This is a genomic window from Telluria sp. B2 (assembly GCF_051789535.1).
GTDB lineage: Bacteria > Pseudomonadota > Gammaproteobacteria > Burkholderiales > Burkholderiaceae_D > Telluria.
Map to the genome: position 1 here is coordinate 2,377,169 of NZ_CP196525.1, position 56,999 is coordinate 2,434,167.

The window sequence follows — 56,999 nt, forward strand, 5'->3', positions numbered from 1 at the left end:
GTCGGCGCGGATGCGCCGCGCCACCTCGTAGCCGTCCATCTCCGGCATGCCGATGTCGAGCACCACGGCGTGGGGCGGCGCGGACGCCATGTCGTCGAGGGCCGCCAGCGCCGCGGGGCCGTCGTAGCGCACCTCGACCGTGGCGCCTTTCAGTTCCAGCAGCAGGTGCAGCGAATCGGCGGCGTCGCGGTTGTCGTCCACTACAAGCACCTGGCAACCGAGCAGCGCTGCGGCGCCGGCCGCGCCATCTGACGGCGCCGCGGCGCCGGCGCCGTCCGCACGCAGGGGCAGGCGCACGACAAACTCGCTGCCCTGGCCCGGGCCGGCGCTATGGGCCTCGACGGTGCCGCCGTGCAGCTCGACCAGCTGGCGCACCATGGTCAGGCCGATGCCCAGCCCGCCCTGGTGCCGGTCCGAGGGCGCGTGCGCCTGGGTGAACATCTCGAACACATGGGGCAGGGCGGCCGCGTCGATGCCGATCCCGGTGTCGCGCACGCGGATGACGGCCATGTCGCCCTCGCGCCCGGCTTCGAGCCAGATCCGTCCGCCGCGGTCGGTGTACTTGGCGGCGTTGTTGAGCACGTTGGCGAACACCTGGGTCAGGCGCACCTTGTCGGCCTGGAGCATCAGGGTCTCGGCAGGCAGCGACACGGCGAACGTGTGCTGCGCCCCGTCGATGGCCGGCTGGCTGGTCTCGATGGCGCTGGCGAGGATGTCCGCCAGGGCCACCGGCGCCTTGCTCAGGCCGATCTTGCCGCGCGTGATGCGCGAGACATCCATCAGGTCGTTCACCAGGCGCACCATCTGGCGCACCTGGCGGTCGATCATCTCGACGATGCGGTCGCTCGCGCGCCGTCCCTCCGGATGGCGCAGCAGGTGTACGGCATTGCTGATCGGCGCCAGCGGATTGCGCAGCTCGTGGGCGAGGGTGGCGAGGAACTCGTCCTTGCGGCGGTCGGCGTCGCGCAGGGCTGCCTCGGTCTGGACCGTGGCGCTGATGTCGATGCAGATGCCGACGTGGCCGCGGAAACGCGCGTCCGCCCCGAACCAGGGAGCGCCATGGGCGTCGAAGGGGGGCCAGCCATTGTCCTTGATGCGGATGCGCACGCGGCGCTGGTACCTGGCCTGCCTGCGCAGGGCGTCGGTCACCGTATCCAGGTAGGCGGGCCGGTCGTCGGGATGCAGGACAGCGTGCCAGCCCTGTCCCAGCAGGCGTTCGGGCGGCAGGCCCACGACTTCCAGGTAGCGCTGGTTGAAGTAGACGGCGCGTCCCTCGGCATCGACCTGCCAGATCAGGGCCGGCGAGGCATCGGCCAGCGCCCGGAAGCGCGCCTCGCTTTCGCGCAGGCCGGCCTCGGCGCCCTTGGCCGCGCTGATGTCGAGGATGAATTCGACGCACAGCGATTCGATGCCGCTGTCCACTACCCGGGCCGGCGCGCACAGCCCCCAGAAGCGGCTGCCATCCTTGCGCAGCATCTGTTTCTCGAAGGGGGCGGTGTGGCCGACCTCCTCCAGTTCGTGCGCGGCCCTCGCGGTAATCTCGAGGAATTCGGGTGGCGTCAGGCTGTGCCAGTCGGGCAGGGCCAGCAGTTCGTCGCGGCGGTAGCCACTCATGCGCTCGAAGGCCGGGTTGGCGTCGACAAGGGTGCCGTTGAGCTTCAGGAACAGCACGCCGACGGTTTCGATCGACAGGGCGGCGCGCAATTGCGCCTGGGTCTCGAGCAGCCTCGACTCCACGTGCCGCCGGTGGTCGACCTCGTGCTGCAGCCGGACGTTGGCTTCGGTCAGCAGGCGCGTGCGTTCGGCGACCCGCTGCTCGAGTTCGCGCTGGTCCTCGTGGGCCGCCGCCAGCGCGGTCACCATGCGTTGGGCGGCCGCGGCGTGGGTCGCCAGGCTTTGCAGCAGGCGTGCGTCCTCGCCGTCGAAAGGCCGTGCCGACGTGTGCCGGATCGCCCACACGGTCCCGATCGCCTGTCCGTTCGCGGCCCAGGGGGCGAGCAGGGCTTCGTGGATGGGCGGTCCGGCGCCGCGCAAGGCGGGAAAGCAGCGCTCGGGACGATCGAACAGCAGGGCCGTGCCGCGCTCGAGGACGATTCCGCAGGGGCTGGCGTCGCGCGGCAGGATCGTGCCGAGGCTGCTGGCGAAAGCGCCGGCCGTGGCATGCCAGCGGAAGGTTTCGCCTTCGTCTCCGGACTCGAGGATGCTGATGCCGGCGGAATCGGCATCGCACAGCTGGATGACGAGTTCGGCCAGCTTCTGCAGCACGCGGTGCGGCTGGCTGGCCATTTCGGTGGCGAGCGCGGCGAGCGCGCGGTTTTCCGCGGCGAAGTCCGGCGCATGCGCGGCGCGGCGTCCCAGCTCGGCGGTGATCAGCACCTCGTCGAGGGGGGCGGAAATGCCGGTGTCGCCTGTGTCGGACTGGCTCGCCATCTTGCCTCCGCTTGCTGGAGCGCGGACGCTGCCGGAACGTCCACGGAAGTGGCACAGCTTACCCCGTGGCGATGCCGGCCGGCGCACCGCAGCCCGGCCGGCCCGTGCACGCTCAACGCGCGGCCGCGATGTCCTTCTTCGCCAGCGCCACCGCGGGCGCGAGCGCATCGGCGGCCGTCGCCCGCACGTCGGGAATGACACCGACACGGTCCCAGTCGCTTTTCGTGACCGCGTGGATCACGCGCCGGGTCGCGATCATCGGCACCAGGTGGCTCGTGACCGGCCGTCCGAAACCGCCGTGGGCGCCGCCGCGGGTACGCTCGCCGACGACCCTGGCGCGCCCGAGCTTTTGCAGCGTGTAGGCCAGGTTCTCGGCCGCCGAGAAGGTCTGCGCGCTGGTCAGGATGTAGACCGGCTTCCTGCTGCCGAAGCGCTGCTCCGGCACGCCCGGGTCGGTCCAGGCCGCATGCTGCGTGCCCAGGCGGCGGTCGTACTGGTCGTACAGGTGCACCGGCGTGTCGTCGTACAGGTAGCTCGCCAGCACTGCGATCAGCTGCGGGGAACCGCCGCCGTTCTCGCGCAGGTCGAAGATCAGGGCGTCGGCATCTGCGGCCTCGCTCATGAGCTGGTGGACGAAGGGAGCGGAGTCCGCGGCCGGATAGAAGCTGTCGAAGCGGATCAGCGCAATGTTCCCGTCCAGGCGGCGCGGCGCGGCGAAGCCGAAGTTGTCGGCGCGCGCACGGGCCAGGCGCGCTTCTGCCCGCTGCTTCGCGAGCGCAGGATCGGCAGCGGGTTGCCCGGCCAGCTGGTCTTCCTCGAAGTAGGCGACCTCCGTATGGGAGTCGTGGCAGATGGCGTCGATATCGCGGCTGAGCCTTGCCGCCAGCGCGCGCGAGGCGGAAATGCGGTCGTACTCGCCGCGGTCGCGGCGCGCGCGCAGGTCGCGCGCGACCGTGTTGCCGACTTCGGGGAACACGTACATTTTTTCGAAGGCGGCGGCAATGTCCTCGATGGCCTGGCTGCGCTGCTGGGGTGTCAGCGGCGACTTCGGCGAAGCCGCCACGATGGATGAAACCAGGAGGGAAGCGGATATTGCCATTGTGATGAATGATTTCATGCTAGAGGATGGCAGTTGAGTTGCTGGCATCCTAGCAATATCCGGCGCGTCACACAATGCGTCTTGCATGAAAAGAGAATGTGGCGGCAAGCCGGTCGATCACGGATGCCGGCGCCGGGGCGGACTCGCTTCCTTTACGTTGCCAGGCGGGCCTCGTCAGCGAGTAGGCGACTTCGGTGGCGCTGATGGGCGCCCTTTGCCAGCCTTGCGCCGCCGTGGTCGACTGAAGCTATTCCTTGAAGTACACGACCTGGTGACTCGTCGCCAGCAATTCGCCCTGTTCGCTCCACATCTCGGCGCTCTGGTCGAAGAAGCCGTTGCCGAAGCGCAGCGCGCGGGCCACGCCCAGCAGGGGAGCATTGCCCTGGGCGTCCAGTTGCCGGGCGTCAGCGTGGAAGAAGGTCGTCAGCGCCACGGTGCCGATCGGCACCCACCTGGGGCGGCGCACGAAGATGCGCGGGTAGAAGGCGTCGGACATGGCCGCGAGCGAGAGGAAGTCGAGCGGCCGGCCGGGGGTGTCGCGGATCCACATGCGGGTTTGCGAGGTCTCGCTGGCCGCATCCGTGACGAGGGGCGCGCCGTCCACGAAGCGCATCTCGTAGCGCGCGGTCCAGGCGGCGCGGGCGATGGGCGGGGCGGGGGCGATGCTGGCGGCCGGCGGCACTTCGGGGAAGACGGCGTCGAGGGCGGACCAGGTGTCGCGGCGCAGGGCCGTGACCAGGGTGGCGAAGGCGGCCACCTCGCCGTCCTGCAGCAGCTCGACCTGCCAGTGCTGGGTCGTGCGGTTGGTGCGCATGATCCGGGTGTGCACCGAATAGGCGCCGTCGGGGATCGGCGCGGCGAAATGCACGGTCTGCGATACCGGTTCGCCCAGGCGCTGCGGGTGCTGCATGACGGCATTCATCAGGGTCGCGGCGATCACGCCGCCGAAGGGGCCGACCATGTTGCCGTAGCCGGGGTGGGTCTGGCCGAGGAAGGCGTTCTCGCCCTCGCCCGTCAGGGCAATGGCGGCGTCGAAGTCGTGCTGCCTGCTGTTGTCGCTCATGTGGCTGTCCTTTCTGCCCGCGGTGCCGGGCTGGATGCATCGATCTTGTATTTCCAGCAAGCGATCTTAGCATTCCTCGTGCAGGCTTGCCGGCGAGTACAGGCGTCGAACCTGGGGGCGAAAAAAAACCGTGCCGGGGCACGGTTTTTTTGGGGACTCAGGCGGCCAAGGCTCAGGCAGCTTCGCGCACTGCCTGCAGGTTCTTGCTGTCTTCCTCGACGTAGGTGCCCGACAGGACGGCGTTCATGCGGTCGTGGTCCAGTTCCTTTTCCCACTTCGACACCACGACCGAGGCCACGCCGTTGCCGACGAAGTTGGTCAGGGCGCGGCATTCGCTCATGAAGCGGTCGATGCCGAGGATCAGGGCCATGCCGGCCACCGGGATGGTCGGGACCACCGCCAGCGTCGCCGCCAGGGTGATGAAGCCGGCGCCGGTGATGCCCGAGGCACCTTTCGAGGTCAGCATCGCCACTGCGAGGATGGTCAGTTCCTGGGTCAGGGTCAGGTCGGTGTTGGTTGCCTGGGCAACGAACAGGGCGGCCATGGTCATGTAGATGTTGGTGCCGTCCAGGTTGAACGAATAGCCGGTCGGAACCACCAGACCCACCACCGATTTCGAGCAGCCGAGCTTTTCCAGCTTGCGCATCAGGGCCGGCAGGGCCGATTCCGACGAGCTGGTGCCGAGCACGATCAGCAGTTCTTCCTTGATGTAGCTGATGAACTTGAAGATCGAGAAGCCGGTCAGCTTGGCGATGGTGCCGAGCACGACGACGACGAACAGGCCGCAGGTCAGGTAGAAGGAACCCATCAGCTTGGCCAGCGGGATCAGCGAGGCCAGGCCGTATTTGCCGATGGTGAAGGCCATTGCGCCGAAGGCGCCGATCGGTGCGACCTTCATGACGATGTTCACGACGCCGAAGATGACGTGGGAGAAGTCCTCGATGATGCGGGTCGTCGGACGGCCGCGCTCACCCAGCATCGACAGCGCCACGCCGAACAGGATCGCGATCAGCAGCACCTGCAGGATGTCGCCCTTGGCGAAGGCATCCACGAAGGTGTTCGGAATGATGTTCATCAGGAAGTCGACCGTGCTCTGGTGCTGGGCCTTCTCCGTGTACTGGGCGATGGCCTTGGTGTCGAGGTGGGCGACGTCGACGTTGAAGCCGGCGCCCGGCTTGGCGATGTTCGCCACCAGCAGGCCGATCACCAGGGCGAAGGTGGACACGACTTCGAAATAGAGCAGGGCCTTGCCGCCGACGCGGCCGACTTTCTTCATGTCCTGCATACCAGCAATGCCGGCGACGACGGTACAGAAGATCACCGGCGCGATGATCATCTTGATCAGTTTGATGAAGCCGTCTCCCAAAGGCTTCATCTTGGTGCCGAGCTCGGGGTAGAACACGCCGAGCAGTACGCCCAACACGATGGCGAACAGCACCTGTACATACAGGACTTTATAGAATGGCTTTTTCATGACAACTCTTCACGAGAGGTTGATGGTGAAGACATCATCACAAAATCTCCCCGCGGCGCATATTGTGGATATCCGCAGGTCCGTGAATGACCGTCATATCGTTTGTTGATTACAACGGTGATGGTCGATATCAATTTACGTAATGACAGATGGCGGTGCGTGGGTGCACCACGGAAGGGCGTGCGGGGTTTGTAGGGTGGACTCCCGAGTCCACGCGGTACGGCTTATGCGCGTCGATATGCTTGCAGGTGGCCGGGAACGCATCGACACGAAAGACAGCGTGGACTCGGGAGTCCACCCTACCAAACCATCACGGCTTGCGATCGTTTCGTTGGGTGGGATCAGCGGCGATAGATCTTCCCGCCCTTCATCACGAACCCCACCTTGCGCAGCGCCGCGATATCCGCCGTCGGATCACCCTCGACGGCCACCACGTCGGCCAGCGCTCCCGGCGCCAGGCGGCCCAGGTCCTTCTCCTTGCCGAGGATGCCGGCCGCCACCGTGGTCGCGGCGCGCAGCGCTTCCACCGGCGTCATCCCCAGGCGCACCATCCATTCCAGCTCGCGCGCGTTGGTCCCGTGCGTGAACACGCCGACGTCGCTGCCGTTGCCGATCACCACGCCGAGCCGGCGCGCCAGCCCGAAGGCGCGCGCCGCTTCCTTCATCGACGGCGTCGGCTCGCCGCCGCGCACGTGCTTCTGGAAGTATTCGCCGATCGCCTCCGGCGCCGTGAGCGTCGGGATATAGGCCGTGCCGCGCTCCTTCATCAGGCGGAAGGTCGCTTCGCTGGCGCCATAGCCGTGCTCGATGGTGTCGGCGCCGGCCAGCACGGCCATGCGGATCGCCTCGTCGGTGCTGGCGTGGGCCGCCACCTTGCGTCCGGTGACGTGGGCCGCCGCCACCATCGCCTTCATTTCTTCCAGCGTGAAGGTCGGGCGGCTGCTGCCGTCCACGCCGGTGCGGTAGTCGGCATAGAACTTGATCCAGTCGGCGCCGTGCGCAGCCTGCTCGCGCACGGCCTTGGTCACTTCGTCGACGCCGGTCGCTTCCTGGGCGCCGTAGGGAATCTCCATGTCAGGGCGGTAGCTGCGCTCGGCCGGACCATAGCTGAAGCTGGCGACGATGGCCTTGGTCGCGATCAGGAGGCGCGGGCCCTCGACCACGCCGCCTTCGATGGCGCGCTTGACGCCGACGTCGGCATAGTTGGCGCCTTCCGTGCCGAGGTCGCGCAGGGTGGTGAAGCCGGCCTGCAGGGTGTCCTTGGCGTGCTTCCCGGCCAGCAGGGTGCGGTACTCGACCTGCTCCTTGATCACCTGGTCGTCCCAGGTGGTCTCGTTGTAGGGGTGGAGCAGCACGTGCGAGTGCAGGTCGATCAGGCCCGGGATCAGGGTCTTGCCGGGCAGGGCGATGCGCTCGGCGTCCGGCGGCGCGCTGATCCGGTCGGCCGGGCCGACTTCCCTGATGCGGCCGTCGGCGACCAGCACCGCCCAGCCGGCGCGCGCCTGGCCCTCGCCGGTCCAGACGCGGTCGGCCGTCAGGAGGAGCTTGCGCGGCGCGGCAGGTTCGACTGCCTGGGCTGGCTGGGCTGCCTGGGTTGTAGCGGCCAGCAGGCCGAGGGCGGTGAGCGCAAGTTTCCTGGTCCAGCGGGGCATGGCGGTCTTCCAAAAAGTTGTGAAGATGAAATGATAATGGACGCCGCCGCCCTTGCGGGGTTTCGCTTGCCACCCTCGCTTGCGGTATCCTTGCGCGCGGGCGCAGCGGGTGCGCCACCAGGGATCGAAAGGCAGGGATGAACCAGGCAGGGACCAAGCGGGAAGAAGCGCAGGGCGTGACGCCCCTGTTGCAGCAGGCGGTCGCGCTCCACCAGAAAGGCCGGCTGCAGGAAGCCGCGCAGCTCTACCGCCAGGTGCTGGCGCTGGCGCCGCGCCAGTTCGATGCCCTGCACCTGCTGGGCGTGATCGCGCGCCAGCAGGGCGATGCGGCGGGCGCGGTGGAGCTGATCGGGCAGGCGATCGCGCTCAAGCCGGACCAGGCCAATGCCCACTGCAACCTGGGCGCCGCGCTGCAGGACCTGGGCCGCAGCGAAGCGGCGCTCGCCAGCTACGAGACGGCGCTGCGCCTGCATCCCCAGTACGCGATGGCCTACGCCAACCGCGGCAACGCGCTGCGCAAGCTGGGACGCGCGCGCGAGGCGGTGGACAGCTACGGGCGCGCGCTGGCGCTGCAGCCGCGCTATCCGGAGGCGGCCTGCAACCGCGCGGCCGCGCTGCTGGAACTGGGCGAGCCCGAGGCGGCGCTGGCCAGCGCCGAGCTGGCGCTGGCAGGCCAGCCACGCTACGCCCAGGCCCTGTGCGTGCGCGCCAACGCCCTCTACCTGCTGCGCCGCCTGCGCGACGCGCTGGCCGGCTACGACGCGGCGCTCGCGCTCGACGCGACCATGGCCGAGGCCCACGCCGGGCGCGCCATGACGCTGCACCGGCTGCGCCGTTTCGACGAGGCGCTGCGCGCCCATGACCAGGCGCTGGCGCTGCGTCCGGCGCATGCGGCCACCCGCGAACACCGCGCCGCCACCCTGGCCGCGCTCGGCCGGCGCGAGGAGGCGATCCTTGCATACCAGGCCGCGCAGCGCATGCTCGAGGAGCAGGGCGCCGATGGCTCCCGCATCGGCTTCGCCCTGGCCGCCCTGGGCGTGGGCGAGACGCCGGAACGCGCGCCCCAGGAGTATGTGAAGGCGCTGTTCGACCAGTACGCCGGCCACTTCGACCAGCACCTGACCGAGGTGCTGGACTACCGCACGCCGGAAGCGATCGCAGCGGCCCTGGAAAGCGCGCAGGCGCCGCTGGACGGCGACGTGCTCGACCTGGGCTGCGGCACGGGTTTGTGCGCGCCCCACCTGCGGCCGCGCCCGCGCAGCCTGGCGGGCGTCGACCTGTCCGAGCGCATGCTGGAGAAGGCGCGTCAATCCGGCCTGTACGACCGTCTCGTGTGCGCCGACATCACCGCCTTCCTGGCCCGGGAGCAGGCGGCCTTCGACCTCATCGTCGCCGCCGACGTCTTCGTCTACTTCGGCGAACTGGCCGAGGTGTTCGCGCTGGCCAGGCGCGCCCTGCGTCCGGGCGGGGCCTTCTGCTTCTCGACCGAGACCGTGGAGGGCGAAGGCTTCGTGCTGCAGCCCTCGAACCGCTACGCCCATTCGGCAGCCTACCTGCGCACCCTGGCCCAGGCCCAGGGCTTCGAGACCGCGCTGCTGCAACCGGCGCCGCTGCGCAGCGAGAACGGTGTGCCCATCGCCGGCCAGGTCGCCGTGCTGCGCCTGGCGCCAGCCCCTGCCTGATCAGGCCGAACGCGTGCCGCGGGTGTGCACGCCCAGGCAGAGCGCGCCCGTGAGCAGGGCCAGGCTCACGTGCAGGCCGTAGAGCGGCAGGAAGTCGGCCCGCACCAGGCCCGCGTGGCCGACGAACAGCACCGTGACCGCCACCCCCAGCACCGTACCCAACTGGCGGATCGCCTGGTTCACCGCGCTGCCGACCGCGTACTGCGTCGCCGGCAGCTGGGCCACCGCCGCGCCCGACAGCGAGGGCAGCACCATGCCGACGCCGGCGCCGCTGAGCAGCAGTCCCGGCAGCCAGTGGCTGGCGTAGGCCGGCTCGGTGCCCGGCACCAGCAGCAGCCATAGCCCGCTCAGCGCATACACCAGCGCTCCCGTCACCAGCACCCGGCGGTGCCCGTAGCGCCCGGCGATGCGTCCGGCCAGGATCGCGGTCGGCACCACGGTCAGCGGCCCCGGCGTGACGGCCAGGCCGGCAGCCGGCAGGCTGTAGCCCCAGACCCCGGTCAGGTAGGCGAAATACGAGAAGAACATGATCGCGAAGGCCATGCCGAAGCTGAGCGTGGCCAGGTTCACCAGGCTGTAGCTGCGGTTGGCGAACAGGGCCAGGTCGACCAGGGGCGCCTGCGCGGTGCGCGCCCAGAGGACGAAGGCGGCCAGCGCCACGAAGCCGGTTGCGGCCAGCACCGCCAGTTCGGTGCGCGTCCATTGCGGCGCATCCGATTGCGTGATCGCCATCGCCACGGCGCCCACCGCCAGGATCAGGAGCAGCATGCCGACGACATCGACACGCGCGCGCCGCCCCGCCGTGCGCAGCTCGCGCAGGCGCGCCGCGCCGAACCACAGCGACAGGGCGCCCAGCGGCAGGTTCAGGTAGAAGGCCCTGGGCCAGCCGAAGCGCTCGACCACCAGGCTGCCCAGGCTGGGGCCGACCGCCGCCGCCAGGCCGCCGACCGCGCCCCAGAGGCTGACCGCGACCGCGCGCTTCTCCTTCGGGAAGGCGTCGAGGACGATCGACAGCGAGGCCGGCGTGAGCAGCGCCGCGCCGAAGGCCTGGGCGACGCGTGCGGCCACCAGCAGGCCGACGCTGTCGGCCATGCCGCAGGCCGCGGAGGCGGCCAGGAACAGCGCGACGCCGGCCAGGAAGACGCGCTTCCTGCCGTGGGCGTCGGCCAGGCCGCCTGCCGGCACCAGCATGGTCGCGTAGACCACGGTGTAGGCGTTCAGCACCCAGGACAGGTCGGCGGCCGTCGCGGCGGGGAAAGCCCGCTGCAGGGCGCCGAAGGCGGCGAACAGCACCGTGCTGTCGAGGGATACCAGGAAGACGGCGATGCTGGCGATCCAGAAGGTCGGCCAGGGCGAAACCTGCGCCGGTGTACTCGCGGCGGCAGGGGCGGGAAGGGTCGTCGGTGTGCGCATGGCGGCTCGCTCAGCGGGTGCGATCGATGCAGATGCCGGCTTCGCGCGCGGCGGCGCAGACCTTGCGGGCGCCCTGGGCCAGGGCATGGCGGGCTAAGGCGAGGCCGAGGCCGCGTTTGGCGCCCGTGACCAGGACGGTGGCGTTCTGGAGCTTCATGCTTGTTTCCTTTCAGGTTGGTTGGACTGCGGTTTCATTGGAATATGATGGCCATAATATTTTGGTTCGGCAAAAAGGCTGCACAAGGCAGCCCCGGGGTGATGGTTCAGGCGGGAGCGCGGTCGTACTGGTCGAGGATGGCGGTGCGCGCCGCCTGCAGCAGTTCGCCGGCGCTGTCGCCCAGCACCCGGGCAAGTTGCACCGTGCCCACCAGGCTGCCGGTGATGACGGCGGCCTGCTGCGGGTCCGCGCCCGGGGGCAGGGCCTGGCGCACCGTCTCGATCAGGCCCAGCACGCGGCGGCGCGAGGCCTCGCGCACGTCTTCCTGCTGGCGCACCATTTCCGAGCCGAGGGCGGCGACCGGGCAGCCCATGTCCTGTGCGGCCAGGTGTTCCGGCGACAGGTAGGCTTCGACCAGGGCGCGCAGGGGGCTGGCGCCGGCCTCGAGGCTGGCAGCGATGCGCTTGCCGAGGATCCTGCGGCTGCTCGTTCCCGCATGCTCGACCGCCGCCGCCAGCAGCGCGTCGCGCGACTTGAAGTGGGCGTAGAAGCCGCCGTGGGTGAGGCCCGCTTCCTTCATCACCTCGGCCACGCCGACGCCGTCATAGCCGCGGCGCCGTACCGCGCGGGCGGCGGCGTCGAGGATGCGCTGGTGCGACAGTTCGCGCCGGGTCTGCTTCGATTCGGTGTTCATGATGCCTGGCTGTTGTCGATATGATGAACTTCATATTATGACCATCATATTTGCGAGTCAAGCGAAATCCGCGCCGCGTGTGCGGCGCGTCCGGCTCAGTGCATGAAGCCTTCCAGCTCGGCCGCGATCTGCCGGGCCAGCAGGTGGATGTGGTAGCCGTCGACGAAGCCGTGGTGGGCCTGGACCGAGAAGGGCAGGGCCAGGCGGCCGTTCTGCCCATCCTTGAAGCGGCCCCAGGCCAGCGAGGGAATGTCGGGCGCACCGAGGGTGGCGGCCGGGTGCTGGATCGAGGTGAAGTCGAGCCAGGGAATGCAGGTGATGAAGACCTGGTCCTTGACCTGGCGCGGCGACAGGGCCGCGTAGCTGTTGTTCAGCTCGACCATCGTGCTTGCCTCGTCACGCGCGGCCACGCTGCGGGCGACGAACTCGCGCAGATCGTCGGACCAGTCGAACAGGGCGAAATTCAGGTCCTGGTGCTGGTTGGTGACGGTAAACGAGGGCATCAGGCGGTCGATCTCGATCACCTCGCCCTCGAAGACGCGGTAGCGGAAATTCGGGATCGCCAGCACCGCGCGCAGCACGGCGCACAGCAGCACGTGGAAGGGGCCGAGGCCTTGCGCCTTGCACCAGGGCCGGAAGTCTGGCAGGTCCATCGTGAAGCTGAGGTTGACCGCCGGGCTGTCCATGCGGTCGAAGAGGTCGAAGCGGTCGCGCCGCCGTTCAAAGTGCTGCATGCAGATCCTGCCTGTCGAAATCGAGGGGCAGGATTGTCGCACAGCTTGTTCGTAGGGTGGACACCTGTGTCCACGCTGTTTCATCGCCCGATCAAGGGCGCGGCGAAGCGGAGCCGGCAGTTCGTAGGGTGGGCTCTCGAGCCCACGCGGCATCACCGCATACCGGCACGCGCCGTCGGCTTTGCCCGGAAGCGCCTCTGATCGGCCGGTGATTCCGCGTGGGCACGTCATTCATGCCCCCGGCATGAATGACCCCACCCTACGAAAACCGGTCATGCAGCCGCAGACATGTTGCCGCAGGCAGCCTTACTGCGCCGCCCAGCCCCCATCCATGTTCCACGCCACGCCGCGCACCTGGGCGCCGGCCGGCGAGCAGAAGAACACCGCCAGCGCGCCCAGTTCGTCGGGCGTGACGAATTCGCCCGAAGGCTGTTTTTCCGCCAGCAGCGCGCGGCGCGCGGCGTCGTTCGACAGGCCTTCGCGCGCGGCACGGTCGTCGACCTGCTTCTGCACCAGCGGGGTCAGGACCCAGCCCGGGCAGATCGCATTGCAGGTCACGCCAGTCTGCGCGGTTTCCAGCGCGGTGACCTTGGTGAAGCCGACCAGGCCGTGCTTGGCCGCGACATAGGCCGACTTCTGCGCCGAGCCGACCAGGCCGTGCACCGAGGCCAGGTTGATGATGCGGCCCCAGTTTTTCTGCTTCATGCCGGGCAGGGCCAGGCGCGTGGTGTGGAAGGCCGAGGTCAGGTTGATCGCGATGATCGCGTCCCATTTCTCGACCGGGAACTCGTCCACGCTGGCCACATGCTGGATGCCCGCGTTGTTGACCAGGATGTCGACGCCGCCGAACTTCTCGAGCGCGAAATGCATCATCGCCTCGATCTGCTCGGGTTTGGACATGTCGGCGTTGTGGTAGGCCGTCTGCACGCCGAATTCCTGGCCGACGTCGGTGTAGAGCTTCTCGATCTGCTGGGCGTCGCCGAAGCCGTTGAACACGATGTTTGCGCCCTGTTCGGCCAGTGCACGCGCGATCCCCAGGCCGATGCCCGAGGTGGAGCCAGTGACGAGTGCCGTTTTACCGCTTAGCATGCTGGATTTCATTGTGCCCTCTATAAGGATGGTGATCGGGGGTACTTCCTCAGAATTGGTAGAATTCTAATCGCACTGGCGGCTAAAATGTCGGTTGCAGCTGTACAGGAAGACAATATTGTCAGGATGGAGCAGGCGATGGACCAGGGACGGAGCGAAGCGAGATTGAAAAGCGTGCAGTGCAGCTCGCCGGCCGGCCTGCACCGGATCGCCTACAAGGAATGGGGCGACCCGGCGAATCCGCGCGTGCTCGTCTGCGTGCACGGGGTGACCCGCGTCGGCGACGATTTCGACGACCTGGCGCGCGCCCTGTGCAGCGACTACCGCGTGGTCTGCCCCGACGTGGCGGGCCGCGGCCGCTCGGATCCCCTGGGTGACGCGCGCCTGTACGCCGTGCCGCAGTACGTCGCCGACATGGTGACGCTGATCGCCCGCGTCACCGCAAACAGCGAAACCGGCACGGTCGACTGGTTCGGCACCTCGATGGGCGGCCTGATCGGCATGGCGCTGGCCGCGATGCCCGGCACGCCGATACGCAAGCTGGTGCTCAACGATATCGGTCCCGTGCTCGACCAGGGCGCGATGCGGCGCATTGCCGACTACATCGGCCAGGACCTGCGCTTTCCGGACTTCGAGACCGGGGTCCGCTTCGTGAAGGACGTATCGAGCTCGTTCGGACCCCATTCGGACAGCGAATGGAACAAGCTGGCGGGCGACGTGCTGCGCCAGGCGCCGAACGGCGAGTGGGTGCGCCACTACGACCTGGCGCTGGCCGTGCCCTTCAAGGCCATTACCGCCGAACGGGCGGAACTGGACCAGGCTGCGCTGTGGCGCGCCTTTGACGCGATACGCTGCCCGACGCTGCTGGTGCGCGGGGAGCTGTCGGACCTGCTCTCGCGCGAGACCGCGCAGGAGATGACGCGGCGCGGTCCACATCCGAGGCTCGTCGAGATCCCGGGCGTGGGCCATGCGCCGACCTTCGTGCATGCGGACCAGATTGCGGTCGCACGCGAATTTTTACTGGGCTGACCGGCCCACCGTTCTAGAAAGAGACCATGGAAATCAAACGACTCCACGTAGGCAAGCGCCTCTCCGAAACCGCCATCCACAACGGCACCGTCTACCTGGCCGGCCAGATCGCCGAAGACACGACCCAGGGCATCGAGGGCCAGACCCGCGAGGTGCTGGGTCACGTCGACCGCCTGCTGATGGAGGCCGGCAGCGACAAGACCTGCATCCTGATGTGCCAGATCTTCATCTCCGACATGGCCCACTTCGCCGGCATGAACGCGGTCTACGACGAATGGGTGGCCCAGGGCCACACGCCGCCGCGCGCCACCGTGGAATCGAAGCTTGCCAATCCGGCCTGCCTGGTGGAGATCGTCGTCACCGCGGCGCTGCGCTAAGCAATGGTATCCACCGCCGCGCTCGGCGACGCCACCACCCAGCTGATCCAGGGACTCAGTCCCGAGGAATGCGCGCGCGTGCAGCACGCATTGGACTATGCCGCTGCCGCCTATGGCGAGCGCGCCATCGCCTCGGGGCAGAACGCCTTCGAGTTCTCGCTCGGGGTGGCCGGCACGCTGGCCTACCTGCGCAGCGATGTCGAGACGCGCATCGCCGGCCTGCTGTTCGAGCTCGCCATGTTCGAGCCCGAGCTGGTCGAGACGCTCGAACGGCTGTTCGGCGCGGAGGTGGCGACCCAGGTGCGCGGCGTGCAGCAACTGATCCGCCTGCGCGACCTGACGGTCGGCCAGCCGGCGGTCGGGCGCGGCAAGAACGCGGCCCAGGAGGCCGCCGCCCACATCGAGACCCTGCGCAAGATGCTGCTGGCGATGGCGTCCGACATGCGCGTGGTGCTGGTGCGCCTGTCCTCGTGCGTGACGATGCTGCGCTACTTCGCCGAGCAGAAGCGCTTCGACGACGTCACCCGCGACTACGGGCGCGAGGTGATGGACCTGTACGCGCCGCTGGCCAACCGCCTGGGCATCTGGCAGCTGAAGTGGGAACTGGAAGACCTGTCCTTCCGCTTCCTGCAGCCCGAGACCTACAAGCGCATCGCCAAGATGCTCGAAGAAAAGCGCATGGCGCGCGAAGGCTTCGTGCAGTCCGCGATCGACCGCCTGCAGGCGGAACTGGCGGCAGCCGGCATCAAGGCCGACGTCAGCGGACGGCCGAAGCACATCTACAGCATCTGGAGCAAGATGCGCGGCAAGGACCTCGATTTCTCCGAGCTCTACGATGTGCGTGCCTTCCGCGTGATCGTGGCCGACATCAAGGCCTGCTACACCGTGCTGGGCCTGGTGCACAACATCTGGACCCCGATCCCGCAGGAGTTCGACGACTACATCTCGCGCCCCAAGCCGAATGGCTACCAGTCGCTGCACACGGTGGTCGCGGCCGAGGACGGGCGGCCGCTGGAAGTGCAGATCCGGACCCAGGAAATGCACAACTTCGCCGAGTACGGGATCGCGGCGCACTGGCGCTACAAGGAAACCGGCGGCTCGACCTTCAAGGGCGAGAAGTACGACGAGAAGATCGCCTGGCTGCGCCAGCTGCTGGCCTGGAAGAGCGACGTCGCCGACGCCGTGGCGGGCGAGGACGTGCAGAAGGAGTGGGTCGAAAAGCTGAAGGCGACCACGCTGGACGACCGCATCTTCGTGCTCACGCCGCAGGCGCGCGTGCTCGAACTGCCGGTCGGCGCCACCCCGATCGACTTCGCCTACCACCTGCACAGCGAGGTGGGCCACCGCTGCCGCGGCGCCAGGATCGACGGCGTGATGGTGCCGCTGAACACCCCGTTGAAGAACGGCCAGACCTGCGAGATCATCACGGCCAAGGGCCCGGCCGGCAGCGCGGGACCCTCGCGCGACTGGCTCAGCCCGGGCTATGCGGTCAGCAGCCGCACGCGCTCGAAGATCCGCGCCTGGTTCCATGCGCTGGACCTGGCCGAGACCCTGGCCCAGGGGCGGGCGCTGGTCGAAAAGTCGCTGCAGCGCGAGGGCAAGACCGCGGTCAACCTGGAAGCGCTGGCCCATAAACTCGGCTTCGCCAAGGTCGACGAACTGTTCATCGCGGTCGGCAAGGAAAAATTCAGCCTGCGCCACGTGGAGGCGGCGCTGCACGACACCCCGGAGGCGCCGCCGCTCGAGGATGCGGCCGTGGTCAACAAGAGCCGGGCGTCGAGCGTGGAGCAGGGCGCGAAATCGGGGGTGCTGGTGGTCGGCACCGAGGGCCTGATGACGATGCTGGCCAGGTGCTGCAAGCCGGCGCCGCCGGACCCTATCGTCGGCTTCGTCACGCGCGGCAAGGGCGTCTCGATCCACCGCCTCTCCTGCAAAAACTTCGCCGAGATGCGCGCCAAGGCGCCCGAGCGCGTGATCCAGACCGAGTGGGGCAAGGCCGTCACCGAGACCGTCTACCCGGTCGACATCTTCATCCTCGCCGGCGACCGGCAAGGCCTGTTGCGCGACATCTCGGAAGTGTTCTCGCGCGAGAAGATCAACGTCACCGGCGTCAACACGCAAAGCGCGAAAGGCCAGGCGCGCATGGTCTTCACCGCCGAAATCGGCTCGACCGGCCAGCTGCAGAAGGCCCTGGCGGCGATCACGGAGGTGTCCGGGGTGCAGGAAGCGCGTCGCCAGTGATGAGCTATCATTGGCCACGCCTTTGTAGGGTGGGCACCTGTGCCCACGCGGTCTCACCTTGTGCAAATGGCGCGATGGTTTCGGCCACGATGCCAACACTCCGGGAAGTGATACAAACTGCGGCCTATCCTTATAAAAACCGTATCATATGACGATGCGCCGCACCCTCCACCTGAGCACCCGCCCCAGCCTCTGGGGCCTGGCCCTGGCCCGCTACCTGCGCAGCTGGTGGTACATGTTCCACCTCGGCGCCATCGCCCTGGTCACGGCCCTCTCGCCCTCGACCTATAGCCGCGCCACCCGCCATGCGACCGCCAGCTACATCTACGCCGGCACCTGGAAGGTCCTGCCCTGGTTCACGCTGCTCTCGGCCCTGATCAGCCTCGTCATCATCCGCATCGTGCTGGTCACGGCGCTGAGCTACGGCCTGTCGCGCTACGCGCTGGAGATGGTGGTGCGGGTGCTGGTGCTGGAACTGATCCCGCTGTCGGCGGCGCTGTTCGCCGCGCTGCGCGCCGGCATGGCCTTCGACGCCACGGCCCTGGGCCTGGCGCGCGCCGGCCTGCCCACGGCCGAAGTGAATGCCGAGGCGCTGCGTCGCCTGCGCCGCGACCTGGTGCCCCAGCTGTTCGCCAACGCCTTCTCGGTATTGAGCCTGGCGATGGTCAGCTCGACCATCGTGCTGGTGCTGGCCTACCTGAACGTCTACGGCCTGTCGCCCTGGGGCCTGCCGGACTACACCCGCACCGTCGGGCGCGTGTTCGACCCGGTCGTCACGACCGGCTTCGTGCTCAAGACCGTGCTGTTCGGCCTGGCGGTAGCGGTGATCCCGACCGCCGCCATCCTGGAGCTGCAGCGCTACCCGCGCCGGCTGGCCTCGAGCGTGCAGCCCGGCGCGCTGCGCCTGCTGTTCGTGCTGCTGCTGATCGAGGGTTCCTCGCTCGCCATCAAATACATCTGACCCCACCTGACCAACCATGATCGACAATCATCCTGACGAACCGGCCCATGTGGAAAGAAAGGCGATGATCCTGCTGGTCGTCGTCGCGGCCCTGATCGTCGCCTTCATCCTGTACGTGATGTATGCGCGCGGCGTGTTCGAGCCGACCCAGAAGCTCATCCTCGAGACCGACAACTCCGAGGGCGTCATCCCCGGCATGGACATGAGCTTCGCCGGCTTTCCCATCGGGCGCGTGCGCCTGGTCGACCTGGCCAAGGACGGCAAGGTCAACATCGTGATCGACGTGTCGAAGGAAGACGCCAAGTGGCTGCGCACGTCCAGCGTCTTCACCCTGGAGCGCAGCGTGGTGGGCGAGACCCGCATCCGCGCCTTCACCGGCCTGCTGGAAGACCCGCCGCTGCCCGATGGCGCGCGCCGTCCGGTGCTGCGCGGCGACGTCACGGCCGAGATCCCGGGCCTGGTCGCGACCGCGCGCTCGCTCCTGAACAACCTGGAAAGCATGACTGCCGAAGGCTCGTCCATCAGCGGCAGCCTGGAAAACATCCAGACCGTGACCGGCCGCCTGTCGGGCAAGTATGGCCTGCTCGGCGGGGCCCTGGGCGACGACGAGGCGGCGAAATTCGTGCAGACGCTGCAGCGCGTCGACGCGCTGCTGGCCAAGACTGACCAGCGCCTGTACGGCAGGAAGGGCATGGTCGAGGACGCCCAGGCGGCAGTGGTCGAACTGCAGGGCGTGCTGCAGGATGCGCGCGCCACTCTCAAGCGCGTCGACGCGGTGCTGGTCGAGGCCCAGGCCGTGGGCGCGAACGCGCGCGTGGCGACCGACGACCTGGGCGCCCTGCGCGGCGAGGTCGACGCCAGCCTGCGCAAGGTGAACCGCCTGGTGGACGAAGTCAACCGCAAGTGGCCGTTTGGCCGCGCCAACCAGGAGATCAAGCTGCCATGAAGCTGACCGCGAAGACACCGGCGCTCGTATGTGCGCTGCTGCTGGCGGCCTGCGCCAGCAAACCGGCGCCCCCGGGCTGGCAGGCCGACGCCAAGGACGCCCTCGATGGTTTCACCGACGACTACCTGCGCGGAAACACCGCCGCCGCCAACGCTGAATTCGCGCGGGCGCGGCGCGAAACCACCAGCACCGGCCGCGCCGACCTGGTCGCCCAGGTCGAGCTGGTGCGCTGCGCCACGCTGGCGGCCAGCCTGGAATTCGACGATTGCCCGGGTTTTGCCGCGCTGGCGCCGGACGCCACGGCGCAGCAGCGGGCCTACGCCGCCTACCTGGCCGGGCGCTGGGAAGGCCTGGACGTGGCGGCGCTGCCCGAACAGCACCGGCCGGTGGTGACGGGCGCGACGCTGTCCGGCGTCGCCGATCCCCTGTCGAAACTGGTCGCGGCCGGCGCGCTGCTCAAGGCCGGGCGCATCACGCCCGCCGACATCGAGGCCGCCACCGAGACGGCATCGGGCCAGGGCTGGCGCCGACCGCTGCTGATGTGGCTGGGCGTGTCGCTCCAGCGGGCACGGGCGGCGGGCGACGGCGCGGCGGTTGCGCGCATCGAGCGGCGCATCGCCCTGGCATCAGGCGCGGCGCCGCGGCAGTAGGGCCGCGAGGCCCGGTCAGAGCGCATGGCCCAGCGAAGCGACGCGGGGCCGTGTGGCCGGCCGGACTTCGGCGGGTGGACGCAGGGCCCAGGGCAGGGCATTGTGGATGGCGGTCGCCGCGATCGCCGCCTGGCCGGCCGCCACCGCGATCTGGTTCAGGCCCATCACCACGTCGCCGATGGCGTACAGGCCGGGCACGTTGGTGCGCTGGTGGTCGTCGACGACCAGCTTGTCGCAGTCGCCGGTTTCCGCGCCCAGGTCGGCGGCCAGCTTCGAGCGCGCCGATTCGCCCAGCATGGGATAGAAGACATCGAACTCGCGGCTTTCGCCGTCGGCGGTGTTGAGGATGGGTTTCATGTCCGGGCTCATGGACACGCCCAGCAGCGGCGACTCGATGTAGCGCACGCCTGCCACTTCGATCTGCCGCCGCTCCTCGTCGGTCAGCATCGATTCCTTGCCGCGGTCGAACAGGGTGACGTCGGCGCTGAAGGAGCGCATGAAGAGGGCGTGCCCGACCGGATTGGTTTCCGAGGTGACCACGGCGATGCGCCTGTCCATCACGTCGTAGCCGTCGCACACGGGGCAGAGGCGCACGGCGCCCGCGGCCACCGCTTCGCGCCAGTTCTCGATCGGCAGGCCGCAATCGGCCACGCCGGTGGCCAGCAGCACGGTCAATGCGCGGATGGTGCGGGTCTCGCCGGCGTCGTCGAGGTAGTCGCCCACGAAAGCGCCGTCCTCCAGGCGCAGCCCGGTGATCTCGCCGTGGCGCACCTCGCCGCCATAGCGCTTCAATTGTTCGGTGAGATTGACCAGGAGCTGCGAGCCGGGTACCCCTTCGGGAAAGCCGGGGTAGTTGTGCGAAACGGGAATCAGGCACAGGCGGCTGTTACCCTTGTCGACCACCACGATGTTGCGGGTGAAGCGGCGCAGGTAGATGGCCGCCGTGAGGCCGCCGGGGCCGCCGCCGATGATCAGGGTGTCGAAGACGTGTTTGGTAATGTCATCCATCCCCCGATTATCGGGAAGAGGGCAGGCGCCTCCTATCGGCGCGCGAGCCCAGCCCGGGTAAGAAGATGCTTACAGCGTTATAGCGTTACAGCGACTTGCCGTCCAGCGCCTCGGGCTGCAGGGTCACGTGGTCGATGCCGTGCTTGTCGAGCAGCATGGCCTTCACCCGGCGCAGCACCACGGGCCATTCGGCCAGGTCGGCGATCTCCAGGTGGCCGATCAGGGCGGGGTGGCCGGGCGACATGTCCCACACGTGCAGGTCGTGCACCGACAGCACGCCCTCGACCTCGGCCAGGTCGGCGCCGACCTGCAGGTAGTCGATACCGTGCGGCACGCCTTCCATCAGGAAGTGGTAGGACTCGCGCAGGATGCCCACCGTCGACTTCAGGATCAGCAGCGAGACGAAGATCGAGAGGATCGGGTCGATGCGCACCCAGCCGGTGAAATAGATGATGGCGCCGGCGGCGATGGCGGCGACCGAGCCGAGCAGGTCGCCCAGCACGTTGACCAGGGCGGCGCGGGTGTTGATGCTCTCGGTGTCGCGCGACAGCACCCAGGCGACCAGGATGTTGATGCAGGCGCCCAGGGCGGCCACCACCAGCACGACGCCGCCCTGCACGTGTTCCGGGTGGGTCAGGCGCTGCACCGCTTCCCAGACGATCCAGGCAACGAGAAGCAGCATCGCCAGGCAGTTGACGAAAGCGGCGAGCGCCTCGGCGCGCACGAAGCCGAAGGAGTGGCGGCTCGACGGCGGGCGCCTGGCGATCAATTGGGCCAGCAGGGCCAGGCCGAGCGCGGCGGCGTCGGTCACCATGTGGCCGGCGTCGGAAATCAGGGCCAGGGAATTCGACATGAAGCCGGTCACTACCTCGACCAGCGCGAACAGCAGGGTCAGGACCAGCGCGAAGCCCAAGGCCTTGTGGCTGCGCGATTCGATGGTGTGGCCGTGGCGGGCGTCGCCGTCGAGGTGGGCGTGCAGGTGTTCGGAGGTCGGCGCCTGGTGCTGGGCTGGCTGGGATGGCATGGTTGATACGTGAGGATTCGACAAGGCCGAAGTGTAATGGATATCGGCGCCGGGGCGGACAGGGCGGCCGCGGCCCCCCGGGGAATTTACTTAATTTGGAACAAGCCTTGCATGGCTGGCCCGCTGTCTCTATAATGCACGTCATCGGGCGGTTAGTTCAGCTGGTTAGAATACTTGGTCGACATCCAAGGGGTCGCAGATTCGAATTCTGCACCGCCCACCAGAACATCAGACGAGTGCGGGGAACTACGGTTTTCCGCTCTCGTCGTCAGTAAGAGCGAGAAAGGCACAAACGGTTATGACACCGCGAACTACAACCTGGTTGTGGGGGAATCGCTAGACGCGGTACGGTGGCCTTTTGTCCTGAGAGACTCGACAACACTGAAGAAAACGCGCCTGGTGCGCGTTTTTTTTCGCCCAAATTTTTTCCATTTCAAATTTATTAATCTTAGCGGGCGCAAGCGGCGCCGATTGGAGATCAAGATGTTGAATGTGCGACTTCCGGACGGCTCGAGCCGTCAATTCGAAGGCCCGGTCACTGTGGCCCAGGTGGCGCAGAATATCGCCCCGAGCCTGGCCAAGGCGGCCCTGGCCGGCAAGGTCAACGGCAAGGTGGTCGATACCTCCTTCCTGATCGAGCAGGACGCCGATCTCGCGATCGTCACCGACCGCGATCCGGAAGGCCTGGACGTCATCCGCCACTCGACCGCCCACCTGCTGGCCTATGCGGTAAAGGAGCTGTTCCCGGAAGCCCAGGTCACCATCGGCCCGGTCATCGACAACGGCTTCTACTACGACTTCTCGTACAAGCGTCCGTTCACCCCGGAAGACCTGCAGGCGATCGAGAAGAAGATGGCGGAACTGGCCAAGAAGGACGAGCCGGTCACCCGCAAGGTGCTGCCGCGCGACGAGGCCGTCGCCTACTTCAAGTCCATCGGCGAAGACTACAAGGCCGAGATCATCGCCTCGATCCCGGCGAACGAGGACGTCTCGCTGTACTCGGAAGGCAAGTTCACCGACCTGTGCCGCGGCCCGCACGTGCCCTCGACCGGCAAGCTGAAAGTGTTCAAGCTGATGAAGCTGGCCGGCGCCTACTGGCGTGGCGACTCGAACAACGAGATGCTGCAGCGCGTCTACGGCACCGCCTGGGCCAAGAAGGAAGACCAGGAGCAGTACCTGCACATGCTCGAAGAGGCCGAGAAGCGCGACCACCGCAAGCTCGGCAAGGCATTGGACCTGTTCCACTTCCAGGACGAGGCGCCGGGCCTGATCTTCTGGCACCCGAAGGGCTGGACCATCTGGCAGCAGGTCGAGCAGTACATGCGCAAAACGTATCAAAACACCGGTTACAGCGAAGTCAAGGCGCCGCAGATCATCGACGTCTCGCTGTGGAAGCAGACCGGCCACTGGGATAACTACCGTGACAACATGTTCACGACCGATTCCGAGAACCGCACCTACGCCCTGAAGCCGATGAACTGCCCGGGCCACGTGCAGATCTATAACGCCGGCCTGCGTTCCTACCGCGACCTGCCGCTGCGCTACGGCGAGTTCGGCCAGTGCCACCGCAACGAGTCCTCGGGCGCGCTGCACGGCCTGATGCGCGTGCGCGGCTTCACCCAGGACGACGGCCACGTGTTCTGCACCGAAGACCAGATCGCCGGCGAAGTGACCGCCTTCCACGCCCAGGCGATGAAGGTCTACGACGACTTCGGCTTCAACAGCATCGATGTCAAGATCGCGCTGCGTCCGGAAAACCGCATCGGTTCGGACGAGGTCTGGGACCAGGCCGAGGAGGCCCTGCGTTCGGCGCTGCGCAGCTGCGGCGTGGAATGGACCGAGCTGCCGGGCGAGGGCGCCTTCTACGGCCCGAAGATCGAGTACCACCTGAAGGACAGCCTGGGTCGTCCATGGCAGGTTGGCACCATGCAGGTCGACTTCTCGATGCCGGGCCGCCTGGGCGCCGAGTATGTTGCGGAAGACAATACCCGCAAGGTCCCGGTCATGCTGCACCGCGCGATCGTCGGCTCGATGGAGCGTTTCATCGGCATCCTGATCGAGAACTACGCCGGCGCGCTGCCGCTGTGGCTGGCGCCGGTCCAGGTCGCTGTGCTGAATATTTCTGACGCGCAAGCCGATTACGTCAAGCAGGTGGAGGCAAAGCTGCGCGAAGCTGGCCTGCGCGTTCACGCTGATTTGCGGAACGAGAAGATTACTTATAAAATTCGCGAGCATTCCATCCAAAAACTGCCATACATCCTGGTTGTTGGCGATAAGGAACGTGAAGCGAATACGGTGGCCGTGCGTGCCCGCGGCAACGTCGACCTGGGCGTGATGTCCGTCGACGCGCTCGTGGAGCGTCTGGTGAGCGAAGTCGCTGCCAAGGCGAAATAAACGATACAATACGTTCGGTCAAATTTAATACTTTCGAAGGAATAGACATAGCTACTGACAAACAGCATCGCATCAACGGCGAAATCACTTATCCGGAAATGCGCCTGAACGGTGTGGACAACGAACCGCTGGGCATCGTGAGCCTGGCGGAAGCGTTCCGCCTGGCCGAGGAAAAGAACGTCGACCTGGTGGAAATCGCGCCGAACGCGAATCCGCCGGTCTGCCGTTTGATGGACTACGGCAAGTTCAAGTACTCGGAACAGAAGAAGGCCCACGAAGCCAAGCTGAAGCAGAAGGTCATCCAGGTCAAGGAAGTCAAATTCCGCCCGGGTACCGACGAGGGCGACTACAGCATCAAGCTGCGCAACCTCATCAAGTTCCTGGACGACGGCGACAAGACCAAGATCACGCTGCGTTTCCGCGGCCGCGAGATGGCGCACCAGGATATCGGTTTCCGCATGCTCGAGCGCCTGAAGGGTGACCTGGAGCCTTACGGCCAGGTCGAGCAGTTCCCGAAGATGGAAGGGCGCCAGATGATCATGATCATCGCGCCGAAAAAGAAGAAGTAATTCTTCGTTCCGCCAGATTCGCCTGGGCCGGGTCCGGCGCTGCGGCATCCGCTGCCGCGCCGGGCCTGGTCTTTGTCGTTACGGCTTCTGCTTTTGTAGGGTGGACACCTGTGTCCACGCGGTCTCGGCGGTTGTACTGACGCGGCCCCGATCCCATCGGTATGTTTGCGTCCGCGATTCTTCGATGTGTTGCGGTGGATCCATCGCTCTACCGCGTGGACACAGGTGTCCACCCTACGAAACCCACCCCTGCAGCACAATTTCCCCGCAAGCTGTGCTAGAATCTACGGTTCCTGTTTCCAGAAACAGGTTGTAGTGGATCCAGTGTTCGCTGCAAAACAAGTGAAAGCAGGCATCTAAGAGCAGCGTCGCTGCCACCTGCAATCCTGTTACATATGAGGCTGTCCGTCAAAGGACAGAAGACTATGCCAAAAATGAAAACCAAGAGCTCCGCGAAGAAGCGTTTTCGCGTGCGTCCGGGCGGTACCGTCAAGTCGGGCATGGCGTTCAAGCGTCACATCCTGACCAAGAAGACCACCAAGAACAAGCGCCAGCTGCGCGGCACCCGTAACATCAATGCGTCGGACGTGACCAGCGTCTACCGCATGATGCCATCTGCTTAATCTCACACTAAGGAGCGAATATGCCTCGAGTAAAACGTGGGGTTACTGCACGTGCCCGTCATAAGAAAGTTCTTGAGCTTGCCAAAGGCTACCGTGGCCGTCGCAGCAAAGTATTCCGTATTGCCAAGCAAGCAGTCATGCGCGCTGGCCAGTACGCATACCGCGACCGCCGCAACAAGAAGCGCGTCTTCCGCGCACTGTGGATCACCCGTATCAACGCAGCATCGCGTTCGCACGGCATGACCTACAGCGCGTTCATGAACGGCCTGAAGAAGTCCGCGATTGAACTGGACCGTAAAGTCCTGGCCGACATGGCTGTGCACGACAAGCCGGCATTCGCCGCGATTGTCAACACCGTCAAGGCCAAGCTGGCTGCCTAAAGCAACCGGTTAGCAAGACCAGCGCCGCGGCGACGCGGCGTGAAAAGAGCGGGGCAGAGGTTGAAACCTGTGCCCCGTTTTTGATTATAAGTACCTGAAAAGAGCTGCTGCCTGTCGCGTTTTCGCAACTGAAAGCCGCACCGTTTCACGTCCTTGTGGCGTCTCCCGCCACCGAAAAAACAGGAAAAGAACAAAGCATGAACTCGCTCGAAGAACTCGTCGTCTCGGCCCAGGCTGACTTTGGCGCCGCGCCTGACGCAGCCGCCCTGGAAAACGCAAAAGCGAAATACCTCGGCAAGACCGGCCAGGTAACCGAACTGATGAAGGGCCTCGGCAAGCTCGAGCCTGAACAGCGCAAGGCCCAGGGCGCCCTGATCAATGCCGCAAAAGAAAAAATCGAACAGGCACTGACCGCCCGCCGCGAGGCCCTGGCGAATGCCCAGCTGGAAGAGCGCCTGAACGCGGAGAGCATCGACGTGACCCTGCCGGGCCGCGGCCGCTCGACCGGCGGCATCCACCCGGTGATGCGCACCTGGGAACGCGTCGAGCAGATCTTCCGCTCGATCGGCTTCGACGTGGCCGACGGCCCGGAAATCGAGACCGACTGGACCAACTTCACCGCCCTGAACAGCCCGGAAAACCACCCGGCGCGTTCGATGCAGGACACCTTCTACGTCGAGGGCCAGGACAGCACCGGCAAGCCGCTGCTGCTGCGCACCCACACCAGCCCGATGCAGGTGCGCTATGCCCGCACCCACACGCCGCCGATCAAGGTGATCGCGCCGGGCCGCACCTACCGCGTCGACTCCGACGCCACCCACTCGCCGATGTTCCACCAGGTCGAAGGCCTGTGGATTGGCGAAGACATTTCCTTCGCCGATTTGAAGGGTGTCTACCTGAATTTCGTTAGAGCCTTCTTCGAGACCGACGACCTGCAGGTGCGTTTCCGTCCGTCCTACTTCCCGTTCACCGAGCCTTCGGCCGAGATCGACATCGCCTTCGGCTCGGGTCCGCTCAAGGGCCGCTGGCTGGAAGTCTCGGGCGCCGGCCAGGTCCATCCGACTGTCGTGCGCAATTTCGGGCTGGATCCGGAAAAATTCATCGGCTTCGCGTTCGGCTCGGGCCTGGAGCGCCTGACGATGCTGCGTTATGGAATCAACGACCTGCGCCTCTTCTACGAAGGCGATCTCCGCTTCCTCAAGCAGTTTAATTAAGAATGACCTCGACGGAAACCGCGGCGTGTGCCCCGGTTTTCTCGGTCACTTATAAGAAAACCTGATAAATAGCGCAGCTACAAGGTAAAAAGATTATGCAATTCTCCGAAAACTGGCTCCGTTCCCTGGTCGATCCGAAAATGAATTCGGACGAGCTGGCCCACCTGCTGACCATGTCCGGCCTCGAAGTCGAGGAAGTGGAAGCCGTCGCGCCGCCGTTCTCGAACGTGGTGGTGGCCGAAGTCGTGGAAGTGGCCAAGCACCCGAACGCCGACCGCCTGAACGTCTGCCAGGTCGACGCCGGCACTGGCACCTTGCTCAACATCGTTTGCGGCGCGCCGAACGTGCGCGCGGGCATGAAGGCGATCTGCGCCAAGGCCGGCGCCGTGCTGCCGCCAGGCGCGGACGGCAAGCCTTTCGAGATCAAGGTCGGCAAGCTGCGCGGCGTCGAGTCGCAAGGCATGATGTGCTCGGCCAAGGAACTGAAGATCTCGGAAGAGAGCAGCGGCCTGATGGAGCTGCCGGAAGACGCACCGGTGGGCACCAACATCCGCGACTACCTCGGCCTGAACGACCTGAAGTTCACCATCAAGCTGACCCCGAACAAGGCGGACTGCCTGTCGGTGCTGGGCGTGGCGCGCGAAGTCGCCGCCCTGACCGGCTCGCCCCTGAGCTTCCCGGCCGCCCGTCCGGTCGCCGTCACCAGCGACGAAGTGCTGCCGGTCAAGGTCTCGGCGCCGGAACTGTGCGGCCGCTTCACCGGCCGCGTGATCCGCGGCCTGAACGCGAAGGCCGCCACCCCCGAATGGATGAAGCGCCGCCTGGAACGCTCGGGCCAGCGCTCGGTCTCAAGCCTGGTCGACATCTCCAACTACGTCATGCTGGAAGTGGGCCAGCCTTCGCACGTGTTCGACCTGGCCAAGATCCACGGTGCGATCGACGTACGCTGGGGCAAGAAAGGCGAATCGCTGAAGCTCCTGAACGGCAACACCGTCGAGGTCGACGAGTGGGTCGGCGTGATCGCCGACGACAAGGAAATCGAATCGCTGGCCGGCATCATGGGCGGCGACTCGACCGCCGTGACGCTCGACACCACCGACATCTACCTGGAAGCGGCCTTCTGGTGGCCGAACGCGATCCAGGGCCGCGCCCGCCGCTTCAACTTCTCGACCGATGCCGCGCACCGCTTCGAGCGCGGCGTCGACTTCGCCGGCACCGTCGAGCACATCGAGCGCATCACCGCCCTGATCGTGGAAATCTGCGGGACCGCCGACACGAAGGTCGGCCCGGTCGACGACCAGGTTGTGAACCTGCCGAAACGTGAGCCGGTCGTGCTGCGCACCGCGCGCGCCGCCAGGGTCATCGGCGTCGAGATCACCGACGACATGGTTGCCGACATCTTCACCCGCCTCGGCCTGCCGTTCACCCGCGAGGAAGGCCGGTTCGCGGTCACCGCGCCGTCCTACCGCTTCGACATCGAGATCGAGGAAGACCTGATCGAGGAAATCGCGCGCGTGTACGGCTTCGAGAACATCCCGGCCAATCCGCCGGTGGCGCCGAGCGCCATGCTGATCGAGCCGGAAAACACCCGCTCGCTGTTCGCGGTTCGCCACCAGCTGGCCGACCTCGGCTACCAGGAAGTGGTCAACATGAGCTTCGTGGAAAGCGCCTGGGAGCAGGATTTCGCCGCCAACGAGCAGCCGATCAAGCTGCAGAACCCGATCGCCAGCCAGATGAGCGTGATGCGCTCGACCCTGATCGGCGGCCTGCTGGCCAACGTGCGCTACAACCTGAACCGCAAGGCCGGGCGCGTGCGCGTGTTCGAAGTCGGCGCCGTGTTCAAGCGCAACCCGGACGCCGTCGACGGTCCGCTGTCGGTGGCCGGCTTCGACCAGCCCAAGCGCGTCGGTGCGATTGCCTACGGCCCGGCGCTGGACGAGCAGTGGGGCGCGGCCACCCGCGCGGTCGACTTCTTCGACGTGAAAGCCGACCTGGAAGCCCTGTTTTCGCCACGTGTGGTACGCTTCAACAAGGCTGAGCATCCGGCGCTGCATCCGGGCCGCTGCGCGACCGTCGAACTCGACGGCCGGGTCGTCGGTTTCATCGGTGAACTGCATCCACGCTGGCTGCAGAAGTACGACCTGCCGCAGGCGCCGGTGCTGTTCGAAGTCGACGCCGCCGCATTGCAGGAACGCGTGGTCCCGCGCTACAGCGAGATTTCGAAGTTCCCGGGCGCCACGCGCGACCTGGCGCTGGTGGTGAAACACGCCGTGCCGGCCCAGGCCGTGCTCGACACTTTCACTGCCGCAGCAGGCGCTCATCCGAACGGCAAGATTCTGCAAGCCGTTGTTTTGTTTGATGAATACCGCGGCAAGGGCCTGGAAGCGGACGAAAAATCGCTTGCTTTCCGCTTTAGCTTGCAAGATACTCAATCGACCTTGCAGGACGATGCCGTGGAGGCCGTGATGGCTGCCGTGGCTGAGGCGGCAAAAGAAAAACACAGCGCAAAACTGCGCGGGTAATTTCCAAAACACGTTTGATCTGAAGGCAGGGCTTCAAAATTAACCATAACGACGTAGACACGGCCGTATTCCAGGAGGCACTGGCGGCCGACCTGCATCGCGCGATGCAGGTGGCGCGGGTAAGGAAGGAAGCCGAGAAGGACCTGCCGACCCTTACCAAGGCCGAGCTGGCCGAACTGCTGTTCGAGCAGGTCGGCCTGAACAAGCGCGAGGCCAAGGACATGGTCGAAACCTTCTTCGACGAGATCCGTAACGCGCTCGAGCGCGGCGAGGCCGTCAAGCTGTCGGGCTTCGGCAACTTCCAGTTGCGCGACAAGCCTCAGCGGCCGGGCCGCAATCCGAAAACCGGGGAAGAGATCCCGATCACGGCGCGCCGCGTCGTGACCTTCCACGCCAGCCAGAAGCTGAAGGGCATGGTCGAAGAGACCAGCCCGGCGTCGCTGGCGCGCGCTGCATAAGTGAGCCATGAACGACCGTCCGAACAAGAATGAACTGCACGCGCTGCCGCCGATCCCGGCCAAGCGCTACTTCACGATCGGTGAAGTCAGCGAATTGTGCGGGGTCAAGCCGCATGTCCTGCGCTACTGGGAGCAGGAATTTACTCAGCTTAAGCCGGTCAAACGCCGTGGAAATCGCCGTTATTACCAGCACCACGAAGTCCTGCTGATCCGGCGTATCCGCGAGTTGCTGTACGAGCAGGGCTTCACCATCAGCGGCGCCCGCAACCGCCTCGACAGCCGGGCCAGCGACCTGGCCGGCGGCATCGAGCCGGCCCCGATCGAGGAAGCGGCCAGCGTCGACGTGCCGAAGCTGCGCGAAGAACTGCTCGGTATTCTCGCATTGTTAAAACACGGCTCACGGCCGGCCTAGCTCTGGCATAGCTCAAGCATTCGTGCGCCTGTTGTAACGGGGCGTGGGAATGCTAAAATGTTACATGCGCTTAGCTCATCGGAGACGCATGACCGCCGGGCGTGGAAAACCGTTCCCCCGGCTCTTTCCTGTGCCAGGAAAATTTAAGGGAAGACAATGATACGCGTTGCCATTTGTGACGATCACCAGATAGTTCGAGCAGGTTTCAAACAGATTTTCTCGTCGTCCGGCGAGTTCGAAGTCGTCGCCGAAGGCGCCACCGGCCGTGAGGCCCTGGACATCGCACGCCGCGAAATCTGCGACGTGCTGCTGCTCGACATCGCCATGCCAGACCAGAGCGGGATCGATATCCTGCGCACCATCCGCCAGGGTCAGCCGAACCTGCCGGTGCTGATTCTCTCCGGCTATCCGGCACAACAGTATGCGCTCAACCTGTTCAAGATGGGCGCCAACGGCTACCTGAACAAGGAATGCGAGGCCGACGAGCTGAAGACGGCCGTGCGCACCGTGTACCAGGGCCGCCGTTACGTGTCGTCGACCGTCGGCGAACTGCTGGCCCAGAGTTTCGACCGCGACCCGAACACCGCGCTGCACACCGAGTTGTCGGACCGCGAATTCCAGGTGTTCCTGCGCCTGGCCAAGGGCGCGACCGTGTCCGACATCGGCAATGCGCTCTCGCTGTCGATCAAGACCGTGTCCACCTACCGTACCCGCATCATGGAAAAGATGGGACTGCAGTCGAACAGCGACCTGACCTACTACGCCATGAAAAACAACCTGCTCGACTGAGCAGGTGCCCGGACGCCGCCCGGCGTCCGCCTCGGCCGGCCTGTGAGCCGGCGCGCGGCCCCGGCCGCACGCAAGCCGCCGCGCAGTGACCGGTTCCTCGCCGCTCACGCGCTTTCTGTTTCCTCCCGCCTACACTTCAGCCCCCTCCGGCTGCGCTGACAACCGGACAGGGCTATAATCGGCCCGGTCCCCAAAGTTGCGCGAAAGGAACCCAGCAGATGTACTTCACCATCGATCCCGCACCCCAGCGTGCGCGTGCGCTCCCGCTGTACAAGACACTGCTGTGTTTTGCCTGCGTGCTCATCCTGGTGGTGAATGGCTACTTCCTGCTGCGTAACCTCGACGGCCTGAAAGCCGCCAACACCCTGCAGGACCGCACCGCCCAGGTGACCGATGAGCTGCAGCACCTGAACCTGCTGGTGACCGATGCCGAGAGCAATCTGCGCGGCTATTTCCTGTCGGGTTCCGCGCTCTACCTCGGCAGCGTGCAGACGGCGCCGGCCCGCATCGATAAGCAATTGCGCAAGCTCGGCAGCCTGCTGGCCGACAACCCCTCGCAACAGAAGAACCTGGCCCAGCTGCGCGTGCTGGTCGAGCGTCAGCTCGGCATGATGCAGCAGGCGCTGACGATCTACCGCCAGGGCGGGCTGAACGACATCCTGACGATCACCGGCGCGCCCAGCGACGGCGACAGCGACGAGATCCGCCTGCAGGTGGTCATCATGCTGAGCGAACAGAACGAACTGCTCAACGCCCGCAGCGACGCCTTCTACGACCAGTACCGGCACGCGGTGCTCCTTGGCCTGGGCATCAACGCGGCCGCGATCTTCGTATTGCTGCTGTTTTATCGCCTGGTCCGCCGCAGTTTCGCCGCCCGCATCGACGCCGAGCACGCCCTGCAGCAGACCAACGAACAGCTCGAATCCATCGTGGCGCGCCGCACCGAGCAGTTGTCGGTGCTGTCGCGCCACCTGATCCACGTGTCCGAGGAAGAAAAGTCCAAGCTCGCGCGCGAACTGCACGACGAAATGGGCGCCAACCTGACCGCCATCGGCATGGACCTGAACACGGTTGCGGAAGCGCTGCGCGGCAGCCGGCCCGACCTGGTGGCCATGCTGACCCGGGCGCGCGGCACCCTGGTCGATACCGTGCAGCTCAAGCGCCGCATCGTCGAGGACCTGCGCCCCAGCCTGCTCGACAACCTGGGCCTTGCCGCGGCCCTGCAGAGCTATTGCGACGACTACGCCCGCGTCACCGGGCTGGACTGCGATGTGCTGATCGAGGGCGACATCGACGCGGCCGGCCCCATGCACGCGATCGCGCTGTTCCGGATCGTCCAGGAGTCGCTCAACAATATCGCCAAGTATGCCCAAGCGAAGAATGTCATCATCCACCTGGGTAACGAGGACCGCGAGTTGACGCTGGAAGTGAGCGATGATGGCATCGGCATTCCGCCGGACGCCTTGATGCGCTCGAAGTCGCACGGTCTGCTGGGAATGCGGGAGAGGGCCTTGCTGCTGGGAGGGAAACTCGAGGTCGACCGTGGGGTCAACGGAGTGGGGACCTGCGTTCGCGCCAGCATTCCGCTGGATGCGCAGTCGTCCGGAACATCCTTGACTGCTGCGCCGGCCCTGGGCCTGGGCGGCGGGGGCAACGCCAGAACCGGAGCGCCGGTCCCATCGCCAGTCCTGCCGGCGATGGGGAGCGACGATCTTGGGAAGGTGAGCGCTTAGCGCGCCACGTCCATCAGCAGGCGGTCGTATTCGGTCTTTGCGACCTTGTAGCATTCGCCCGCGTATTCTTCCAGGCCGGCGCGGTCGAGGACGGTGATGTTGCCGCGGCGGTACTGGATCAGGCCTTCATCCTGCAGCTTGCCGGCGGCGGCGGTGATGCTCTCGCGGCGCACGCCCAGCATGATGGAGATGAGTTCCTGGGTCACTTTCAGCTCGTTGCCCGGCGAACGGTCCAGGCGGTCGAGCAGCCAGCGGCACAGCTTCTGTTCGATCGAGCTGTGGCGGCCGCCGACGGCGTTCTGGGCCATCTGGGCGAACAGGGCATTGGTGTAGCGCATCAGCAGCTGGGGCAGGGCGCCGCCGCGGTTGAAGGCATCGCGCAGGTACTGGGTCTTCAGGCGGTAACCGTAGCCGGCGCTCTGCACGACGGCGCTGCACATCGCGCGCTCGCCCATGAACAGCGACACGCCGACCACGCCTTCATGGCCTACGACGGCGATCTCGGTGGTGGCGCCGTCTTCCATCACATACAGCAGCGACACGATTGCCGTGGTCGGAAAATACACGTATTCCAATTTGCTGCCATACTTAAACAATTCCTTGCCGAATGGCAGTGGAACGAGTTCCAGGTGCTCGAACAGGGTTTCCAGGTCTTGGCGCGGGAGGGCGGCCAGCAGTTCGTTCTGCTGGGTACCGCTGACACTGACAACTGGACGCGACGCAGCTTTGATTTCCTCCTTGGTCGAAGGAATCTGGTTGACCGATTGCGCTTTTTGCGTGGCACCACCAAGTTGAGCGTTGTTCATTTTCTGTCCTCTTATCTCTAGCTTTACTACGTCAGGGGCGATTGCTGGAGGCACTGCTGACATTGCCTCATCGCGATGTGTGTACATTAAAGCTATAGTCTGTTGCCGAACATAAGATTAGGGGTTGCCCCTGTGTAGGCTGGATGTAGGATGTTTTGTCAGTGCAGTCCTACTAGGAAAGATGCGCCCGATCATCCCTTTTGTTTTGGTCAGGAAAGGAATTTGGCCCATAATGTGCGCCAACGCTTTTTCCCCCGCATTTTTCCCTTAATCCGTTCGCGCATGCACATCCTGCTCGTGGAAGACGACGCCGTCCTCGCCGACGGCCTGACCCGCACCCTGCAAGCCCAGGGCATGCAGGTCGAGCTCGCGCGCGACGGCCTGCAGGCCGACGCCCTCCTGCAGCGCAAGCCGCCCGTCGTCGCCGTGCTCGACATCGGGCTGCCGGGCATCGATGGTTTCGAAGTGGTGCGGCGCCTGCGCGCCCGCGGCGACGCCACCCCCGTGCTGCTCCTGACCGCGCGCGACGCCGTCGAGGACCGGGTGCGCGGCCTGGAGACCGGCGCCGACGATTACCTGGTGAAGCCTTTCGCCACACCGGAACTGGTGGCGCGCATCCGTGCGCTGGCCCGGCGCAATGCCCCGAAAAGCAATGTGCTCGCGCTCGGCAACATCGTGCTCGACAGCAGCGCGCGCCGCGCCCGTGTCGGCGAACGCCCGCTCGAGCTGTCGGTGCGCGAGTGGGCCGTGCTCGAATACCTGCTGCAGCACGCCGGCCGCGTGGTGTCGAAACAGCAGATCGTCGACGCCATCGCGCCCTGGGGCGAAGACCTGACCCTGAACGCGGTCGAGGTCTATGTCTCGCGCCTGCGCCTCAAGCTCGATGGCGCCGGCGTCTCCCTGCGCACCATCCGCGGGTTCGGTTACCTGCTCGAAGCAGCGGCATGAGCACGCCCGCATGCGCACCCTGACATGAACAGCATCCGGCTGCGCCTGCTCAAGTGGCTGGTCGCGCCCATCCTGGTCGTCAACCTGGGCGCCGCCGCGCTGACCTACCTGCTCGCCTGGACCCCGGCCCAGCTCGCCTTTGACGAGGGCCTGCGCAGCGCCGCCGGCGAAATGGCGGCGCGCGTGCGCCGGCAGGGGCCGGTCGCCCTGGCGGAGCCGGCCGCGTTCGGCGACGGCGCCGGCGAAGCGAGCTGGACCGCGCTGCATGGGGCCGACGGACGGGTGCTGGCCGGCAGCGCCGCGCTGCCGCGCCCGCAAGGCGCCGGCCTGCTCGATGCCCGCCTGCAGGGCGAGCCGGTGCGCATCGCGGTCGCCGCGCTGGAGTGGCAGGGCACCAGAGCCTGGGTCAGCGTGGCGCGCACCGTGCGCGCCCGCCAGCAGGTGCGCGCGGCCATCGTGCGCTCGCTGGTGCTGCTCGAAGTGCTGTTCAGCCTGGCATTGGTCGGGCTGGTGTGGTTCTCGGTGGGGAATGGCCTGGCGCCGCTGGCGCGCCTGCGCGCCCGGCTCGATGCGCGCGGCAGCGCCGACCTCGCCCCGCTGGACGACAGCCACATGCCTCGCGAGCTGGTCCCTGTGGTGGACGCCTTCAACGCCCTGCTGGGACGGATCGCGGCCGGCGCCCGCGCCCAGGACGAGTTCCGCGCGAACGTCGCGCACCAGCTGCGCACGCCGCTGGCCGGGCTCAAGCTCCAGCTCGAGTGGCTGGCGGCGCGCCATGCGGACGACCCAGAGTCGGCGCGCTCCACCGGCCTGCTGCTGCAGGCCATCGAACGGATGATCCGCCAGACCAACCAGCTGCTCTCGCTCGAACGCGCCGAGCCGAACCGCTTTGCCCGGTCGCGCCTGGCGCCGCTCGACCTGTCCGAGCTGGTGGCCGAGACCATCGGGCACTTCGTCGAACAGGCGGCGAGCAAGGACATCGACCTCGGCTTCGAGCTGGAGCCGGCGCGCATCGAGGGCGACCGCTTCCTGCTGCGCGACCTGATCGACAACCTGGTCGACAATGCGCTGCGCTACACGCCGGCGGGCGGCCGGGTGACAGTGGCCTGCGCCCCGGGCCGCTCCGGCAGCGTCCTGCGGGTCGAGGACGACGGTCCCGGGATTCCCGTCCACCTGCGCGAGAAGGTGTTCGAGCGTTTCGTGCGCCTGGACGAGCAGACCACGGGCAGCGGCCTGGGCCTGGCCATTGTGCGCGACATCGCCAACCTGCACGGCGCCGAGCTGGGCATCGGCGCGCCGGAGCAGGGCAGCGGAGCGGTCTTTACTGTCCAGTTCCCCTAGCGAGGCGCACGCGGACCCGGCGGTGAGAACAGCCGCGGCGCTTGCCGTGCATTGCCGGACCAGTGTCCTGCCGGTCATCCTGCGCGGCAGGTTCGCATGAAGCGGTATCGGCATCGGCGTCGGCCTGTGTTCCGGTCTTGCCGCGTTTCGCCAGCAGGCTGGCCAGGACACCGAGGGTGCCGATCGTTGCCAACAAGGCGTCGAGCATGTGTTCCTCCATGGATTCAGGGGTGCAGAAGCGTGGGGGCATAGGTCTTCACGAAGAAGGCCAGCGTGATGCAGGAAGTGGCGAGCAGGGTGATGACGCGGACGATGCCCGGCGCCGCGCGCCGTCCGAGCCGGGCCCCGCCGTAGCCGCCGGCGACGGCGCCGGCCAGCATGGACAGCGTCTCCGGCCAGCGCACCGCGCCGGACGCGACGAAGACCAGCACCGCCACCGTGTTCGCCGCGCTGACCAGCAGGGTGCGCGGGGCATTGAGCTGTTTCAGGTCGCGCCGGTCCAGCAGTCCCCAGACGGCGATCATCATGATCCCGACCGCGCCGCCGAAATAGCCGCCGTACACGCCGAGCGCGAACTGGACCGCCAGCACCACGCGCGGGTGGATGCGGCAGCGGGCGCGCAGCACTTCGCCAAGGCGGCGCCCGAACGCCAGCGCAAGCGAGGCAAGCAGCAGCAGCCAGGGCAGGACGACACCGAAGGCGGCGGAGGAGGTCCGCAGCAGCAGGACGGCGCCGGCAAGGCCCCCGGCGAGCGTTGCCCCCAGCAGCGCACGCAGCGGTACGCTTCCCACCGGTTGCAGGCCCTCGCGGTAGGCCCAGGCGCTGGCCAGCCCGCCGGGGAACAGGGCAACGCTGCTGGAAGCGTTCGCCTGGACCGGAGGCAAGCCTGCCGCGATCAGCGCCGGCAGGCTGACGAAAGAACCGCCGCCGGCCAGCGCGTTCATCGCGCCGGCAAGCATCCCAGCAAAAAATGTGAGAAGCATCGTGTTCATGCACCGATCTTAGGCAGCGGTGTGGCGATTGGCAATCTGGCAATTCCGGTGCTAGACTTCGGATTTTCCGAAGACAGGGACCGATGCGATGCGCTTTGACCTGACCGACCTGCGGCTCTTCCTGAGCGTCGTCGAATGCGGCAGCCTGACCGGCGGCGCACGCGCCATGCACCTGGCCCTGGCTTCGGTCAGTGAGCGCATCGCCGGCATGGAAGAGGTGCTCGGAGCGCCGCTGCTGGAACGCAACCGGCGCGGCGTGCGCGCCACCGCCGCCGGCCAAGCCCTGGTGCGGCACGCCCGCGCCATCCTCGGCCAGGTCGAACAGATGCGCGGGGAATTGCGCACTTATGCCACCGGCCTGAAAGGCCGCGTCCGCCTGTTATCGAATACCGCCGCCATGGCATCCTTCCTGCCGCCCCAGCTGTGCCGCTTCCTGGCGACCTACCCGGACCTGTCGATCGACCTGGAAGAGCGGCCCAGCACCGAGATCGTCCAGACCCTGGTGGACAAGCGCGCCGACCTCGGCATCGTCGCCGACGTCACCGACCTGGGCATGCTGCAGACCCACCTGATCGCCAGCGACGAGCTGTTCGTGGTGGTCAGCCGCACGCACCGCCTGGCCCGGCAGGAAAAAGTGGTGTTCGCCGATATCCTCGCCGAGCCCATCGTGGGTATGAAGGACACCGCGCTCGAGACCCACCTGGCCGAACGCGCCGCGCGCCTGGGACGCCAGCTCGACTACCGCATCCAGTTGCGCAGCACCGAACACGTGGGCATGCATGTCGAGGCCGGGATCGGCGTGTCGATCATGTCCGGCGCCCTGGCCAGGACCATCCGACGCGACCTCGCCATCCTGCCGCTGGCGCAAGACTGGGCCGTGCGCCGGCTCTACCTGTGCGCCCGCGACTTCGCGCGCCTGACGCCGCATGCCCAGCTGCTGGCGCAGCAATTGTTGCAAGCGGCGTCATAGGCAGGCGTTTCAGGCGTTCATCTGTCAGGATTTTGTCAGCATTTCCTCAGGGTAATGCAAGCTTTCTCCGCTATTATTCTCCTACGGCAACTTTTCTTTCCGCGCGCTGCGCCCAATCGAGGAACCCATGAAACGCCAGGCTGGCTTTACGCTCATCGAACTGCTGATCACCCTGGTCATCGTTGGCATCCTGACCGCGGTGGCGGTGCCGGCCTACGGCAACTACGTGCTGCGCACGCGGCTGACCGATGCCTATTCCGGCCTGGCCGGCGTGCAGCCGCTGGCCGAGCAGTTCTGGGCCAACGAACGCACCTACGAGGATCTCGACGCCGCCGGCGCGGGCGTGCTGCCGGCCGCGACCGAGAACTTCACCTACGCCTTGAGCGCTGCCGACGAAACTTCCTACACGGTGACCGCCACCGGCCGCAACGGCGCCGCCGGCTTCGCCTTCACGATCGACCAGAGCGGCAACCGCGCGACCACCGCCGCGCCGGATGGCTGGGACACCAGCGAAACCTGCTGGGTCAGCGACAAGGGCGGCAAGTGCAGCGAATGAGCGCACCGATGCGGCGTGTCGCCGGCTTCACGCTGCTCGAATCCTTGATCGCGCTGGCGATCGTCGCCGGGCTGCTCGCCTTCGGCGCGCCGCGCATGGCCGCCTGGGTCAATGCCAGCCGCGCCGCCTCCGCCGCCCAGTTCTATGCCGAAGGCTTCGCGCTGGCGCGCGCCCAGGCGCTCTCGCACAACAGCGCCAGCCGCCTGGTGCTGAGCGCGAACCCCGCCAACGGCCAGCGCGACTGGCAGGTCGACATCTGCTTCCCGCGTCCCGATACCCCCTGCAACGACGACAGCGGCGACTGGTCGAGCACGGCGGCCCCGGCCGGGCTCGATCCCGAAGGCGAGGCCGGCTTCAAGTCCGTGCTGCGCCGGGCCGATGCCTTGCCGGGCACCGACGTGCTGGTCCAGACGCTCGGGCCCGACGACGCCGAAGCCGTGTATTTCACACCGGTCGGCTGGGTCGACACCTCGGTGGCGCCGCGCATCGAACGCATCGACCTCGAACCGGCCAGCGGGCACGAAGACGACTTCAGGCCGGCCGCCGTGGTGCTGACCCTGGCCGGCGTCGCCACCAAATGCCAGCCCGACGCGCCCGACACCGATTCCCGCAGGTGCCCGCCATGAGAACCCACGCCGTCAGATCCCACTCCATGCGCCGCCAGGCCGGCGTCTCCCTGATCGAAGCGCTGCTGGCCGCCGTGCTGCTGGCCATCGGCCTGCTCGGCACCATCGGCCTGCAGGCGCGCGCCTACTCGGCCCTGTCCGACGCCGGGCTGCGCGCCGAAGCGACCATCGCCGCCGAAGAGTTGCTGGGCGTGATGAGCACCGATTCCGCCCACCTGGACGACTACGCGCTGGCGGCCGGCGACGAGCCGGGCGAGCGCCTGGAAGCCTGGTACGACAAGACCCTGGCCCGCATTCCCGGCGCGGCAATCACGGTCAGCGTCGACGAGGGCACGGCGCCCGACCCGAGCGAAGTGGCGATCGCGATCAGCTGGCAGCGCAAGGCCGACGCGCCGCGCAACCGCCACGAAGTGCGCGCCTTCATCTCGGGGGCGCTCTGATGCATCGTCCTCCCATGCATCGTGCTCCCATGCGCCGCCGTGCTTCCCAACGCGGCTTCTCGCTGGTCGAACTCCTGGTCAGTGTCGTCATCGGCCTGCTGGCCCTGGTGTTCGCCACGCGCCTGATCACCGGCGCCGAGCAGAACAAGGCCAACGCCCTCGGCGGCTCGGACTCGATGCAGAACGGGATGCTGGCCATGTTCTCGATCAGCGGCGACGCCCAGCAGGCCGGCTTCGGCCTGAACGACCCGATCCTGGTCGGCTGCAACACGCGCTTTACCGATAGCGGCGGCTACCAGCTCGCCAGCGCACTGCGCGGCACCGCCACCGTGCGTCCGCTGGCGCCGGTCGTGATCGAGTCGGGCGGCGCCGCGCCCGACCGCATCACCCTGTATGCGGGCAGCTCGATGAGCGGCACCGGGACGCTGCGCGTGATCAGCGACTACATCGGCGGCACCCGCCTGGACGTCGACCGCGTGCCTTACGGCTTCAACAGCGGCGACGTGGTGGTGGTCGCCCCCGACAACGTCGGCGCCGGCAACTGCGCCCTGGCGCAGATCTCGGACGACCCGGCCGACCACGCCGCGCCGCCCGAGCAGCAGTACGTGATGGTCGCCGGCGGCGCCGGTTTCCGCTTCAACAGCGGTTCGCTCGGCGCCAACTACAGCGGGGGCGTCACCCGCGTGTTCAACCTGGGGCCGGCCCGCGGCCTGGCCTTCCATACCTGGTCGGTCGACAACGGCTTCCTGCGCCTGCGCTCGACCGACCTGGCCGGGTCCGGCGCCGAGCCGGCCACGGTGGCCGACAACATCGTGTCGATCAAGGCGCAGTACGGCTTCGACACCCGCACGGGCGCCGCCTTTGCGCCGCAGGACGGGCTGCAGGTGGGCCGCTGGTCGTCGACCATGATCGACGCCGACGGCGATGCGACCGTCGGCGGCGCCGGCGACTACCAGCACATCGCCGCGCTGCGCATCGCCGTGGTGGCGCGCAGCGCCGCACGCGAGCGCCCCGGCGCGGACGGGCTCTGCAACGCCTCGACCGCCAAGCCGGTGGTCTTCGCCAGCGCCGTGCCGCAGGGCGTGACGGCGTCCTCGATCACGGTCGAGGTCGGGGCCAACGGGGAGGACACCGGCTGGCGCTGCTACCGCTACCGCGTCTTCGAAACCATCGTCCCGCTGCGCAACGCCGGCTGGAGGCCGTGAACATGCGTCATACACACCCGCGCCGCCAGGGCGGCTTGGCCCTGCCGGTCATGCTGATCATCCTGCTGGTGATGCTCATCTCGAGCATCTACCTGCTCAAGTCGAGCAATTCGACGACCCTGACGGCCTCGAACCTGGCCTACGATTCGGCCCAGAGCCGCGCGGTCGACTTCGGCCTGCATGCCGGCTTCAAGTGGCTCAGCGACACGGCCGGCGCCAACAAGGCGCTGCTGAACGAAGACCTGGCCGCCCAGGGCTACCTGGCCACCCTCGACACCACGCTGACGGCACGATCAAGCGCCTTCTGGAACGGCAGCCGCACGGTCGAGCACGAAGGCCAGCAGGTCGAATACGTGGTGCACCGCTTGTGCCTCCTGCCCGGGCCCTACGACGGCGCCGGCAATGCCTGCATCCAGACCGCCGACAACGGCTCGAACGGCGGCACCGTCATGTCGCCCGGCGAGAGCCTGGCGGCCGACTCGCCGCAGTTCGCATCGACGCCGAAGGTGCACTACGTGGTCACGGCGCGCCTGTCCGGCGCGCGCGGCGGCAACGTGGTGAACCAGCTGGTCGTGCTGATCGGCGCATGAGGCGCGTGGCCCCAACAAGAACCGGTCGACAGGACCGGACAACGAGAATGGAATCGCGCATGAATCGCCTGTTTTCCCTGTTTGCCCCGCTGCTGCTGGCCCTGCTGGCGCTGCCCGCGCCCTCTGCGCAGGCGGCGCCCGTCAGCATCGCCCAGGTGCCGCTGCTGAACATCAGCGGCACCGGGACGGTCAAGCCGAACCTGATGCTCCTGTACGACAACTCGGGCTCGATGACCAGCACCTACACGCCCGACTACGTCAACGACACCAGCAGCTGCCGCGCACGCGCGACCATGGCCGACGGCATCCGCGCCTGCCGTCCCGGCGATCCTCCCTACAACAGCCCGGACTTCAACCGCCAGTACTACAACCCGAAGGTGCGCTACCTGCCGCCGGTGAAGGCCGACGGCACTTCCTACCCGTCGCAGGACGCCGTGCAGACCACCAACTGGACCTCGGTGAGCACCGACCCCTTCGGTGTCGACAAGACCGACATGCTGGGCAGGCCGGCCGACAGCACCAACCTGGCGACGGGCTTCCCGGACCTGCGCTGGTGCGACAGCGCGGACTGCGGCTACAACACCACCGGCTACACCTATCCGAACGCCACCCGCTATTCGGCCGATTACTTCCTCGGCAATCCCTACTACTACACGATCAACGTCGCCGAGTACTGCACCGACACCACGCTGACCAACTGCCGGGTGACGGCGGTGGGCGCCGCCGCGCCCGAAGGCTATCCCGAGCCGGCGCGGGTGCGTTTCTGCACCGACCGCGCGCTGACCAACTGCCAGGCCAAGTACGTCGGCAACTTCAAGTACCCGCGCTTTTCCGACCCCAACCGCAACCCGGACTGGTTCGGCACCATCACCATCAAGCCCTCGCCGTATACCGGGTCGATGACCATCAGCAGCGTGCAGGTGGTCGCGCCGAACGGCACCTTCACCTTGACCGACACGGCGGTCACCGCCGCCAACGGCACCGACACCGTCGCCCGGCAGAACGCCGTCGCCGCCGCGCTGGCGGCCTCGATCATCGCCAAGGCCGGGCTGGCCGAGCAGTACACGGCCTGCCTGCGCACCGCGACCGGCAGCGTGCCGGCCTGCTCGCGCTTCGGCATCAACCTGTCCGCCGACAACATCGTGGGCGTGGTGCCGATCAGCTGCCCGTCGGGCACCAGGGGCAAGACGGTCGGGACCGGCGCCTGCAGCCTGGTCGACGACGGCAGCCGCGCCGGACGTGACCTGATCGTCCATTCCGGCACCCGCGTCACCGCGCTCCTGAGCATCAGCGGCACCGCCAACAACTCGAAGAAGCAAGTCCTGACCGGCATCACCTTCGGCGGCGTGCAGCTGTTTTCCAGCTCGCTGACCCTGAACCTGGGCTCGTCCAGCTCCTCGGTCGCCACCCAGATCAGGAACAAGATCGGCACCACGAACGGCGTCACGGCCTACGTCGGGAAAACGAGCTCGGCCACGGCCGGCGAGATCTGCGCGGCCGCCAGCACCTCCACCGTCTGCCTGGTCACCAGCTCGATGTCCATGCTCGGCGCCAACATCGCCCTCGGCTCGCTCTCGAACAACGGCAACAACCGCGATCCCAACCTGAAGTTCGGCGCCACCGCCGGCGTCAGCGACGGCGTGCCGACCGAAGTCACGCCGCTGGGCGCCTCGGTGTTCGTGCGCACCGACATCGTCCCGACCCGCAACAGTTATCCGAAGGACCTCAAGCGCACCGACTGCGCCGGCGCCACCTGCACCTACCTTGAGGAGATGACCAACTTCGCCAACTGGTACGCCTACTACAAGACGCGCAACCAGATGATGAAGACCGCCGTCGGCCAGGCCTTCCAGCCGATCGCGGACAACTACAACGTCGGCATCGTCTCGCTCTCGACCGCCGCCGCCCAGGGCACGATCCGCCAGCCGCCCAGGCCCTTCACCGGCACGGACCGCAGCGCCTGGTACAACGCCCTGTATGGCATGAGCCCGAGCGGCTCGACCCCGATCCGCCAGGCCCTGCATGCGGTGGGCAAGATGTACGCCAACCGCGACCCCTACGACTACGCGGCCGGCAGCGAGGTGGTGCAGTTCGCCTGCCAGCAGAACTTCACTTTCGTGACCACCGACGGCTACTGGAACGGCGGCGCGGCCGACGGCGTGGTCAGCAACGACGAGGAAGAGAGCGCCTCGCGCTTCTGCTCGCGCGCCAAGGGCTGCGTCGACCCGAGCGACCAGGCCGCCAATTCGCTGGCCGACGTCGCCCTGTACTGGTACAACGGCGGCTCCAACGACGGCGTCGCCTCGCTGCGCGACTCGCTCGAGAACTGGAATGCGCCGGACGGCCTGGTGGCCGCCGCCGCCGGCGAAAACACGCGCCTGCACATGAACACCTACGCGCTCGGCCTGGGCGTGGACGGCATCATGACCTACGACGACAAGTACGACACGGCGCCCAAGCCCGGCAGCGACTTCTACAAGCTGATCACCGGCGTCTCCACCGGCTGCCCGTGGAACAACAACGGCCCCTACGTCTGGCCCAACCCGTACACCAACATCGACGACGGCGGCGCGGCCTACCAGTCGCGTGTGGACGACCTGTGGCACGCGGCCATCAACGGCCACGGCAAGTACTTCAGCGCCTCCGATCCGCTGCAGGTGATCCAGGGCCTGCGCGCGGCCCTGTCGAACATCGAGGTGAAGATCGGCGCGGCGGCCGCGGCGGCGACCTCGACCCCGAACATCTCGCAGCAGGACAACGACATCTTCTCGGCCACCTTCACCACCGTGCGCTGGTACGGCGAACTGTCGGATAAGAAAATCGACACCGTCACCGGCGTCGTCGGCAAGGACCTGAACTGGAACTCGTCGGAGACGGTGGGGCGCAAGGTCGGCCTCGATGGCGACACTCGCCGCATCCTCATGGCCGGCGTCGACCCGACGGCCCCGCCGGACGACGACGGACTGAAGGACTTCAGGTTCGAGATCATGACCGACGCCGAGAAGGCCTGGTTCCACGAGAAGTGCAGCGCCCTGGCGCAGTGCGCCACCCTCTCGGAGGCGAACCGCGCCATCGTCAACGACGGCGCCAACATCGTGAACTGGCTGCGCGGCCAGCAGCAGCATGCCAACGACATCCTGCTGCGCGCCTATTCGAGGACCAGCAATGTTCCCGCCGGCCTCACGGCGCCGCTGCCGATCGTGCTCGGCGATATCGCCTCCTCCAAGCCGGCCTACCTGCGCGACCCGCGCAAGGCGTATACGCGCGACAGCTACAACCAGTACAAGCTCGACAACGCGAGCCGCCAGCCGACCGTGTTCGCCGCAGCCAACGACGGCATGCTGCACGCCTTCGACGCCAACACCGGCGAGGAAATCTGGGCCTACGCGCCGCGCATCACGATGAAGAAGCTGTACAAGCAGGCCAGCACGACCTACGGCACGGCCCACCAGTTCACCACCGACGGCTCGCCCGAGGTGGCCGACGTGATGATCGGCGGCGAATGGCGCAGCGTGCTGGTGGCCGGCCTGAACGCCGGCGGGCGCGGTTATTATGCGCTCGACGTCACCGATCCCGACAGCCCGAGGGCGCTGTGGGAGCTGTGCGCCGATCCCGCCGTGTGCAGCGGCATCAACTACGACGCCGATCTCGGCCTGTCCTTCGGCAATCCGCAGTTCGGCACCTGGAAGGACGCCGGCAACGTCGAGCACTGGGTGGTGTTCCTGACCTCGGGCTACAACAACATCCCCGGCACCGACGGCGTCGGCGTGGGCAACGGCAGGGGCATTCTCTACGTGGTCGACATCGCCACCGGCCGCGTGCTGTCCAAGGTCGCAACGCCCGCCACCGACCCGAAACGGGACTATGTCCAGAACCCATCGGGCTTCGCGCGCATCACGGCCATCAGCAGCAATCCGAACACCGATCCGCTGGTGACCTATGTCTACGGCGGCGACAACGACGGCTTCATGTGGCGCTTCGACTTCACCACCGCGGGCAACCAGACGGTCCTGAAGATGGGCGGCAGCGGCGGCGGCCAGCCGATCACCACGCGCCCGGACGTGACCATGTGCCAGGTCGCCAGCGTGGCCGAGGACGGCAGCCAGAGCACCAGGCTCGAGCGGGTGGTGGCCTACGGCACCGGACGCCTGCTCGACCAGGTCGACATCGGCAACACCGACGTGCAGAGCGCCTACGTGCTCAAGGATGCGGGCGCGACCATTCCCGAATCCGAGTGGCGCGGCGTGTCGAAGATGGCGCAGCAGACCCTGAGGAAGATCAGCGGCACCAGCACCGCCTACTCGATCAGCGGCGCCGTCGACCTGTCGACCCAGCACGGCTGGTACGTGGACTTCAACCTGAACGATGGCGAGCGCGTGAACCTGGACCCGAAGATCGTCTCGGGCGGCCTGAACATCGTGACCAACCTGCCGAGCTCCTCGTCGAGCTGCAAGGTGGGCGGCACCAGCAACGTCTACCAGCTCAACGTCTGTACCGGCGAGCCGCTCGGCCAGGTCGTCAAGGACAGCACGGGAACGAGCTACACGATCGCCGGCCAGACCCTGTCGAACGCCTCGGCCGCGGTCGGCTTCATCATCGTGCGCCTGCCTTCCGGCGCCCTGAAGATGATCACCACGACTGCCGACGGCAACACCATCACCTCGGGCGTGGCGCCGGCGCAGTCCGAAGGCGCCTCGCGCGCCGGCTGGCGACGGGTACGGGAGTGAACGGCCGGGCAGGGAGGCGTAGGGTGGGCGCCCCCGCGCCCACGCGTGAACGATGAGCAGACGCGGCGCTTTATGAACGCCAGCACGACGCAGACTTCACGCGTGGGCACAGGGCGCCCACCCTACGCCTGCACCAGCCGGCGGCCCCGCGCCCCATTCATTTCACACGGCAGCCCCCGGAATCGGTAAAATCGAGGGTTTTCTTCATTGGGGCCACTGGGGCTCGACTATGTCCAACGAACTTGACATCCTTGCCACGGACGGCGCGAACGCCGAGGCAACCGATACCGCGGCCGCAGGCGCGGCCCGCCAGGGCGGCACGATCGCCCGCGAAGTCGCGCGCCGCCGCACCTTCGGCATCATCTCCCACCCGGACGCCGGTAAAACCACCCTGACCGAGAAGCTGCTGCTGTTCTCGGGCGCGATCCAGCTCGCCGGCACCGTCAAGGGCCGCAAGAGCGGCCGCCATGCGACCTCCGACTGGATGGACATCGAGAAGCAGCGCGGCATCTCGGTCGCGTCCTCGGTGATGCAGTTCGAATTCCGCGACCACGTGATCAACCTGCTCGACACCCCGGGCCACCAGGACTTCTCGGAAGACACCTACCGCGTGCTGACCGCCGTCGACTCGGCGCTGATGGTGATCGACGCCGCCAAGGGCGTGGAAGAGCAGACCATCAAGCTGCTCGAGGTCTGCCGCATGCGCAACACCCCGATCGTCACCTTCATGAACAAGCTCGACCGCGAAACCCGCGATCCGCTCGAGCTGCTCGACGAACTGGAATCGGTGCTGAAGATCGAGTGCGCGCCGGTGACCTGGCCTATCGGCATGGGCAAGAACTTCCGCGGCGTGTATCATCTGCTGAACGATACGATCATGCTGTTCAAGGCCGGCGAGGAAAAGGCCGATGGCGCCTTCGAGATCGTCAAGGGCATCGACAACCCGAAGCTGGCCGAGATGTTCCCGCTCGAGATCGAGCAGCTCAAGATGGAAGTGGAGCTGGTGCATGGCGCCTCGCATCCCTTCGACCTGGAGCGCTTCCTGTCGGGCGTGCAGACCCCGGTGTTCTTCGGCTCGGCGATCAACAACTTCGGCGTGCGCGAGATCCTGTCGGCCCTGGTCGACTGGGCCCCGGGCCCGCGCGAGCGCGACGCCACCGTGCGCGCGGTGAACCCGGAAGAGCCGAAGTTCTCGGGCTTCGTGTTCAAGATCCAGGCCAACATGGACCCGGCCCACCGCGACCGCATCGCCTTCCTGCGCGTGTGCTCGGGGCGCTTCGAGAAGGGCATGAAGGTCAAGCACCTGCGCCTTGGCCGCGACGTGAAGCTGTCCTCGGTGGTGACCTTCATGGCCTCCTCGCGCGAGCAGGTCGAGGAAGCCTACGCCGGCGACATCATCGGCCTGCCGAACCACGGCAACATGCAGATCGGCGACAGCTTCTCGGAAGGCGAGCTGCTGACCTTCACCGGCATCCCTTACTTCGCCCCGGACCTGTTCCGCACGGTGCGCATCCGTAATCCGCTGAAGATCAAGCAGCTGCACAAGGGCCTGCAGCAGCTGGGCGAGGAGGGCGCGGTGCAGGTGTTCAAGCCGGTGCTGGGCTCGGACCTGATCCTGGGCGCGGTCGGCGTGCTGCAGTTCGAGGTGGTGGCGAGCCGCCTGCTGAACGAGTACGGCGTCGATGCGGTGTTCGAATCGTCCAGCATCAGCAGCGCGCGCTGGGTGTCGAGCGACGACAAGAAGGCGCTGGCCGACTTCGAGAACCAGCTCGGCCACCAGGTGGCCTATGACGCCGCCGGCAACCTGGCCTTCCTGGCGACCTCGGGCGTGAACCTGCGCCTGACCCAGGAACGCTGGCCGAAGCTGACCTTCCACGCGACGCGCGAGCACGCGGCCAAGCTGGACTGATCGATTCGGCGGCACTGCCATGGAAACGGATCCACGACTCATGTGGGTCCGTTTTTTCATGGGCGCCGTTTCCGGACGACGAGAATCGCTTGCTTTGATGTGGAATTCATTATTACCACTACCTAGCAACAAATAGTTCGTCACACTGTTTGCACGATGCGACCGACTGGAATATAGTTGTTCTTACCAAACGAATAACTGCTTCCGGAGGTTGGTGCATGGGATTGCCGCGTCGTTGTCATCTGTACCTGTTCATCGCCGGGCTGCCCGTCCCGGCCTACGCCCAGCAGTCCGCGCCGGACGGGCCGGTCGCCCGGGTCGAAGTCAAGGGCGGCGCGGCCAGCTACGATCCGCGCCGCGACGACACGGCGACGCGCATCGTGGTCGGCCGCGAGGAAATCGAGCGCTACGGCGACACCAGCGTGTTCGATCTCTTCAGGCGCATCCCCGGCGTGACGGTGACGCGCGGCGCCGGGCGCGATGCCCAGGTGCGCATGCGCGGCCTCGGCGAGGGCTATACCCAGATCCTGCTGGACGGCGAACGCACGCCGGCCGGCTTCACCCTCGACACCCTGGCGCCCGAGACGATCGAGCGCATCGAGGTGCTACGCGCGGCGACGGCCGAGTTCCCGACCGAGTCGGTGGCCGGCACCATCAACATCGTGCTGCGCAAGAAGGCGCGCAAGCGCGAGCGCGAAGCGAAGCTGGGTTACCTGCTCTCGGACGAGTTTCGCGGGCCGACCTTCAGTACCCAGCTGGCCGACCGTGGGGAGCGGTCGTCCTGGTCGTTCTCGGCCAGCGGCAACCATGACGGGCTCGCGCGCGAATCGACCGCCTACGAGCGCAACACCCGGCCCGACGGCGTGGTCGACACCTACCGGAGCACCGCGCTGGCCGAGCGCGGGCGCATGAACCGCCTGAACCTCGCCCCGCGCTTCAACTGGACCCTGGAGAGCGGCGACACCGTCGAGTGGGAGAGCCTGGCCAACGGCGGAAGCTTCCGCAACAACGGCCATGCCCGGGTAGCGACCCGGTCCGGCAATCCGCCCCCGGTGCCGGACCTGCTGACCTTCGGCGAGTTCGACGACAGGATGCTCAAGTCCGACCTGCGCTGGACCCATGGCCTGGCGTCCGGCGCGAAGCTCGAGGCCAGGCTCGGCCTCGAGGGCACGCGCCGGAAGACCCTGGTGCGCCGCATCGGCGCCGATAGCCTGGGACGCGCCGCCACGAACGGCAGCGTGTTCACCGAGACTCATGCGAAAGGCGCCAGCAGCACCGGCAAGTACGCGCGCGCCTTCGAGGGCGGCCACCTGCTCGCGCTGGGCTGGGACCTGGGCTTCAACGCCAGCGAGGACCTGCGCGCCGAGCGCGACACGGTGCGGGTCCTGCCGCCCGGCCAGCCGCCCGACGAGACCTTCGCGGCGCGGGTGGCGCGCGCCGCCGTGTATGCCCAGGACGAATGGACGCTCAACCCGCGCTGGTCGGTCTACCTGGGCGCGCGCTGGGAAGGCGTGCGCACCCGCGTGACCGGCAACACCTTCGAACCGGCCCGGGTGAGGTCGAGTGTCCTGAGCCCGGTCTTCCAGAGCCTGTGGAAGCTGCCGGGCGAGAAGGAGGGGCAGAGCGACCAGCTGCGCCTGGCCGTGAGCCGCACCTACAAGGCGCCGGACCTCTACAGCCTGGTGCCGCGCCGCTACGCATGGGAGAACAACAGCGCCACCGAGGCCGACTACCAGGGCAACCCGCACCTCAAGCCGGAACTGGCCTGGGGCATCGACGCTGCCTGGGAACACTACTGGGCCCAAGGGGCGATGGTCTCGCTCAGCGGCGCGCTGCGCCGCATCGACAACTACACCAGCAACCGCATCTATTTCGACGGCCTGCGCTGGCTCTTCACGCCGGCGAACGAGGACCGCGCCGAGATGCGCAGCCTGGAGCTGGAAACGCGCTTTCCGCTGGCCGCGCTGGTCGAGGGCGCGCCCAGCATCGATTTGCGCGCCAGCGTGAGCCGCAACTGGTCGCGCGTGGAATCGGTGCCCGGCCCGAACAACCGCATGGAGCAGCAGACGCCGCTCACCGCCAACCTGGGGATCGACTACAAGCGCGGCGCGCTGTCGGCGGGCGGCAGCGTGGCGCACCGGCGCGGCGGGCAGGTGCGGGTGGCGGCGAACCGCGGTTTCTACAGCGAGGCGCGCACCGACCTCGAGGCCTATGCCGTATGGAAGTTCAATCCGAAGCTGCAGCTGCGCGTGGTGGCCTCGAACCTGCTTGGGGAGCACAATGTCTTCGAGCCAAGCTATACGGATCCGGCCGCGGGCACGGAAAGGCGCCGCTGGGATTATCCGGAGAGCGTCAAGCTGCGCACCACGCTCGAGATGACTTTCTGAACGCCCGTTTATCGATCGCGCCTCACATGGCCTGCGCCGGCGGCGCCGGGGCGGTCTCGGCCTGCGACAGGACCTGGTTCGCCACCGTGCCGTCGGGCTCGGTGACGCGCAGCTGCACCGGCATCCAGTTGTATCCGGGCGCCAGCCACAGCTCCAGCCTGGGCATGCGCGGCCCGGCCAGTTCGGCCAGGCGCACCGTGGCCAGCCTGCCGGCGCCGGTCGCCAGTTCTTCGCGGCCCAGCACCCGGAAGCGTGCGACCTGGGCGCCGCCCGGGCCGCCGACCACGATCTCGATCACGTCCTGCATCTGCTCCGGCTGGGCCAGCCCCATGCCCGCGAGCTGCATCAGCACCGAGGCCCGGTCCTGGCTGCCCAGGTGCAGCGGCGCGCTCCCGGCGCCGGCCTCGAACTCGATGCGTCCGGCCGCGCGGTCGAAACGGGTGATGCGGTCGCTGCCGTCTTGCTGGTGCTCGCTGGCCAGGCTTGGCGCGATGCCGGCATCATCGCCGCCGCCTTCGCTTTCCAGCAGGCCGAGCACGCCCTCGACGCGCAACTGGTAGTGTCCGCCTTCCGCTTCCCAGACGAGCTGGGCTTCGCCTTCATCCGACGGCGGACGGCCGGGAAGGGCGCGGCTCATGCTGTAGCGCAGGCGCGCCGAGGGCGGCATGCGCACCAGGTAGCGGCCGGGCATCTGCAGCGGCGCGGCGCCGGGTGCTGGATCGTCCGCCGTGGCTTCGGACACGGCTGCGGACGGCGAGCCGGAAGGCGCGGGCAGCAGTGGCTGCAGCGGCGGCAGGGCAGTAGACGTGGGCGGCGCGACCTGGCTTGCCGGCCGGGGCGGCGGGGAGGGCAAGGCCGGCTGGACGGCAGGCTCGGGCGCGACGTCTGCCGGTGGCGCCACGCGCTGGAGGCGCAGCGCGATCGGCGTTCCCGCCGCATCGTACGCCGCGGCGTCCAGGCGCGGAGCGATCCAGGCCAATACGAGCAGGTGCAGCAACAGGGACAGGCCGCCCAACGCCAGCAGGCGCCGGTGCCGGGCCAGGTGGACGGCAATCTTCATGCCGCTAGTTTAACTGCGCCCACGCAATTGTCCATGGCGCCACGCCCGGTCGCCCCGGCGCGGACGGTCTTGATTTTCCGCAAGAGCCGGGCCGGGGCGATGCCGTAGATTGGTCAAATGCGTTGAAGAAATTCCGCGCGTTGCCGACATCGAGGGCCCTATGACGATCTTCCAGTGCTTCCCCGCCGCGGCCGGCCCGGCCGTGTTCCCATCCCTTGCTCCCTCGGCCAGATCATGCTCGCGCGTCTGAAAATCGGCCCCAAGCTGCTGCTTGCCCCCGCGGTCGTGCTGGTCCTGCTGGTGCTGCTCTCGAGCGGCGCCTGGTATGCGATGGTGCGCCAGAACGATTCGCTCGAAGTCATCGTCCACCAGCGCGCGGCGCACATGCGCGCGGCCAGCGAGCTGGTGGTGGCGGCCCAGCGCGGGCATGCCCAGGTCTACCAGCTCCAGACCTGGATAGGCGGGAGCTTCCCGAAGAAGCGGATCGAGCCGCTGATCCGCGAGATCCACCGCCAGCACCGCGTCACGGAAGACGGGCTGGCGCGGGTCGCGCGCATGACCCAGGCCGGCAGCGCCGAGCGCCGCTACGTGGAACAGGCAGCCGAGGCCTACCGCGTCTACACGGCGGCCGTGCGCGACGTGCTCGAGATCGTGCGCGACGACCAGTCGATCGGGGCGAACGCCATGAGCAAGGCCGACAGCGCCTTCACCGTGGTCGCCCAGCGCCTGACCGAACTGTCGGAACTGGAGCAGGCGCTGTCGCGCGCAGCCTCGGACAGCGCGGCGGCCGATTTTCGCATGATGACCTGGGTGATGCCCTGCGTGATCCTGCTGGCGGTGGCGGTGTCGCTGCGCATCACGATGGCGGTGCGGCGCGCCCTGCTGCTCGAGATCCGCAGCATCGGCGCGGCGGCCGTCGACCTGGCGAGCGGCGACCTGACGGTCAAGGACCGGGTCTACGGCAACGACGAGATCGCCGAGACCTCGCGCGCGCTCGACGCCAGCATCCGCAACCTGAACTTCACGCTGCGCACCATCCTCGAGTCGGCGCGCTCGATCGGCAGCGCCTCGCGCGACATCGCCCTGGGCAACCTGAACCTGACCACGCGCGCCGTGTTCCGCGCCAGTTCGCTCGAACACACGGCCTCCTCGATGCAGGAGCTGGCCGCCACCGTCAACCAGACCGCCGACAGCGCGCAGGCGGCGAACCGCCTTGCCGCCTCGGCCACGAACGTGGCGCAGCAGGGTGAAAGCGTGGTCGACCGCCTGGTGACGACGATGGAGTCGGTCAAGGGCAGCGCGCGCCGGGTGGACGACATCGTCGGCCAGATCGACGCGATCGCCATCGAGACCGGCACGCTGGCGCTGAACGCCGCGCTCGAGGCGGCGCGCGCGGGCGAGGGCGGCCGCGAGTTCGCCCTGGTGGCGGCCGACGTGCGCACGCTGGCGCTGCGTACCGGCGCGGCGGCGCGCGAGATCCGCGAGCTGGTGGCGCAGTCGGTGGCCGAGATCGAGGGCGGCACCGCCTGCGCGGCCCAGGCCGGCAGCAGCATGGCGACGATCGCAATGTCGGTGCAGCAGGTGGGCGACATCATCAGCCAGATCAGTTCGGCCAGCGCCGAGCAGGCCAGCGGCCTGAACGAAGTGAGCGAGGCGATCGTGCAGATGGACCAGGTCACGCAGCGCAACTCGACCCTGGTCGAGGAAGCGGCGGACGCGGCGCGCACCCTGCAGATGCAGGCACTGACCCTGTCGCGCGCGGTGGCCGCCTTCCGCCTCGACGAGGCGGTGAGCGTGGATGCGCCGCCGCCCGAGGAAAAGCAGAGCGCCGTACGTAACTGGTCGCGCCTGGTGACCGAAGCCGGCGCGCAGCCGCCGGCTGGCGGGGAGCGGCGCAAGCATGCGCGGCCGCATCTGCACCTGGCGTCGCGGCGGGATTGATCCGTAGGGTGGGCGCCCCGTGCCCACGCGTGACGCCTGCGTCGTGTTGGCGTTCATGAAGCGCCGCGTTTGTCCACGCGTGACGCCTGCGTCGTGTCGGCATTCATGAAGCGCAGCGTCTGCTCATCGTTTACGCGTGGGCACGGGGCGCCCACCCTACGTCCGGTCGCCGTCCATAAAAAAGCCCCGCCGGCGCTTGCGCGCGGCGGGGCTTTTCACATCACCTCAGCGAGGAATTACTCGTAATCGCTGATCGGCGCGCAGCCGCAGAACAGGTTGCGGTCGCCGTAGACGTTGTCGGCGCGGCCGACCGGCGGCCAGTACTTCTTCTTGCGCAGCGAGGCCACCGGGAAGGCCGCCACCTCGCGGGTGTAGGTGTGCTGCCAGTCGTCGGCGGTGACCACTTCCGCGGTGTGCGGAGCACCCTTGAGCGGGTTGTCCATCTTGTCGTACTCGCCGCGCTCGACCTTCACGATCTCGGCGTGGATGGTGATCATCGCCTCGATGAAGCGGTCCAGCTCGGCCTTCGATTCCGACTCGGTCGGCTCGATCATCAGCGTGCCCGGGACCGGGAAGCTCATGGTCGGGGCGTGGAAGCCGAAGTCCATCAGGCGCTTGGCCACGTCTTCGTTGCTGATGCCGGTCTTGTCCTGCAGCGGGCGCAGGTCGATGATGCACTCGTGCGCGACCAGGCCGTCGTGGCCGGTGTACAGCACGGGGTAGTGCGGGGCCAGGCGGCGCGCGATGTAGTTGGCGTTCAGGATCGCGGTCTCGGTCGCGGCGGTCAGGCCTTCCGCGCCCATCATCGCGATGTACATCCACGAGATCGGCAGGATCGAGGCCGAGCCGTAGGCCGCCGCGCTCACCGCGCCGATGCCCGCTTCGTTACGGACGTAGCCGGTCGATAACTGGTTCGGCAGGAACGGGGCCAGGTGGGCGCCGACGCCGATCGGGCCGACGCCGGGGCCGCCGCCGCCGTGCGGAATGCAGAAGGTCTTGTGCAGGTTCAGGTGGCTGACGTCGCCGCCGAAGGCGCCCGGTGCGGCCACGCCGACCATCGCGTTCATGTTGGCGCCGTCGACATACACCTGGCCGCCGTGCTGGTGCACGATCTCGCACAGTTCGCGGATGCCCTCTTCGAACACGCCGTGGGTCGACGGGTAGGTGACCATCACGCAGGCCAGGTCCTTGCTGTACTGCTCGGCCTTGGCCTTCAGGTCGGTCAGGTCGACGTTGCCGTTCTCGTCGCAGGCGGTGACCACGACCTTCATGCCGACCATGCTGGCCGACGCCGGGTTGGTGCCGTGCGCCGAGGACGGGATCAGGCAGATGTTGCGGTGGCCTTCGCCGCGCGACTCGTGGTATTTCTGGATGACGAGCAGGCCCGCGTATTCACCCTGCGAGCCGGCGTTCGGCTGCAGCGAGATCGCGGCGTAGCCGGTGGCGGCGCACAGCATGGCTTCGAGCTGGCCGATCATTTCGCGGTAGCCGACGGTCTGGTCTTCCGGTGCGAACGGGTGGATGTTCGAGAACTCGGGCCAGGTGACCGGGATCATCTCCGAGGTCGCGTTCAGCTTCATGGTGCACGAACCCAGCGGGATCATGGTGCGGTCCAGCGCCAGGTCCTTGTCTGCCAGCGAACGCAGGTAGCGCAGCATCTCGTGCTCGGCGTGGTAGCGGTTGAAGGTCGGGTGGGTCAGGTAGGCGGTGCTGCGCGCCAGGGCGGCCGGGTAGGCGTCCTGGGCGTCCGAATCCAGCGAGTCGATGTCCACGAGTTTGCCACCTTCCTTGCCGTTGCCGAAGATGGCGAACAGCAGGGCCAGGTCGTCGCGGGTGGTGGTCTCGTCCAGCGACACGCCGACGTGGTTGTCGTCGATGCGGCGCAGGTTGACGCCGGAGCTTGCCGCGGCGGCGTGCAGCGCTTGCGCATCGCCCTTGACCGTCAGGGTGTCGAACCAGGTCGTGTTCAGTACCTCGACGCCGAGCGACTTCAGGCCGGCGGCCAGGATCGCGGTCTGGCGGTGTACGCGCTGGGCGATGCGCTTCAGGCCCTGCGGGCCGTGGTAGACCGCGTACATGCCGGCCATCACGGCCAGCAGCACCTGGGCGGTGCAGATGTTCGAGGTCGCCTTTTCGCGGCGGATGTGCTGTTCGCGGGTCTGCAGCGCCAGGCGGTAGGCCTGGTTGCCCTGGGCGTCGACGGTGACGCCGACCAGGCGGCCGGCCATCGAGCGCTTGAATTCGTCGCGGGTGGCCAGGTAGCCGGCGTGCGGGCCGCCGAAACCGAGCGGCACGCCGAAGCGCTGGCTGTTGCCGACGACCACGTCGGCGCCCCAGGTGCCCGGTGCTTCCAGCACGGTCAGGGCCAGCAGGTCGGCGGCGACGACGACCATTGCTCCAGCAGCGTGCAGGTGCTCCACGGCGGCGCGGTAGTCGCGCACTTCGCCGTTCACGCCCGGGTACTGCAGCAGCACGCCGAAGCAGCTCATTTCATTACCCTTTGCGAGCTTCTCGATCTCGCCCGCCGCGATCACGCGCACTTCGACACCGATCGGCTTGGCGCGGGTCTGGACCACTTCCAGGGTCTGGGGCAGCACGTCGTCGGCCACGTAGAACACCTTCGAGGCCGACTTGCCGACGCGCTGCAGCAGGGTCATGGCTTCGGCGGCGGCGGTGCCTTCGTCCAGCATCGACGAGTTGGCGATGCCCATGCCGGTGAGATCCGTGATCATCTGCTGGAAGTTCAGGATCGCTTCCAGGCGGCCCTGCGAGATCTCGGGCTGGTAGGGCGTGTAGGCGGTGTACCAGGCCGGGTTCTCGAAGATGTTGCGCAGGATGACCTTCGGGGTGTGGGTGCCGTAGTAGCCCTGGCCGATCATCGACTTCATGACCTTGTTCTTCGACGCCAGTGCCTTGAGCGTGGCGAGCGCGTCTTCTTCGCTGCGCGGCTCGACGAACTGGCCCAGGTCGAGCGTGTCCTTGCGGCGGATGTTCGCGGGGACGACGGCGTCGATCAGCGCGGCGCGCGATGCGTAGCCGAGGGTCGACAGCATGGCTGCCTGTTCGGATTCGGAGGGACCGATGTGGCGCGGAATGAACGCGTCGCGTGCTTCAAGTTGGGTGAGGCTGGTGCGGGTCATGGTAGAGGCCGAAAGAGCTGGCGCGCTTGGAGCGCCAAAGGATTGGGAATCTGGTGGAGCTGGGGTGGCGCCGGATTGGCGCCGGTGCGCCAGTTGGGGACTGGCGCACCGATTTCAAGAACCGATCAGTGGTCGGTGGTCTTGCCGTAGGCGTCGGCATCCATCAGGCCGTTGATCGCGTTCGGGTCGCTCGGTTGCAGCTTGAACAGCCAGGCGCCGTAGGCATCCTGGTTGATCGAGTCCGGGGCGTCCGCGACCGGCTGGTTGACGGCGGTGACGGTGCCCGAGACCGGCGCGTAGATGTCGCTGGCGGCTTTCACCGACTCGACCACGGCGGCGTCGTCGCCGGCGGTGAAGGACTTGCCGACCTGCGGCAGTTCGACGAACACGATGTCGCCCAGGGCGTCCTGTGCGTACTCGGTGATGCCGACGGTCAGGGTGCCGTCGGCTTCGAGGCGGACCCACTCGTGGGACTCGGTGTATTTCAGGTCGGCTGGGATGTTCATGTAAGGGGCTCCTGGTTGGGATGAGGTGTAATTATAAA

The 56,999-nt window shown here is 67.3% G+C and carries 47 protein-coding genes and 1 tRNA gene (1 of these 48 cut by a window edge); 30 read left to right on the forward strand and 18 right to left on the reverse strand.

The genetic code is table 11. From position 1 onward, the window contains the following. From ACSUZJ_RS10650 to ACSUZJ_RS10670, 5 genes are all read right to left on the reverse strand, one after another. On the reverse strand, positions 1 to 2,430 hold the 5' portion of the coding sequence (locus tag ACSUZJ_RS10650) for a PAS domain S-box protein (RefSeq protein ID WP_499415901.1). The gene continues 147 nt to the left of window position 1, outside the view; the window shows 2,430 of its 2,577 coding nt (coding positions 1–2,430); it begins with the start codon at positions 2,428 to 2,430; its stop codon lies off the left edge, out of view. A gap of 112 nt (positions 2,431 to 2,542) precedes the next feature. Then, on the reverse strand, positions 2,543 to 3,529 hold the full coding sequence (locus tag ACSUZJ_RS10655) for a S41 family peptidase (protein WP_499415903.1): 987 nt from the start codon (positions 3,527 to 3,529) through the stop codon (positions 2,543 to 2,545). 247 nt (positions 3,530 to 3,776) lie between these two features. Further along, a complete protein-coding gene (locus ACSUZJ_RS10660) occupies positions 3,777 to 4,592 on the reverse strand; it encodes an acyl-CoA thioesterase (RefSeq protein WP_499415905.1) in 816 nt (271 codons plus the stop codon). Positions 4,593 to 4,764: 172 nt separating this feature from the next. Continuing rightward, entirely contained in the window at positions 4,765 to 6,066 is a 1,302-nt protein-coding gene (locus ACSUZJ_RS10665; RefSeq protein WP_499415907.1) for a dicarboxylate/amino acid:cation symporter, read from the reverse strand. Positions 6,067 to 6,407: 341 nt separating this feature from the next. Then, the gene (locus ACSUZJ_RS10670) at positions 6,408 to 7,718 is read right to left on the reverse strand and encodes an amidohydrolase family protein (RefSeq protein ID WP_499415909.1); all 1,311 of its coding nucleotides are present in this window, start codon (positions 7,716 to 7,718) and stop codon (positions 6,408 to 6,410) included. A gap of 137 nt (positions 7,719 to 7,855) precedes the next feature. On the opposite strand from ACSUZJ_RS10670, the gene ACSUZJ_RS10675 reads away from it, so the two are divergent. After that, complete coding sequence (locus tag ACSUZJ_RS10675) at positions 7,856 to 9,400, forward strand: tetratricopeptide repeat protein (RefSeq protein WP_499415911.1); 1,545 nt, start codon at positions 7,856 to 7,858, stop codon at positions 9,398 to 9,400. On the opposite strand, the gene ACSUZJ_RS10680 is transcribed toward ACSUZJ_RS10675, so the two are convergent. From ACSUZJ_RS10680 to ACSUZJ_RS10700, 5 genes are all read right to left on the reverse strand, one after another. Next, complete coding sequence (locus tag ACSUZJ_RS10680) at positions 9,401 to 10,813, reverse strand: MFS transporter (RefSeq protein WP_499415913.1); 1,413 nt, start codon at positions 10,811 to 10,813, stop codon at positions 9,401 to 9,403. It abuts the gene before it with no gap. A 10-nt stretch (positions 10,814 to 10,823) separates the two neighbouring features. Continuing rightward, the gene (locus ACSUZJ_RS10685) at positions 10,824 to 10,970 is read right to left on the reverse strand and encodes a hypothetical protein (RefSeq protein ID WP_499415915.1); all 147 of its coding nucleotides are present in this window, start codon (positions 10,968 to 10,970) and stop codon (positions 10,824 to 10,826) included. A 106-nt stretch (positions 10,971 to 11,076) separates the two neighbouring features. Beyond that, positions 11,077 to 11,664 (reverse strand): TetR/AcrR family transcriptional regulator, encoded by a 588-nt coding sequence (locus ACSUZJ_RS10690; protein ID WP_499415917.1) that lies wholly within the window; start codon positions 11,662 to 11,664, stop codon positions 11,077 to 11,079. 95 nt (positions 11,665 to 11,759) lie between these two features. Next, positions 11,760 to 12,398 (reverse strand): CatA-like O-acetyltransferase, encoded by a 639-nt coding sequence (locus ACSUZJ_RS10695; protein ID WP_499415919.1) that lies wholly within the window; start codon positions 12,396 to 12,398, stop codon positions 11,760 to 11,762. A 306-nt stretch (positions 12,399 to 12,704) separates the two neighbouring features. Continuing rightward, the gene (locus ACSUZJ_RS10700; RefSeq protein WP_499415921.1) at positions 12,705 to 13,487 is read right to left on the reverse strand and encodes a 3-hydroxybutyrate dehydrogenase; all 783 of its coding nucleotides are present in this window, start codon (positions 13,485 to 13,487) and stop codon (positions 12,705 to 12,707) included. Between the two features lie 138 nt (positions 13,488 to 13,625). Here ACSUZJ_RS10700 and ACSUZJ_RS10705 point away from each other — a divergent pair, with 138 nt between their 5' ends. The 6 genes from ACSUZJ_RS10705 to ACSUZJ_RS10730 all read left to right on the forward strand — a co-directional run bounded on the left by ACSUZJ_RS10705 (position 13,626) and on the right by ACSUZJ_RS10730 (position 19,691). Further along, on the forward strand, positions 13,626 to 14,516 hold the full coding sequence (locus tag ACSUZJ_RS10705) for an alpha/beta fold hydrolase (protein ID WP_499416509.1): 891 nt from the start codon (positions 13,626 to 13,628) through the stop codon (positions 14,514 to 14,516). A gap of 26 nt (positions 14,517 to 14,542) precedes the next feature. Next, the gene (locus tag ACSUZJ_RS10710) at positions 14,543 to 14,893 is read left to right on the forward strand and encodes a RidA family protein (protein ID WP_499415923.1); all 351 of its coding nucleotides are present in this window, start codon (positions 14,543 to 14,545) and stop codon (positions 14,891 to 14,893) included. Positions 14,894 to 14,896: 3 nt separating this feature from the next. Further along, the gene (locus ACSUZJ_RS10715) at positions 14,897 to 17,134 is read left to right on the forward strand and encodes a RelA/SpoT family protein (protein WP_499415925.1); all 2,238 of its coding nucleotides are present in this window, start codon (positions 14,897 to 14,899) and stop codon (positions 17,132 to 17,134) included. Positions 17,135 to 17,288: 154 nt separating this feature from the next. Further along, positions 17,289 to 18,095 (forward strand): MlaE family ABC transporter permease, encoded by an 807-nt coding sequence (locus ACSUZJ_RS10720; protein WP_499415927.1) that lies wholly within the window; start codon positions 17,289 to 17,291, stop codon positions 18,093 to 18,095. 16 nt (positions 18,096 to 18,111) lie between these two features. After that, positions 18,112 to 19,041, forward strand: coding sequence for an MlaD family protein (locus tag ACSUZJ_RS10725; RefSeq protein ID WP_499415929.1), 930 nt, complete (start codon positions 18,112 to 18,114; stop codon positions 19,039 to 19,041). After that, on the forward strand, positions 19,038 to 19,691 hold the full coding sequence (locus tag ACSUZJ_RS10730; RefSeq protein WP_499415931.1) for a hypothetical protein: 654 nt from the start codon (positions 19,038 to 19,040) through the stop codon (positions 19,689 to 19,691). Before ACSUZJ_RS10725 ends, ACSUZJ_RS10730 begins: the two co-directional genes overlap by 4 nt. Before the next feature lie 15 nt (positions 19,692 to 19,706). Here ACSUZJ_RS10730 and ACSUZJ_RS10735 read toward each other — a convergent pair whose 3' ends face one another. Then, complete coding sequence (locus tag ACSUZJ_RS10735; RefSeq protein ID WP_499415933.1) at positions 19,707 to 20,699, reverse strand: NAD(P)/FAD-dependent oxidoreductase; 993 nt, start codon at positions 20,697 to 20,699, stop codon at positions 19,707 to 19,709. 85 nt (positions 20,700 to 20,784) lie between these two features. Then, the gene (locus tag ACSUZJ_RS10740; protein ID WP_499415935.1) at positions 20,785 to 21,723 is read right to left on the reverse strand and encodes a cation diffusion facilitator family transporter; all 939 of its coding nucleotides are present in this window, start codon (positions 21,721 to 21,723) and stop codon (positions 20,785 to 20,787) included. 146 nt (positions 21,724 to 21,869) lie between these two features. On the opposite strand from ACSUZJ_RS10740, the gene ACSUZJ_RS10745 reads away from it, so the two are divergent. From ACSUZJ_RS10745 to ACSUZJ_RS10795, 11 genes are all read left to right on the forward strand, one after another. Continuing rightward, positions 21,870 to 21,946 (forward strand) — tRNA-Val (locus tag ACSUZJ_RS10745). Between the two features lie 260 nt (positions 21,947 to 22,206). Next, a complete protein-coding gene (gene thrS / locus ACSUZJ_RS10750; protein WP_499415937.1) occupies positions 22,207 to 24,117 on the forward strand; it encodes a threonine--tRNA ligase in 1,911 nt (636 codons plus the stop codon). 41 nt (positions 24,118 to 24,158) lie between these two features. Then, positions 24,159 to 24,686, forward strand: coding sequence for a translation initiation factor IF-3 (gene infC, locus ACSUZJ_RS10755; RefSeq protein ID WP_499416511.1), 528 nt, complete (start codon positions 24,159 to 24,161; stop codon positions 24,684 to 24,686). Positions 24,687 to 25,111: 425 nt separating this feature from the next. Next, complete coding sequence (gene rpmI / locus ACSUZJ_RS10760) at positions 25,112 to 25,309, forward strand: 50S ribosomal protein L35 (RefSeq protein WP_026354218.1); 198 nt, start codon at positions 25,112 to 25,114, stop codon at positions 25,307 to 25,309. Between the two features lie 20 nt (positions 25,310 to 25,329). Beyond that, a complete protein-coding gene (rplT, locus tag ACSUZJ_RS10765) occupies positions 25,330 to 25,689 on the forward strand; it encodes a 50S ribosomal protein L20 (RefSeq protein ID WP_078031238.1) in 360 nt (119 codons plus the stop codon). A gap of 197 nt (positions 25,690 to 25,886) precedes the next feature. Then, complete coding sequence (gene pheS, locus ACSUZJ_RS10770; protein ID WP_499415940.1) at positions 25,887 to 26,903, forward strand: phenylalanine--tRNA ligase subunit alpha; 1,017 nt, start codon at positions 25,887 to 25,889, stop codon at positions 26,901 to 26,903. 95 nt (positions 26,904 to 26,998) lie between these two features. Next, on the forward strand, positions 26,999 to 29,425 hold the full coding sequence (pheT, locus tag ACSUZJ_RS10775; protein ID WP_499415942.1) for a phenylalanine--tRNA ligase subunit beta: 2,427 nt from the start codon (positions 26,999 to 27,001) through the stop codon (positions 29,423 to 29,425). 104 nt (positions 29,426 to 29,529) lie between these two features. Beyond that, complete coding sequence (locus tag ACSUZJ_RS10780; protein WP_290424311.1) at positions 29,530 to 29,883, forward strand: integration host factor subunit alpha; 354 nt, start codon at positions 29,530 to 29,532, stop codon at positions 29,881 to 29,883. A gap of 7 nt (positions 29,884 to 29,890) precedes the next feature. Continuing rightward, positions 29,891 to 30,295, forward strand: a complete 405-nt coding sequence (locus ACSUZJ_RS10785) for a MerR family transcriptional regulator (protein ID WP_499415944.1) — start codon at positions 29,891 to 29,893, stop codon at positions 30,293 to 30,295. Between the two features lie 156 nt (positions 30,296 to 30,451). Further along, a complete protein-coding gene (locus tag ACSUZJ_RS10790) occupies positions 30,452 to 31,084 on the forward strand; it encodes a response regulator (protein ID WP_027865355.1) in 633 nt (210 codons plus the stop codon). Positions 31,085 to 31,302: 218 nt separating this feature from the next. Further along, positions 31,303 to 32,817 carry a CHASE3 domain-containing protein gene (locus ACSUZJ_RS10795; protein ID WP_499415947.1) on the forward strand — a complete coding sequence of 505 codons (1,515 nt, stop codon included), beginning with the start codon at positions 31,303 to 31,305 and terminating at the stop codon, positions 32,815 to 32,817. Here the strand turns inward: ACSUZJ_RS10795 and ACSUZJ_RS10800 are convergent. Continuing rightward, complete coding sequence (locus ACSUZJ_RS10800) at positions 32,814 to 33,623, reverse strand: Crp/Fnr family transcriptional regulator (protein WP_499415949.1); 810 nt, start codon at positions 33,621 to 33,623, stop codon at positions 32,814 to 32,816. The genes ACSUZJ_RS10795 and ACSUZJ_RS10800 overlap by 4 nt on opposite strands. 282 nt (positions 33,624 to 33,905) lie before the next feature. Between ACSUZJ_RS10800 and ACSUZJ_RS10805 the strand changes: the two genes are divergently transcribed. Continuing rightward, entirely contained in the window at positions 33,906 to 34,571 is a 666-nt protein-coding gene (locus tag ACSUZJ_RS10805) for a response regulator transcription factor (RefSeq protein WP_499415951.1), read from the forward strand. Between the two features lie 24 nt (positions 34,572 to 34,595). Further along, positions 34,596 to 35,912, forward strand: a complete 1,317-nt coding sequence (locus tag ACSUZJ_RS10810; RefSeq protein WP_499415953.1) for a sensor histidine kinase — start codon at positions 34,596 to 34,598, stop codon at positions 35,910 to 35,912. Here ACSUZJ_RS10810 and ACSUZJ_RS10815 read toward each other — a convergent pair. Both ACSUZJ_RS10815 and ACSUZJ_RS10820 read right to left on the reverse strand, forming a co-directional pair. Next, complete coding sequence (locus ACSUZJ_RS10815; RefSeq protein ID WP_499415954.1) at positions 35,893 to 36,120, reverse strand: hypothetical protein; 228 nt, start codon at positions 36,118 to 36,120, stop codon at positions 35,893 to 35,895. The genes ACSUZJ_RS10810 and ACSUZJ_RS10815 overlap by 20 nt on opposite strands. A 16-nt stretch (positions 36,121 to 36,136) precedes the next feature. Next, complete coding sequence (locus ACSUZJ_RS10820) at positions 36,137 to 36,904, reverse strand: sulfite exporter TauE/SafE family protein (protein ID WP_499415956.1); 768 nt, start codon at positions 36,902 to 36,904, stop codon at positions 36,137 to 36,139. Positions 36,905 to 36,992: 88 nt separating this feature from the next. Here ACSUZJ_RS10820 and ACSUZJ_RS10825 point away from each other — a divergent pair, with 88 nt between their 5' ends. From ACSUZJ_RS10825 to ACSUZJ_RS10865, 9 genes are all read left to right on the forward strand, one after another. Next, positions 36,993 to 37,874, forward strand: a complete 882-nt coding sequence (locus tag ACSUZJ_RS10825; protein WP_499415958.1) for a LysR substrate-binding domain-containing protein — start codon at positions 36,993 to 36,995, stop codon at positions 37,872 to 37,874. Between the two features lie 127 nt (positions 37,875 to 38,001). Further along, complete coding sequence (locus ACSUZJ_RS10830; protein ID WP_499415960.1) at positions 38,002 to 38,430, forward strand: type IV pilin protein; 429 nt, start codon at positions 38,002 to 38,004, stop codon at positions 38,428 to 38,430. Further along, a complete protein-coding gene (locus ACSUZJ_RS10835) occupies positions 38,427 to 39,056 on the forward strand; it encodes a pilus assembly FimT family protein (protein ID WP_499415962.1) in 630 nt (209 codons plus the stop codon). The genes ACSUZJ_RS10830 and ACSUZJ_RS10835 overlap by 4 nt, the downstream gene beginning before the upstream one ends. Next, complete coding sequence (locus ACSUZJ_RS10840; RefSeq protein ID WP_499415964.1) at positions 39,053 to 39,496, forward strand: prepilin-type N-terminal cleavage/methylation domain-containing protein; 444 nt, start codon at positions 39,053 to 39,055, stop codon at positions 39,494 to 39,496. Before ACSUZJ_RS10835 ends, ACSUZJ_RS10840 begins: the two co-directional genes overlap by 4 nt. Before the next feature lie 14 nt (positions 39,497 to 39,510). Then, complete coding sequence (locus ACSUZJ_RS10845; protein WP_499415966.1) at positions 39,511 to 40,701, forward strand: PilW family protein; 1,191 nt, start codon at positions 39,511 to 39,513, stop codon at positions 40,699 to 40,701. A gap of 2 nt (positions 40,702 to 40,703) precedes the next feature. Beyond that, positions 40,704 to 41,291: a pilus assembly PilX family protein gene (locus ACSUZJ_RS10850; RefSeq protein WP_499415968.1), complete on the forward strand. Its 588-nt coding sequence runs from the start codon at positions 40,704 to 40,706 to the stop codon at positions 41,289 to 41,291. 59 nt (positions 41,292 to 41,350) lie between these two features. Continuing rightward, entirely contained in the window at positions 41,351 to 46,018 is a 4,668-nt protein-coding gene (locus ACSUZJ_RS10855; RefSeq protein WP_499415970.1) for a pilus assembly protein, read from the forward strand. A 229-nt stretch (positions 46,019 to 46,247) separates the two neighbouring features. Beyond that, the gene (locus ACSUZJ_RS10860) at positions 46,248 to 47,927 is read left to right on the forward strand and encodes a peptide chain release factor 3 (protein ID WP_499415972.1); all 1,680 of its coding nucleotides are present in this window, start codon (positions 46,248 to 46,250) and stop codon (positions 47,925 to 47,927) included. 218 nt (positions 47,928 to 48,145) lie between these two features. Beyond that, a complete protein-coding gene (locus ACSUZJ_RS10865) occupies positions 48,146 to 50,314 on the forward strand; it encodes a TonB-dependent receptor plug domain-containing protein (protein ID WP_499415974.1) in 2,169 nt (722 codons plus the stop codon). Between the two features lie 22 nt (positions 50,315 to 50,336). Here ACSUZJ_RS10865 and ACSUZJ_RS10870 read toward each other — a convergent pair whose 3' ends face one another. After that, on the reverse strand, positions 50,337 to 51,374 hold the full coding sequence (locus tag ACSUZJ_RS10870) for a DUF3108 domain-containing protein (protein WP_499415976.1): 1,038 nt from the start codon (positions 51,372 to 51,374) through the stop codon (positions 50,337 to 50,339). Between the two features lie 234 nt (positions 51,375 to 51,608). Between ACSUZJ_RS10870 and ACSUZJ_RS10875 the strand changes: the two genes are divergently transcribed. Continuing rightward, the gene (locus tag ACSUZJ_RS10875) at positions 51,609 to 53,315 is read left to right on the forward strand and encodes a methyl-accepting chemotaxis protein (protein ID WP_499415978.1); all 1,707 of its coding nucleotides are present in this window, start codon (positions 51,609 to 51,611) and stop codon (positions 53,313 to 53,315) included. 236 nt (positions 53,316 to 53,551) lie between these two features. On the opposite strand, the gene gcvP is transcribed toward ACSUZJ_RS10875, so the two are convergent. Beyond that, positions 53,552 to 56,455 carry an aminomethyl-transferring glycine dehydrogenase gene (gcvP, locus tag ACSUZJ_RS10880; protein WP_499415980.1) on the reverse strand — a complete coding sequence of 968 codons (2,904 nt, stop codon included), beginning with the start codon at positions 56,453 to 56,455 and terminating at the stop codon, positions 53,552 to 53,554. A 125-nt stretch (positions 56,456 to 56,580) separates the two neighbouring features. Further along, on the reverse strand, positions 56,581 to 56,961 hold the full coding sequence (gene gcvH, locus ACSUZJ_RS10885) for a glycine cleavage system protein GcvH (RefSeq protein WP_499415982.1): 381 nt from the start codon (positions 56,959 to 56,961) through the stop codon (positions 56,581 to 56,583). Between the last annotated feature and the right edge of the window lie 38 nt (positions 56,962 to 56,999).

Excerpts from the sequence above, each read along its gene's own strand:
- ACSUZJ_RS10660 (WP_499415905.1), bottom strand. The coding sequence starts at position 4,592 with ATGAGCGACAACAGCAGGCAGCACGACTTCGACGCCGCCATTGCCCTG.
- pheT (WP_499415942.1), top strand. The coding sequence starts at position 26,999 with ATGCAATTCTCCGAAAACTGGCTCCGTTCCCTGGTCGATCCGAAAATG.
- ACSUZJ_RS10805 (WP_499415951.1), top strand. The coding sequence starts at position 33,906 with ATGCACATCCTGCTCGTGGAAGACGACGCCGTCCTCGCCGACGGCCTG.
- ACSUZJ_RS10810 (WP_499415953.1), top strand. The coding sequence starts at position 34,596 with ATGAACAGCATCCGGCTGCGCCTGCTCAAGTGGCTGGTCGCGCCCATC.
- ACSUZJ_RS10820 (WP_499415956.1), bottom strand. The coding sequence starts at position 36,904 with ATGAACACGATGCTTCTCACATTTTTTGCTGGGATGCTTGCCGGCGCG.
- ACSUZJ_RS10790 (WP_027865355.1), top strand. The coding sequence starts at position 30,452 with ATGATACGCGTTGCCATTTGTGACGATCACCAGATAGTTCGAGCAGGT.
- ACSUZJ_RS10800 (WP_499415949.1), bottom strand. The coding sequence starts at position 33,623 with ATGAACAACGCTCAACTTGGTGGTGCCACGCAAAAAGCGCAATCGGTC.
- ACSUZJ_RS10670 (WP_499415909.1), bottom strand. The coding sequence starts at position 7,718 with ATGCCCCGCTGGACCAGGAAACTTGCGCTCACCGCCCTCGGCCTGCTG.
- ACSUZJ_RS10675 (WP_499415911.1), top strand. The coding sequence starts at position 7,856 with ATGAACCAGGCAGGGACCAAGCGGGAAGAAGCGCAGGGCGTGACGCCC.
- ACSUZJ_RS10835 (WP_499415962.1), top strand. The coding sequence starts at position 38,427 with ATGAGCGCACCGATGCGGCGTGTCGCCGGCTTCACGCTGCTCGAATCC.
- thrS (WP_499415937.1), top strand. The coding sequence starts at position 22,207 with ATGTTGAATGTGCGACTTCCGGACGGCTCGAGCCGTCAATTCGAAGGC.
- ACSUZJ_RS10825 (WP_499415958.1), top strand. The coding sequence starts at position 36,993 with ATGCGCTTTGACCTGACCGACCTGCGGCTCTTCCTGAGCGTCGTCGAA.
- ACSUZJ_RS10655 (WP_499415903.1), bottom strand. The coding sequence starts at position 3,529 with ATGGCAATATCCGCTTCCCTCCTGGTTTCATCCATCGTGGCGGCTTCG.
- ACSUZJ_RS10710 (WP_499415923.1), top strand. The coding sequence starts at position 14,543 with ATGGAAATCAAACGACTCCACGTAGGCAAGCGCCTCTCCGAAACCGCC.
- ACSUZJ_RS10860 (WP_499415972.1), top strand. The coding sequence starts at position 46,248 with ATGTCCAACGAACTTGACATCCTTGCCACGGACGGCGCGAACGCCGAG.
- ACSUZJ_RS10695 (WP_499415919.1), bottom strand. The coding sequence starts at position 12,398 with ATGCAGCACTTTGAACGGCGGCGCGACCGCTTCGACCTCTTCGACCGC.
- ACSUZJ_RS10700 (WP_499415921.1), bottom strand. The coding sequence starts at position 13,487 with ATGCTAAGCGGTAAAACGGCACTCGTCACTGGCTCCACCTCGGGCATC.
- ACSUZJ_RS10785 (WP_499415944.1), top strand. The coding sequence starts at position 29,891 with ATGAACGACCGTCCGAACAAGAATGAACTGCACGCGCTGCCGCCGATC.
- ACSUZJ_RS10870 (WP_499415976.1), bottom strand. The coding sequence starts at position 51,374 with ATGAAGATTGCCGTCCACCTGGCCCGGCACCGGCGCCTGCTGGCGTTG.
- ACSUZJ_RS10720 (WP_499415927.1), top strand. The coding sequence starts at position 17,289 with ATGCGCCGCACCCTCCACCTGAGCACCCGCCCCAGCCTCTGGGGCCTG.
- rplT (WP_078031238.1), top strand. The coding sequence starts at position 25,330 with ATGCCTCGAGTAAAACGTGGGGTTACTGCACGTGCCCGTCATAAGAAA.
- ACSUZJ_RS10715 (WP_499415925.1), top strand. The coding sequence starts at position 14,897 with ATGGTATCCACCGCCGCGCTCGGCGACGCCACCACCCAGCTGATCCAG.
- ACSUZJ_RS10830 (WP_499415960.1), top strand. The coding sequence starts at position 38,002 with ATGAAACGCCAGGCTGGCTTTACGCTCATCGAACTGCTGATCACCCTG.
- ACSUZJ_RS10780 (WP_290424311.1), top strand. The coding sequence starts at position 29,530 with ATGCAGGTGGCGCGGGTAAGGAAGGAAGCCGAGAAGGACCTGCCGACC.
- pheS (WP_499415940.1), top strand. The coding sequence starts at position 25,887 with ATGAACTCGCTCGAAGAACTCGTCGTCTCGGCCCAGGCTGACTTTGGC.
- ACSUZJ_RS10735 (WP_499415933.1), bottom strand. The coding sequence starts at position 20,699 with ATGGATGACATTACCAAACACGTCTTCGACACCCTGATCATCGGCGGC.
- ACSUZJ_RS10730 (WP_499415931.1), top strand. The coding sequence starts at position 19,038 with ATGAAGCTGACCGCGAAGACACCGGCGCTCGTATGTGCGCTGCTGCTG.
- ACSUZJ_RS10815 (WP_499415954.1), bottom strand. The coding sequence starts at position 36,120 with ATGCTCGACGCCTTGTTGGCAACGATCGGCACCCTCGGTGTCCTGGCC.
- gcvP (WP_499415980.1), bottom strand. The coding sequence starts at position 56,455 with ATGACCCGCACCAGCCTCACCCAACTTGAAGCACGCGACGCGTTCATT.
- ACSUZJ_RS10725 (WP_499415929.1), top strand. The coding sequence starts at position 18,112 with ATGATCGACAATCATCCTGACGAACCGGCCCATGTGGAAAGAAAGGCG.
- ACSUZJ_RS10850 (WP_499415968.1), top strand. The coding sequence starts at position 40,704 with ATGCGTCATACACACCCGCGCCGCCAGGGCGGCTTGGCCCTGCCGGTC.
- ACSUZJ_RS10840 (WP_499415964.1), top strand. The coding sequence starts at position 39,053 with ATGAGAACCCACGCCGTCAGATCCCACTCCATGCGCCGCCAGGCCGGC.
- ACSUZJ_RS10685 (WP_499415915.1), bottom strand. The coding sequence starts at position 10,970 with ATGAAGCTCCAGAACGCCACCGTCCTGGTCACGGGCGCCAAACGCGGC.
- rpmI (WP_026354218.1), top strand. The coding sequence starts at position 25,112 with ATGCCAAAAATGAAAACCAAGAGCTCCGCGAAGAAGCGTTTTCGCGTG.
- gcvH (WP_499415982.1), bottom strand. The coding sequence starts at position 56,961 with ATGAACATCCCAGCCGACCTGAAATACACCGAGTCCCACGAGTGGGTC.
- ACSUZJ_RS10875 (WP_499415978.1), top strand. The coding sequence starts at position 51,609 with ATGCTCGCGCGTCTGAAAATCGGCCCCAAGCTGCTGCTTGCCCCCGCG.
- ACSUZJ_RS10665 (WP_499415907.1), bottom strand. The coding sequence starts at position 6,066 with ATGAAAAAGCCATTCTATAAAGTCCTGTATGTACAGGTGCTGTTCGCC.
- ACSUZJ_RS10795 (WP_499415947.1), top strand. The coding sequence starts at position 31,303 with ATGTACTTCACCATCGATCCCGCACCCCAGCGTGCGCGTGCGCTCCCG.
- ACSUZJ_RS10845 (WP_499415966.1), top strand. The coding sequence starts at position 39,511 with ATGCATCGTGCTCCCATGCGCCGCCGTGCTTCCCAACGCGGCTTCTCG.
- ACSUZJ_RS10855 (WP_499415970.1), top strand. The coding sequence starts at position 41,351 with ATGAATCGCCTGTTTTCCCTGTTTGCCCCGCTGCTGCTGGCCCTGCTG.
- ACSUZJ_RS10680 (WP_499415913.1), bottom strand. The coding sequence starts at position 10,813 with ATGCGCACACCGACGACCCTTCCCGCCCCTGCCGCCGCGAGTACACCG.
- ACSUZJ_RS10740 (WP_499415935.1), bottom strand. The coding sequence starts at position 21,723 with ATGCCATCCCAGCCAGCCCAGCACCAGGCGCCGACCTCCGAACACCTG.
- ACSUZJ_RS10690 (WP_499415917.1), bottom strand. The coding sequence starts at position 11,664 with ATGAACACCGAATCGAAGCAGACCCGGCGCGAACTGTCGCACCAGCGC.
- ACSUZJ_RS10865 (WP_499415974.1), top strand. The coding sequence starts at position 48,146 with ATGGGATTGCCGCGTCGTTGTCATCTGTACCTGTTCATCGCCGGGCTG.
- ACSUZJ_RS10705 (WP_499416509.1), top strand. The coding sequence starts at position 13,626 with ATGGACCAGGGACGGAGCGAAGCGAGATTGAAAAGCGTGCAGTGCAGC.